Source organism: Pseudoalteromonas sp. NEC-BIFX-2020_002 (genome assembly GCF_013002825.1).
Taxonomy (GTDB): domain Bacteria; phylum Pseudomonadota; class Gammaproteobacteria; order Enterobacterales; family Alteromonadaceae; genus Pseudoalteromonas; species Pseudoalteromonas neustonica.
The window spans coordinates 1-54,681 of sequence record NZ_JABEPJ010000022.1; the positions used below are offsets into that span (position 1 = coordinate 1).

69 protein-coding genes (1 of these 69 only partly in view) are annotated in these 54,681 nt (G+C 40.8%); 16 read left to right on the forward strand and 53 right to left on the reverse strand.

Annotated elements, in window-relative coordinates:
* Nucleotides 1-199: 199 nt before the first annotated feature.
* Nucleotides 200-865, reverse strand: a complete 666-nt coding sequence (locus HJP15_RS18780; RefSeq protein ID WP_170174333.1) for an AAA family ATPase — start codon at nt 863-865, stop codon at nt 200-202.
* A gap of 815 nt (nt 866-1,680) precedes the next feature.
* On the opposite strand from HJP15_RS18780, the gene HJP15_RS18785 reads away from it, so the two are divergent.
* The 13 genes from HJP15_RS18785 to HJP15_RS18845 all read left to right on the forward strand — a co-directional run bounded on the left by HJP15_RS18785 (nt 1,681) and on the right by HJP15_RS18845 (nt 10,204).
* Nucleotides 1,681-2,790: an AAA family ATPase gene (locus HJP15_RS18785; RefSeq protein WP_170174334.1), complete on the forward strand. Its 1,110-nt coding sequence runs from the start codon at nt 1,681-1,683 to the stop codon at nt 2,788-2,790.
* A gap of 135 nt (nt 2,791-2,925) precedes the next feature.
* Entirely contained in the window at nt 2,926-3,531 is a 606-nt protein-coding gene (locus tag HJP15_RS18790) for an RNA polymerase sigma factor (RefSeq protein WP_054205734.1), read from the forward strand.
* Between the two features lie 208 nt (nt 3,532-3,739).
* Nucleotides 3,740-4,360: a hypothetical protein gene (locus HJP15_RS18795; protein WP_170174335.1), complete on the forward strand. Its 621-nt coding sequence runs from the start codon at nt 3,740-3,742 to the stop codon at nt 4,358-4,360.
* A gap of 15 nt (nt 4,361-4,375) precedes the next feature.
* Nucleotides 4,376-4,996 (forward strand): hypothetical protein, encoded by a 621-nt coding sequence (locus HJP15_RS18800; RefSeq protein ID WP_170174336.1) that lies wholly within the window; start codon nt 4,376-4,378, stop codon nt 4,994-4,996.
* A gap of 16 nt (nt 4,997-5,012) precedes the next feature.
* A complete protein-coding gene (locus HJP15_RS18805) occupies nt 5,013-5,177 on the forward strand; it encodes a hypothetical protein (RefSeq protein ID WP_170174337.1) in 165 nt (54 codons plus the stop codon).
* A 74-nt stretch (nt 5,178-5,251) separates the two neighbouring features.
* The gene (locus HJP15_RS18810) at nt 5,252-5,755 is read left to right on the forward strand and encodes a hypothetical protein (RefSeq protein WP_170174338.1); all 504 of its coding nucleotides are present in this window, start codon (nt 5,252-5,254) and stop codon (nt 5,753-5,755) included.
* A 60-nt stretch (nt 5,756-5,815) separates the two neighbouring features.
* The gene (locus HJP15_RS18815) at nt 5,816-6,436 is read left to right on the forward strand and encodes a hypothetical protein (RefSeq protein WP_170174339.1); all 621 of its coding nucleotides are present in this window, start codon (nt 5,816-5,818) and stop codon (nt 6,434-6,436) included.
* A 62-nt stretch (nt 6,437-6,498) separates the two neighbouring features.
* Nucleotides 6,499-7,119 carry a hypothetical protein gene (locus HJP15_RS18820; protein ID WP_170174340.1) on the forward strand — a complete coding sequence of 207 codons (621 nt, stop codon included), beginning with the start codon at nt 6,499-6,501 and terminating at the stop codon, nt 7,117-7,119.
* A 337-nt stretch (nt 7,120-7,456) separates the two neighbouring features.
* Nucleotides 7,457-7,681 carry a hypothetical protein gene (locus HJP15_RS18825; RefSeq protein ID WP_170174341.1) on the forward strand — a complete coding sequence of 75 codons (225 nt, stop codon included), beginning with the start codon at nt 7,457-7,459 and terminating at the stop codon, nt 7,679-7,681.
* A 43-nt stretch (nt 7,682-7,724) separates the two neighbouring features.
* On the forward strand, nt 7,725-7,988 hold the full coding sequence (locus HJP15_RS18830) for a hypothetical protein (protein ID WP_170174342.1): 264 nt from the start codon (nt 7,725-7,727) through the stop codon (nt 7,986-7,988).
* Nucleotides 7,989-8,121: 133 nt separating this feature from the next.
* On the forward strand, nt 8,122-8,343 hold the full coding sequence (locus HJP15_RS18835) for a hypothetical protein (RefSeq protein ID WP_170174343.1): 222 nt from the start codon (nt 8,122-8,124) through the stop codon (nt 8,341-8,343).
* 253 nt (nt 8,344-8,596) lie between these two features.
* The gene (locus HJP15_RS18840) at nt 8,597-9,457 is read left to right on the forward strand and encodes a glycosyl hydrolase family 18 protein (protein WP_054205725.1); all 861 of its coding nucleotides are present in this window, start codon (nt 8,597-8,599) and stop codon (nt 9,455-9,457) included.
* A gap of 354 nt (nt 9,458-9,811) precedes the next feature.
* The gene (locus HJP15_RS18845; RefSeq protein WP_054205724.1) at nt 9,812-10,204 is read left to right on the forward strand and encodes a LysM peptidoglycan-binding domain-containing protein; all 393 of its coding nucleotides are present in this window, start codon (nt 9,812-9,814) and stop codon (nt 10,202-10,204) included.
* A gap of 436 nt (nt 10,205-10,640) precedes the next feature.
* On the opposite strand, the gene HJP15_RS18850 is transcribed toward HJP15_RS18845, so the two are convergent.
* The gene (locus HJP15_RS18850) at nt 10,641-11,384 is read right to left on the reverse strand and encodes a class I SAM-dependent DNA methyltransferase (protein WP_054205723.1); all 744 of its coding nucleotides are present in this window, start codon (nt 11,382-11,384) and stop codon (nt 10,641-10,643) included.
* Between the two features lie 272 nt (nt 11,385-11,656).
* Entirely contained in the window at nt 11,657-12,322 is a 666-nt protein-coding gene (gene queE, locus HJP15_RS18855; protein ID WP_054205722.1) for a 7-carboxy-7-deazaguanine synthase QueE, read from the reverse strand.
* 130 nt (nt 12,323-12,452) lie between these two features.
* On the opposite strand from queE, the gene queC reads away from it, so the two are divergent.
* Nucleotides 12,453-13,133, forward strand: a complete 681-nt coding sequence (queC, locus tag HJP15_RS18860) for a 7-cyano-7-deazaguanine synthase QueC (RefSeq protein WP_268794910.1) — start codon at nt 12,453-12,455, stop codon at nt 13,131-13,133.
* A gap of 87 nt (nt 13,134-13,220) precedes the next feature.
* Here the strand turns inward: queC and HJP15_RS18865 are convergent, their stop codons facing one another.
* The gene (locus tag HJP15_RS18865) at nt 13,221-13,670 is read right to left on the reverse strand and encodes a methyltransferase family protein (protein WP_170174344.1); all 450 of its coding nucleotides are present in this window, start codon (nt 13,668-13,670) and stop codon (nt 13,221-13,223) included.
* Nucleotides 13,671-13,873: 203 nt separating this feature from the next.
* On the opposite strand from HJP15_RS18865, the gene HJP15_RS18870 reads away from it, so the two are divergent.
* Nucleotides 13,874-14,116: a hypothetical protein gene (locus tag HJP15_RS18870; RefSeq protein WP_054205719.1), complete on the forward strand. Its 243-nt coding sequence runs from the start codon at nt 13,874-13,876 to the stop codon at nt 14,114-14,116.
* Here HJP15_RS18870 and HJP15_RS18875 read toward each other — a convergent pair.
* The 38 genes from HJP15_RS18875 to HJP15_RS19060 all read right to left on the reverse strand — a co-directional run bounded on the left by HJP15_RS18875 (nt 14,111) and on the right by HJP15_RS19060 (nt 48,489).
* Nucleotides 14,111-15,127, reverse strand: coding sequence for a hypothetical protein (locus tag HJP15_RS18875; protein ID WP_054455019.1), 1,017 nt, complete (start codon nt 15,125-15,127; stop codon nt 14,111-14,113). The genes HJP15_RS18870 and HJP15_RS18875 overlap by 6 nt on opposite strands.
* A gap of 92 nt (nt 15,128-15,219) precedes the next feature.
* Nucleotides 15,220-15,894 carry a tRNA (adenine(22)-N(1))-methyltransferase gene (locus HJP15_RS18880; protein ID WP_054455017.1) on the reverse strand — a complete coding sequence of 225 codons (675 nt, stop codon included), beginning with the start codon at nt 15,892-15,894 and terminating at the stop codon, nt 15,220-15,222.
* Entirely contained in the window at nt 15,895-16,830 is a 936-nt protein-coding gene (locus tag HJP15_RS18885) for a class I SAM-dependent methyltransferase (RefSeq protein WP_170174345.1), read from the reverse strand.
* The gene (uvrB, locus tag HJP15_RS18890; protein WP_054205715.1) at nt 16,823-18,823 is read right to left on the reverse strand and encodes an excinuclease ABC subunit UvrB; all 2,001 of its coding nucleotides are present in this window, start codon (nt 18,821-18,823) and stop codon (nt 16,823-16,825) included. Before uvrB ends, HJP15_RS18885 begins: the two co-directional genes overlap by 8 nt.
* Nucleotides 18,820-20,199, reverse strand: coding sequence for an MATE family efflux transporter (locus HJP15_RS18895; RefSeq protein WP_170174346.1), 1,380 nt, complete (start codon nt 20,197-20,199; stop codon nt 18,820-18,822). Before HJP15_RS18895 ends, uvrB begins: the two co-directional genes overlap by 4 nt.
* 692 nt (nt 20,200-20,891) lie before the next feature.
* Entirely contained in the window at nt 20,892-21,269 is a 378-nt protein-coding gene (locus HJP15_RS18900) for a hypothetical protein (protein ID WP_249365895.1), read from the reverse strand.
* A complete protein-coding gene (locus HJP15_RS18905; protein WP_170174347.1) occupies nt 21,221-21,793 on the reverse strand; it encodes a hypothetical protein in 573 nt (190 codons plus the stop codon). The genes HJP15_RS18900 and HJP15_RS18905 overlap by 49 nt, the downstream gene beginning before the upstream one ends.
* Entirely contained in the window at nt 21,793-21,969 is a 177-nt protein-coding gene (locus HJP15_RS18910; protein ID WP_170174348.1) for a hypothetical protein, read from the reverse strand. Before HJP15_RS18910 ends, HJP15_RS18905 begins: the two co-directional genes overlap by 1 nt.
* 76 nt (nt 21,970-22,045) lie before the next feature.
* Nucleotides 22,046-22,270: a hypothetical protein gene (locus HJP15_RS18915; RefSeq protein ID WP_170174349.1), complete on the reverse strand. Its 225-nt coding sequence runs from the start codon at nt 22,268-22,270 to the stop codon at nt 22,046-22,048.
* The gene (locus HJP15_RS18920; RefSeq protein ID WP_170174350.1) at nt 22,263-24,110 is read right to left on the reverse strand and encodes a hypothetical protein; all 1,848 of its coding nucleotides are present in this window, start codon (nt 24,108-24,110) and stop codon (nt 22,263-22,265) included. Before HJP15_RS18920 ends, HJP15_RS18915 begins: the two co-directional genes overlap by 8 nt.
* The gene (locus HJP15_RS18925; protein ID WP_170174351.1) at nt 24,110-24,430 is read right to left on the reverse strand and encodes a hypothetical protein; all 321 of its coding nucleotides are present in this window, start codon (nt 24,428-24,430) and stop codon (nt 24,110-24,112) included. The genes HJP15_RS18920 and HJP15_RS18925 overlap by 1 nt, the downstream gene beginning before the upstream one ends.
* Entirely contained in the window at nt 24,430-25,419 is a 990-nt protein-coding gene (locus tag HJP15_RS18930) for a hypothetical protein (RefSeq protein WP_170174352.1), read from the reverse strand. Before HJP15_RS18930 ends, HJP15_RS18925 begins: the two co-directional genes overlap by 1 nt.
* 3 nt (nt 25,420-25,422) lie before the next feature.
* Nucleotides 25,423-27,513 carry a hypothetical protein gene (locus tag HJP15_RS18935; RefSeq protein WP_170174353.1) on the reverse strand — a complete coding sequence of 697 codons (2,091 nt, stop codon included), beginning with the start codon at nt 27,511-27,513 and terminating at the stop codon, nt 25,423-25,425.
* Between the two features lie 25 nt (nt 27,514-27,538).
* Entirely contained in the window at nt 27,539-27,901 is a 363-nt protein-coding gene (locus HJP15_RS18940; RefSeq protein WP_170174354.1) for a hypothetical protein, read from the reverse strand.
* Nucleotides 27,898-31,461 (reverse strand): tape measure protein, encoded by a 3,564-nt coding sequence (locus HJP15_RS18945; protein WP_170174355.1) that lies wholly within the window; start codon nt 31,459-31,461, stop codon nt 27,898-27,900. Before HJP15_RS18945 ends, HJP15_RS18940 begins: the two co-directional genes overlap by 4 nt.
* Nucleotides 31,462-31,542: 81 nt before the next feature.
* The gene (locus tag HJP15_RS18950) at nt 31,543-32,292 is read right to left on the reverse strand and encodes a phage tail tube protein (RefSeq protein WP_170174356.1); all 750 of its coding nucleotides are present in this window, start codon (nt 32,290-32,292) and stop codon (nt 31,543-31,545) included.
* Nucleotide 32,293: 1 nt separating this feature from the next.
* Nucleotides 32,294-32,710, reverse strand: a complete 417-nt coding sequence (locus HJP15_RS18955; protein WP_170174357.1) for a phage tail terminator protein — start codon at nt 32,708-32,710, stop codon at nt 32,294-32,296.
* Complete coding sequence (locus HJP15_RS18960) at nt 32,710-33,138, reverse strand: gp436 family protein (protein WP_170174358.1); 429 nt, start codon at nt 33,136-33,138, stop codon at nt 32,710-32,712. The genes HJP15_RS18955 and HJP15_RS18960 overlap by 1 nt, the downstream gene beginning before the upstream one ends.
* Complete coding sequence (locus tag HJP15_RS18965) at nt 33,139-33,621, reverse strand: HI1506-related protein (protein WP_170174359.1); 483 nt, start codon at nt 33,619-33,621, stop codon at nt 33,139-33,141.
* A gap of 74 nt (nt 33,622-33,695) precedes the next feature.
* Nucleotides 33,696-34,604: a Mu-like prophage major head subunit gpT family protein gene (locus HJP15_RS18970; protein WP_170174360.1), complete on the reverse strand. Its 909-nt coding sequence runs from the start codon at nt 34,602-34,604 to the stop codon at nt 33,696-33,698.
* A complete protein-coding gene (locus HJP15_RS18975; protein WP_170174361.1) occupies nt 34,604-35,800 on the reverse strand; it encodes a phage protease in 1,197 nt (398 codons plus the stop codon). Before HJP15_RS18975 ends, HJP15_RS18970 begins: the two co-directional genes overlap by 1 nt.
* Nucleotides 35,801-35,888: 88 nt before the next feature.
* Complete coding sequence (locus HJP15_RS18980) at nt 35,889-36,314, reverse strand: hypothetical protein (RefSeq protein ID WP_170174362.1); 426 nt, start codon at nt 36,312-36,314, stop codon at nt 35,889-35,891.
* Entirely contained in the window at nt 36,289-36,678 is a 390-nt protein-coding gene (locus tag HJP15_RS18985) for a hypothetical protein (protein WP_170174363.1), read from the reverse strand. Before HJP15_RS18985 ends, HJP15_RS18980 begins: the two co-directional genes overlap by 26 nt.
* 176 nt (nt 36,679-36,854) lie before the next feature.
* Nucleotides 36,855-38,066 (reverse strand): hypothetical protein, encoded by a 1,212-nt coding sequence (locus HJP15_RS18990; RefSeq protein WP_170174364.1) that lies wholly within the window; start codon nt 38,064-38,066, stop codon nt 36,855-36,857.
* Between the two features lie 61 nt (nt 38,067-38,127).
* A complete protein-coding gene (locus HJP15_RS18995; RefSeq protein ID WP_170174365.1) occupies nt 38,128-38,580 on the reverse strand; it encodes a phage virion morphogenesis protein in 453 nt (150 codons plus the stop codon).
* A gap of 1 nt (nt 38,581) precedes the next feature.
* Nucleotides 38,582-38,776, reverse strand: a complete 195-nt coding sequence (locus HJP15_RS19000; protein WP_064668431.1) for a hypothetical protein — start codon at nt 38,774-38,776, stop codon at nt 38,582-38,584.
* Nucleotides 38,773-40,254: a phage minor head protein gene (locus HJP15_RS19005; protein WP_170174366.1), complete on the reverse strand. Its 1,482-nt coding sequence runs from the start codon at nt 40,252-40,254 to the stop codon at nt 38,773-38,775. The genes HJP15_RS19000 and HJP15_RS19005 overlap by 4 nt, the downstream gene beginning before the upstream one ends.
* Nucleotides 40,255-41,811, reverse strand: a complete 1,557-nt coding sequence (locus HJP15_RS19010; protein WP_170174367.1) for a DUF935 domain-containing protein — start codon at nt 41,809-41,811, stop codon at nt 40,255-40,257.
* Nucleotides 41,812-41,968: 157 nt separating this feature from the next.
* Nucleotides 41,969-43,579 (reverse strand): terminase large subunit domain-containing protein, encoded by a 1,611-nt coding sequence (locus tag HJP15_RS19015; protein ID WP_170174368.1) that lies wholly within the window; start codon nt 43,577-43,579, stop codon nt 41,969-41,971.
* Nucleotides 43,572-44,165 (reverse strand): DUF3486 family protein, encoded by a 594-nt coding sequence (locus HJP15_RS19020; protein WP_170174369.1) that lies wholly within the window; start codon nt 44,163-44,165, stop codon nt 43,572-43,574. Before HJP15_RS19020 ends, HJP15_RS19015 begins: the two co-directional genes overlap by 8 nt.
* Nucleotides 44,166-44,167: 2 nt before the next feature.
* Nucleotides 44,168-44,467, reverse strand: coding sequence for a VpaChn25_0724 family phage protein (locus HJP15_RS19025; protein ID WP_170174370.1), 300 nt, complete (start codon nt 44,465-44,467; stop codon nt 44,168-44,170).
* A gap of 131 nt (nt 44,468-44,598) precedes the next feature.
* Nucleotides 44,599-45,024, reverse strand: coding sequence for a DUF2730 family protein (locus HJP15_RS19030; RefSeq protein ID WP_170174371.1), 426 nt, complete (start codon nt 45,022-45,024; stop codon nt 44,599-44,601).
* 1 nt (nt 45,025) lies between these two features.
* Nucleotides 45,026-45,247 (reverse strand): TraR/DksA C4-type zinc finger protein, encoded by a 222-nt coding sequence (locus HJP15_RS19035; protein WP_170174372.1) that lies wholly within the window; start codon nt 45,245-45,247, stop codon nt 45,026-45,028.
* A complete protein-coding gene (locus HJP15_RS19040) occupies nt 45,244-45,690 on the reverse strand; it encodes a 3TM-type holin (protein WP_170174373.1) in 447 nt (148 codons plus the stop codon). Before HJP15_RS19040 ends, HJP15_RS19035 begins: the two co-directional genes overlap by 4 nt.
* Nucleotides 45,680-45,961, reverse strand: coding sequence for a hypothetical protein (locus tag HJP15_RS19045; RefSeq protein WP_170174374.1), 282 nt, complete (start codon nt 45,959-45,961; stop codon nt 45,680-45,682). The genes HJP15_RS19040 and HJP15_RS19045 overlap by 11 nt, the downstream gene beginning before the upstream one ends.
* On the reverse strand, nt 45,951-46,214 hold the full coding sequence (locus tag HJP15_RS19050) for a hypothetical protein (protein WP_170174375.1): 264 nt from the start codon (nt 46,212-46,214) through the stop codon (nt 45,951-45,953). The genes HJP15_RS19045 and HJP15_RS19050 overlap by 11 nt, the downstream gene beginning before the upstream one ends.
* Nucleotides 46,215-46,802 (reverse strand): glycoside hydrolase family 108 protein, encoded by a 588-nt coding sequence (locus tag HJP15_RS19055; protein WP_170174376.1) that lies wholly within the window; start codon nt 46,800-46,802, stop codon nt 46,215-46,217.
* A 73-nt stretch (nt 46,803-46,875) separates the two neighbouring features.
* Nucleotides 46,876-48,489, reverse strand: coding sequence for a KAP family P-loop NTPase fold protein (locus tag HJP15_RS19060; RefSeq protein WP_170174377.1), 1,614 nt, complete (start codon nt 48,487-48,489; stop codon nt 46,876-46,878).
* A gap of 53 nt (nt 48,490-48,542) precedes the next feature.
* Here HJP15_RS19060 and HJP15_RS19065 point away from each other — a divergent pair, with 53 nt between their 5' ends.
* Nucleotides 48,543-49,304: a hypothetical protein gene (locus HJP15_RS19065; protein ID WP_170174378.1), complete on the forward strand. Its 762-nt coding sequence runs from the start codon at nt 48,543-48,545 to the stop codon at nt 49,302-49,304.
* 15 nt (nt 49,305-49,319) lie between these two features.
* On the opposite strand, the gene HJP15_RS19070 is transcribed toward HJP15_RS19065, so the two are convergent.
* The 11 genes from HJP15_RS19070 to HJP15_RS19120 all read right to left on the reverse strand — a co-directional run.
* Nucleotides 49,320-49,745 carry a Mor transcription activator family protein gene (locus tag HJP15_RS19070; RefSeq protein WP_170174379.1) on the reverse strand — a complete coding sequence of 142 codons (426 nt, stop codon included), beginning with the start codon at nt 49,743-49,745 and terminating at the stop codon, nt 49,320-49,322.
* Nucleotides 49,738-50,205: a gp16 family protein gene (locus HJP15_RS19075; protein WP_170174380.1), complete on the reverse strand. Its 468-nt coding sequence runs from the start codon at nt 50,203-50,205 to the stop codon at nt 49,738-49,740. Before HJP15_RS19075 ends, HJP15_RS19070 begins: the two co-directional genes overlap by 8 nt.
* Nucleotides 50,198-50,389, reverse strand: a complete 192-nt coding sequence (locus tag HJP15_RS19080; protein ID WP_170174381.1) for a hypothetical protein — start codon at nt 50,387-50,389, stop codon at nt 50,198-50,200. The genes HJP15_RS19075 and HJP15_RS19080 overlap by 8 nt, the downstream gene beginning before the upstream one ends.
* An 89-nt stretch (nt 50,390-50,478) precedes the next feature.
* Nucleotides 50,479-50,664 carry a hypothetical protein gene (locus HJP15_RS19085; protein WP_170174382.1) on the reverse strand — a complete coding sequence of 62 codons (186 nt, stop codon included), beginning with the start codon at nt 50,662-50,664 and terminating at the stop codon, nt 50,479-50,481.
* A 12-nt stretch (nt 50,665-50,676) separates the two neighbouring features.
* Complete coding sequence (locus HJP15_RS19090) at nt 50,677-51,279, reverse strand: DUF3164 family protein (protein ID WP_170174383.1); 603 nt, start codon at nt 51,277-51,279, stop codon at nt 50,677-50,679.
* 6 nt (nt 51,280-51,285) lie between these two features.
* On the reverse strand, nt 51,286-51,492 hold the full coding sequence (locus HJP15_RS19095; protein ID WP_170174384.1) for a hypothetical protein: 207 nt from the start codon (nt 51,490-51,492) through the stop codon (nt 51,286-51,288).
* Between the two features lie 2 nt (nt 51,493-51,494).
* Nucleotides 51,495-51,686: a hypothetical protein gene (locus tag HJP15_RS19100; protein ID WP_170174385.1), complete on the reverse strand. Its 192-nt coding sequence runs from the start codon at nt 51,684-51,686 to the stop codon at nt 51,495-51,497.
* A 2-nt stretch (nt 51,687-51,688) separates the two neighbouring features.
* Nucleotides 51,689-52,018 (reverse strand): helix-turn-helix domain-containing protein, encoded by a 330-nt coding sequence (locus HJP15_RS19105; protein ID WP_170174386.1) that lies wholly within the window; start codon nt 52,016-52,018, stop codon nt 51,689-51,691.
* A complete protein-coding gene (locus HJP15_RS19110; RefSeq protein ID WP_170174387.1) occupies nt 52,005-52,607 on the reverse strand; it encodes a hypothetical protein in 603 nt (200 codons plus the stop codon). Before HJP15_RS19110 ends, HJP15_RS19105 begins: the two co-directional genes overlap by 14 nt.
* Before the next feature lie 10 nt (nt 52,608-52,617).
* Complete coding sequence (locus tag HJP15_RS19115) at nt 52,618-53,325, reverse strand: AAA family ATPase (RefSeq protein ID WP_170174388.1); 708 nt, start codon at nt 53,323-53,325, stop codon at nt 52,618-52,620.
* Between the two features lie 11 nt (nt 53,326-53,336).
* Nucleotides 53,337-54,681, reverse strand: partial view of a DDE-type integrase/transposase/recombinase gene (locus HJP15_RS19120; protein ID WP_170174389.1) — the 3' portion only. Its footprint extends 866 nt past the window's final position; only the last 1,345 of its 2,211 coding nucleotides appear in the window; its start codon lies beyond the right edge, outside the window — the gene reads right to left on this strand; it ends in the stop codon at nt 53,337-53,339.

Sequence of the window (54,681 nt, forward strand, 5' to 3'; positions counted from 1 at the left end):
AGATACACCGTGTACTAAAGCTACTAGCGGAAAATTGTAAGCGTCAATCCATTGAAAAAGAAAGTGACATTTGCCGTTTTAAAATAGGAAGTTACGCGATCAATGTTCCTTAAGAACTAAGGTATGAGCTTAAATTAGTTACCGCAATAAAGTATATTATGAGCAATCAAGCTGAGCATTTGCTCAGCTCCCTTGTGCTTTACATACGGTTATAAATCAAATCCATCATATTAGTTGCGGTATTTCGAACATCTTCAATATTCATCTCCATCAACTCGTGCATTGGTGGGTTTAAAGTTGTTCTAAAAGAATGAACCTCGTTTGCAACTTTCTCAGTTATAATGCCATTGTTCTTAAGGGTATCAATACAAATTGAAAAATCTGTTTTCGAAGTGGCTCCATTGGCTCTGATTTGCTCTTTGTATCGATGGCGAAGTTCTATCCCCAAAAAAGGTCTAAGTTTCATTATTTTGTTGTCTTGAGTTTCATGGTTTATAAACGCAGTGATTTCGTTGTATGCGTCATCATGCTCCGTCGCTGTCATCTCTGCTTCTGTAGTAGCAGCAAAGTCCGAACCATTCGCTACTTTTACAATTTTTAATGCGCTCGTATTAGCGAATTTTTTAATTGCTGTAACCGCCATTCCACGGTAGTTAGTTGTTATGAACAACTGCTTTATAGTTGGCGAAATCTCATAGAGCTTATTTAAAATGCTAGAGATTCGTTCATTATCAAAGCTGGTCACTGGATCGTCCATTACCAATATGGCTTTGGCTTTATCCTCATTTGAAAGCTTGTTAATTTTAGCTAGATAGATACACAGCGCCAAAGCGCGTCTATCAGACTCGCTGAACAGGCAGGTCATCTAGTTTCTTGGAATAGCTGTGCCGTTGAAACTAACCTCTAAGTCATAGACTATTTTTCTACCACCATTATTTTGCTTTCTACTGATATTAAAGTTTCGAGAGCCAAGACATTGGAATAGTAAGTTAATCTCGTCAAAGTAGTTATCTTACAATTTTATCCTTTTCGATCGAATACTTTTAACCAGAGCCTTCAAAAGTTTTGTCACTTATCCGCTTCCATGATTCATTAATTTACTACTTTCAGAATTCCAATTACCAACAAGCCATATTAATGATTCAACCGTATCACAAGCTTTTGATTCAATTAGTTACTCCTGTTTCACGTAAAATATAAAGTGAGGATTTGATGTTATTTTAGTTGGCATTTTGAAAGATATTACAGGTGCTTGAATGGCTTATTTGAGGTAAGTCAAACTTATGTAATGCTCTGTAATATTAAAAAACTCAACAAAAAAGTAGACTTATAATTCCAAAACTTTTGCACTATTAAGCGATCAATTATCGCTATTTTAATACAAATACAAGAGAGTTATGAGGAATAGCCTAATGGAAACGGAAACGCTTACGAACGGACGCATAAATATTAATGCGCATGCCCTACAGTTACTGAGAAAAAAAAGCTTTAAGTCAAGAGCAGCTGGCTCAAGAATGTACCGATAAAAGGCTGCCTATTTCAGTTTCATCAATAAAAAGAGCTGAAGCTGGGAAAAAAATACTCTTTAGAACATTATCTATATTTGCACGCTTCTTTCAAGTCAGCATTGACGTATTACTTCCTAATTCGCCTATCCCTGTTTGGTTATACACTCATTTAATGAAGCAATCAGTAGATCCCTGCCTAGGTAGAGAATGGGAATTACATCAATTACATTCATTATTGAGTTATGCTGAAAGTCAAAACTGCACCAAAACCATTTATATTTACGGTATAACTGGCAGCGGGAAAACCCATTTACTTAATCACTTTATTGATTGTGTTAAATCTGCAGGAAAACGTAATTTAGCGTTTAGCCAACCACATAATTGCCCTGCTCATAAACTCAAATTTTCGATCTTTAATTTTATAAAACAACTACTGCAAATTGAAAGTACTGCCACGGATATGGTGATTACAAAAAAAGTAAATTTAGTCGCAAGTTCTTCTCTAAGTTATTTAAGGACCCTGCAATTATTAGGGTTTTCTCTCAGTAAAAATCAACGTAACACGCTAGCAAAACAAACACTCCAGCAAATGAATAAAATAGATCAGCAGATAGCCTATGATTTAATTGATTATGCAGTTCATAAAAGAATCGCACTAATTACTATCGATGATGTGCATCATTTAACCTATACACAGATTCAATTTTTACGCTTATTCATAGAAATAGAATACGCACAGCCTATTTTATTTATTCTTATTGCCCAGCCAAAAGATCTACTGACCTCGCCACCTGATTGGTTGTCTCTTGCGCACACCATGCCATTAAAACAACTCAGTCTAGACGCCCAAACTCGCTTAGCAAAACATTGCCTTGCCAAAAAAGGGTTTGCTATTGCGAAATATCAAACCGAAGTAAAAGTGGCAATAGAGCGCGCTGCTGGCAACCCCGCTTTTTTACAGCAATTACTGCTCACTCCTGATTATCAAAGCTTCCAATCCACTAAGTTACAACAATTTATAGACAATACACTGGCCGATATGCCGGTCGAGCTTACTGAGCTTTTCCAATATGCGGCTTTACAAGGATTTCATTTTAGTGCCAGCCAATTAACTCAATTTACGCATAAAAAACATATTCATGCACCGCTGTGTTTAGCCCAAAAAATGTTGAGCAGCGGCTTAGTCGTACGTGAATCGGATCATTACAGTTTCTCACATCCGTTAATTTGGGAAGGCATTAAAAACCATCAGCCTCTATTGATTAAAAATTCAGTTAAATAATACAAGTGAGCCGGATCTGAGCCGGTATAAGCAACGATAAAAAAATATCTTTGCGTTGAACTAAACAATATGCGCATTCACATACCCAAAATTTTGCATGCGCATATTTACTTCTATTCAATGAAAGGAAAAATCATGTCTGCACAGTTGAAAACAACGCCAAATACGCTCTCTTGGATTGGCAATAATACTGATGACCTAAATTACAAACAAATTATTAGCCAACTCAAAACCGATCCCGAGCAGTTTTGGCAATACTGGTTAAGGTTGGAAAAAAAAGTATTTAATTACTGTTTGTATAGTTTAACTAAAAATTTCCATGATGCTGAAGATCTGTCTCATGACACCATGCTAAAAGCTTATCAAAAGTTGCCGGAAGCAAAATCAGATATAAAATTACAGGCTTGGTTATTTCAGCTTGCCCGTAATCATTATTTTGACCAATTAAGAAAAAATCAGACGTACTTTAAATACCAAACGGTGCTGTTAGCTGAAGAGCAAGATAACGAAGCTGAAATATTTAACGAGGTCGTTAATAAAAGCACCAGTTGTTTTATTGAAAAGACAATTAAAAATATGCCGGAGAAATATCGTATAGTCGCGTTAGATTATTTCTTTAATGACAAATGCTACAAGCAAATCAGTCAGGAACAAGCACAAACCGAATCTCAAATTAGAAAATTGATTTTTCGTACCCGCAAACATATCACTCCACTAATTGTTGATTATTTAGTTAATTAAGTTGGAACAGAACTTAAGTCTTAAACGTTTATATAACAGCACCACAAAACACTGAGTGAAATAAGATACTTTAAATTAAGTATCTTATTAATCACTTGGTAAAACGGCTGATTAATTATCCGAAACAGGATCTAGGTTCTAAACGCTTATATGACAGAGTAGTAAATGAACATAATCAGAAACTAATATTAACACTAAGGAATTCAATATGTTTTGTGATACTCAGATCACCTATATTAATAAATCATTGAATAAAGATATGCCTAAAATATTTGTCTTCGCGACTAACGAGCTACCTTCGTTTAACGCCTTACAAGATGGCATTGCTTGGAAAGTCATTTCAAAGATAGGTAGAGAGTCAATGAGCCGTTTTACTTACCCAGCTCAAACAAAAATATTTGCCAGTTGGGAAGATGATTGTAACCAGACTAAAGCTTTAAATTGTACCCAAGGTAAACGTTATACGGTGACAGAAACCAACACAGGAATAGTATTAGTTGAAAATGGTAATGCCGTCAGAAGCGATGAAATAGAGCTTACCAATGAGATAAAAGTTCAAAATGGAGTAAGTGCTTACTTGAGTAAAAATGATAGCGTGTTAGTGAAGAAAAATATTGTTGCTTATGGTCAAAAAGCATCATTTCGTTTGTTACCTAAACTTTACTGGGGGATCGCTTCTGAAATTAATCAATCAGATGCTATAGGCTCGGCTGTATTGGATTCAGATAACTTTTTTGTGCAAAACCTAGAAAGTGTTTCGATGGCTACTGTGTCATTAAACGGAAATGCCAAAGAAGGGTACACATTTAAGATCGAAGATCAAAAATAAAAGGTAGCACAGCTTATGAAAACTCAAATCAAGTTCATCAATCACTCGATGAACAAAAGCTTACCACACGTTTTTATTTTTGCTGAAAGTGGCATGCATGATTTTAATGCTATTACAGACGGTATTGCCTGGCGGGTGTTGAAAAATGTTGGCAGAGGCTCGGTCGCCTCACTTATTTATGAGCCTGATTTTACTATCAGAGCTGGTTGGAATAATGGCGCTGACACGACCAGAATGTTACTTGCTGAAGTTGGTAAACAATACCAAATAATTGAAGATAATACTGGTGTGATCTTGGAAAAATCCGGTAATGCCAGTACAAAAGACATCATTGAGTTGGTGAATAACATCCAAGTTGATAGTGGGGTTTCTGCTCAGCTTTGTAATGGTGGTAAGGCCATCATAGGAAAAAAAATCGTCGGTTATCAGCAAAGTGCCATTTTTAAACCAAGTAATAAACTTTATTGGGGATTAGCATCAGAAATTAGCGAAGGTAAAGGGCTCGCTTCTAAATCGGTAGTGTTAAATTCAAATCGTTTTTTTGAGCTGGATTTAAGCGGTGTAGCAGAGGTATTAGTCTCACTCAATGGTAATGCCAAAGATGGCTATCATTTTCAGGTTGAGCAGTACAGCTAAAAAAGACATAACAGATATGAATGCTTTTGAAATTAGTAGACTTAACCCAGTTGCGCTTAACCGACTATTAAACATGGATGGTATTTGGTATTACTGCCAATTAAAAAACGGTAATACAAAAATCAGCTGTCGACAACTTGAACTGTCTATTGCTCAGCTCGATACGATAAAAAAAAAGTAACCCAATTGGGCGGTGAAATTGTGTCGTCCAATATCATGCAAACCTTAGATAAACCCAACCGAAGGAAACAAAGAATGAGTAACTCTATTATAATCACTTCGAGCTATAAAGTTATTGATCAAGAAGCCTTTAAAGCTTCATTGACTGAAAATTTAGGCTCAGATGCTAATTTACAAAAAAATATCAAAGCCAAACTGGATAAAGTCGCTGAAGAAGCGGACCAAAATAAGCTGGAAGGCAGCACTGTATCTATAGATTCAATGATTAAAACAGTATCAAGTAATGCTCAAGATGCTATTCAACTGACTGTCACAGATAGTACATCAACACTTACTATCTCTGAGTCATTTAATATGACACTGGAAGTTGTAGTAACCGATACGTTAAAAACCGCAAACGGTGTTGATTCTAAAGTCTCTTATACTAAAAGCTTCCCACTAAATGAGCCATCAGTTTCTGGCGTTACAAGTGTGATAGCTGCGTTAAATTCATTCACTGAAGGGAAGCTTTTTGATAAAACCTTAACGTCTGTGGAAGTAAAATCAGATGGCACAGATGCTAGCAGTAAAGCGAGTTAACTGCCGTTTGCTAACTAAACTCATGTAAACAACCCCCCAACAAACCCAAGTAGGAAAATTATGCCTTCAAATATTGAAATTACTTATGTAAACAATTCTATGAACAAAGACTTACCTAAAATTTTTGTTTTCACTAAAAACGAAACACCTACCTTTGATGCGTTAAAAGAAGGTGTGGCCTGGCGAGTGATCCCAGATATTGGCCGTGAATCTTCCAGCACCTTTGTTTTTCCAATTGAAACCAGTGTTGGAGCGACTTGGCAAGAAGGACAAAATAAAACGCAAGTTCTACCATCGGTGATTGGTAAGCGTTACACCGTCGATAAAAATGATACTGGCGTAGTATTAACCGCGAATGGAAATGCCTCTGATACTAAGTCAATTGATATTAATAACAGTGTTAACGTACCTAATGGGATCAGTGCTCAGCTATATAAAGACGGCAAGTTGATGATGGAAAAAAGAATTGTCGGTTTTGGTCAAAAAGCGACATTTGTACTTAAACCTAAGTTGTATTGGGGCGTCGCTTCGGAAATTGAAGAAAGCCAATTATTAAATTCAGCGGTACTTAATACCGATAGCTTCTTTGAGCAGGATCTGGAAGGTGTCACTAAAGCAACCATTTCACTTAATGGTAATGCCGAAGACGGTTACAGCTTTAAAATCGAAAGTCAACAATAACCCCATTATGGCAAAAAAGCCATTTATAACATTAAAACCACTTACTCAATGAGAGATAAATTATGCCTTCAAATATTGAAATTACTTATGTAAACAAATCTATGAACAAAGACTTACCTAAAATTTTTGTTTTCACTAAAAACGAAACACCTACCTTTGATGCGTTAAAAGAAGGTGTGGCCTGGCGAGTGATCCCAGATATTGGCCGCGCATCTTCCAGCACCTTTATTTTTCCAATTGAAACCAGTGTTGGAGCGACTTGGCAAGAAGGACAAAATAAAACGCAAGTTCTACCATCGGTGATTGGTAAGCGTTACACCGTCGCTAAAAATGATACTGGCGTAGTATTAACCGCGAATGGGAATGCCTCTGATACTAAGTCAATTGATGTTAATAATGATGTACATGTGTCAGAGGGGATCAGTGCTCAGCTATATAAAGACGGCAAATTGATGATGGAAAAGAAAATCGTCGGTTTTGGTCAAAAAGCGACGTTTGTACTTAAACCTAAGTTGTACTGGGGCGTCGCTTCGGAAATTGAAGAAAGCCAGTTATTAAATTCAGCGGTACTTAATACCGATAGCTTCTTTGAGCAGGATCTGGAAGGTGTCACTAAAGCAACCATTTCACTTAATGGTAATGCTGAAGACGGCTTCAGCTTTAAAATTGAAAGTCAGCAATAAACTTTTAAGTAAAGAATTAACCCATCACTAAACAATCAAATTAATCACTTACTTCCCCAACGTTATTTTACGTTCATCTTTGTAACAATAGAGCTGCAATTAAATTGCCTATTATTGATAAGAAAGGGCGACTCACCGCCCAAATATAGGGAAGTTACGTCTGAAATTTGGTTAGTTAATGGGAGTTGATAGTGGCCTTTTAGGACCTTCATCGGGTGTTAAAAGACCATAAATGATGAATAGATAGTGGGAATAAATACCATTGTCTTTAAACCCTATTGTTATAGGCAATGAAGAAAGCCTATAACAAGTAAATGAAAATTTAAAGGAGAATATTATGGCTTTTTATGAAATTGAATTTAACTATGCGGGAAATGCTCCCACTAAATCTCAAACCCGTAATTTTTGTATTGAGGACTTAGGATATGATCAGGAGAATGTTAAAGCTGTCAGTGAAATTAAAGTTGAAATTGAGGGTTCATCTAAGAACAATATTATAACATCAATTAATAACGAATTGCCAAAAAAACGCACTAATACAACATATACACAAGCGTCTTAAATCCTAAAACAATGAATAAATATAAACTAAAGAGAGAAAAGATATGAAAATAACTAACAAACAAGGCAAAAGTGTTTGGTTTGGAATTTCAAATGCGGCAGTTATACCTGACCAACAGGGTTTTCAAGAAGTGATGGACAATAATATAGAAACTGGAAACCAAAAGTCGAGAGAACTTCCTCGCGATACGACTTGGATAATTGCTGCATGGAAAGGGGCTGGAGGTCCCGGGCTAGTGACTGGGTGGACAAATGTTGCTGGAGGTCAAGACTGGATCTTTCAAGGTGGAAACTTTCAACTAGCATAGCTTGCATAAAACACCATCTATATAGAATAGAAGCCCATAACAAAACCTAAAGCCCATTAAAACGGGCTTTAGCTTAATTGTTATAGGCAAGTGACAGAGCCTGTAACAACATAATAAATAAAGGGAGTAATTAATGGATATCTTAATCAAGAATGAAGCAGGAACAGCCCCTGTAGCAACAGCTCAAAGTGATGACGCGAACATAAACGTCAATGATTTACATGTAACAAACCTTGATCCTACTGGTTTAATTATTCTTAATTCTGACTATCTCGTTGGTTTAGATGATGGTACAGGTATGGTTGGGCGTACTTGCATAGAAAAAAATGGCAATACAGCGACATTTAGAAAATAGTCATAACAACTATCTAAAACCGATGAAAGTGGGCTTTAGCTTAATTGTTAAAATAAAGAGGTCAGTTACTTATCTAATGATACTTCCTATTTTACGGTAGGGTTTTAATCGTAATTGAAGCGCTTCATTAGAGAAGTAGCTCGACCCTTTACTCCTTATCTGAACAAACTCATACAACTCAATTAACTACAGGGTCAAAGCCAAATGTCTAACATGGTTGCTTGCCCTGATATATACACAAAAGGATATCTATATGAGTAATAATAAAGCACTGATGGTTGGCTACCTACAAAGCTGGTCAAACATCACATTTACACAAGCAGCGGAGCAAGGTTATACCGCGATTGTGATGGCATTTGGTAAAATTGATGGTGCCACTGTTGGTATTTTTGGTGATGCATTTGCTGCATCTCCTTCAGAAACAGCTTTGAAAGCAGACATAAAAAAAGCCAAATCAAAGGGTGCACAGCAGGTATTATTTTCAGTCGGTGGTGAAATTAATACCTATAATCCAAATGACGTTTCAACAGTCGTGCTTGCTCAGAATCTAGTTGAATACCTAACAGATTATGGTTTCACTGGCGTAGATTTTGATTTGGAAATTAATGGTGATGGTAAATATTTGGATGAGCTTTGTCAGGCCATAAAACAACTTGCTCCAACATTACTTATTACAGCTGCCCCTCAGGTAAATCAATTCGCTCCAGGTTCTGATTTATACTTGGTTTCGACTGGTCATTGTCGTATGTACGATCAGGCAATAAATAATAATCGTTTTGATTATTTGTTTATTCAGGCATACAACAATCCATTCCCTGATATTGATGGCAGTAAAGAAACAAATGTGGACTTTATATCTAAAAGTTTTATTAACTTTAAAAAGTCTATTCCTGCAGAGACTCTAATTGTGATTGGTGAGCCAGCTAATAGAGATGCGGCCGGAACGAGTATTTTTACTGTTCCTGATGTTCCTGCAAATATTTACCCGTTAATTAGCGATCAATACCAAGCTATTTGCAAAGACCCACAGTTTGGTGGTGCTATGGTTTGGAGTATTAATTTAGATGCACAAACAAACTATCAGTTTGTTAAAGCAGTAAAAGATACTATCTGACCTTTTGCTGTATTTCACAAATCCTATGCTTTACCGTAGTGTATTATAAGTGGGAACACTCCTTGTACACATTGATAACACAGTAAAAAAATACACTTCTCTTTTTTGCGTTTTTTGGTGTGTAAAATCTAGATTTAAGATCTGTGAATATTTCAGCCTATTTAATGAACCGAAGTGGCGGGAAAATACGCAAAATGTCACTTTTACTATAAATCATTCATTTTACCATGTTGGTAAAATGAATGATTTATAGTAAACGCAGCTTATTAACCATGTGTAACCTAGCTCTTTGTTATCTTTAAAAATATATTTCCCCAACTAACTTTCCATACATACATATCAAGGATAAACGCTATGCATTCCGTATTACATTATACAGTTCAACCAGGTGACACCCTTACACTGATCACAATTTCAATAAGAGCCAGTGCAGGTGTTGGAGTTAAAGACGTTATAGCAGTTAACCCTGAAGTTAACTTCGACCCTCTATCAGAAAACACTTTGCTCAAAATACCTTACTACTCGGCAGGCGGGCATTTTATATATCAAACTCGGATAGGCGATACTACGAAGTCAATTTGTGAAGGGTTAGCCAATACTGCAACACTTACGGTACTCGATTTAATTAACCACAACTACGCAATAAGCAAACATAAAAAAACGCTAGATCTAAGCAAGTTAAAGGTGAACCAAGTTTTATCTATTCCCTACACACCGGCATTGAATACCTTAACGGTAGCGCCATAATATACTAATAAACTACATCTATATACTAAGAGGAAATACACGTTTTTATACGCTAGACGAATAAAAACTAACTTAAATAAATGCTTTGTTGAAGAGTTTATTACTTAAGTTATTGATGGCACTGCAACTGCTCAGCCTACGCCTTTGTAGCATTTTACATCCTTGGTTGCGACTTCTAGTTTTAACTGTTGTTTACTACCTAAAAAACTTGAGTATTGATTCAAGCCATTGCGCTTCCTCTATATTCAATATATGGAGCTGTTTTTTTACGTTGCTTTTTTATATCTTTGGGCCTATATAATGGCCGCACCAGTCTACTATTCAATGCAGTCCTTTACACTGATCGTTGATGCTACTTAACTTTATTGCTAATAGGTAAGTATCTGATATGAGACTAACAAAGTTTGGCTTTACTTTTTATTTTCTACTTTCTACTTTAAATTTTTACACAAGCAAAAATAGCATTGCCTGATCTTTCATCCCAAGCGGTTATTTTTTCATAATCATGCGCAAACACATGTATTTCAAAGTAAGGCTTTAGGGCTTCTTTTAACTCGGCAAAGCCCAAAGCAACCATCGGATGTTCATCGTGCCATACGAGAGTGTCGTCTGCTGTTACTTTTGTAATACTGAGCTTTAATGACTGTTTTTCGCCACTGCCACTGTAGCTCCATCCTGAGCGAAATGTGAATAAACTATTTTCGTTTTCAGCGGTATGCTCTACAAATGAATCACTATCTATTTTATTTTTGTCAACGACGTTAAAACAAAATATACCGCCATCTTTTAATGCCTTGTGTGCACTAACAATACATTCTTTTAATTTATCAATACCATCACAGTAATGGATTGAATACAAAAAGCAGGTAATTAAATCCAATTGCTCAGTGACAACAAATTCACTCATGTTTTGCAGTGAGAATTGCGCTTCTGGGCAGCGAATTGTTGCTCTGTCTAGCATTGGTTGATTTATGTCGAGTCCACTACTTTGATAACCGTAGTTAATAAAATGACGAACATGCGGGCCCGTGCCGCACGCTAAATCAAGATGCGTATTTCCCTTATTACCAAAGATTTGGTGCAACCTATGAATAGAAGAGCTTTGGGCTTGATAATCTATATCTGCGCACATTAAGTCATAGTAATCGGAGAGATCTGTGTATAGCGCGTTTGCGGACATATAAGCCTAGTCGTTTGTAGTGTGTATATTGAGTCGCGCATAATAAACTAATTATCACGATTTACGAAGTGGATATATCATACTAATCTGTATAAATATTTGAACAATTTAACGAATTAAGTAGACCCTATATCTAAGCTAGTTGGTATAAGTAAAGTGGTTTGTTGGGTTTCGTTGTACCCAACTCAACCTACTCAGCTTTATTTTAACACCAGGCTAAACTTAGGGCTTACGGCTGAAAACTTACAGCCCCGCTAACCCGGCGCAGCCGCTTAGCTTATTCCTAAATATTTGTGTACTTGCACTGATAAGCGCCAGTTTTTTTCAATGCACGTTTCAATCGCCAGTTTTGTAGCTGATACCTTTTGGCTAATTGGTTGCAGGTAAACAAGTTTAGGGCTTACGCCTGTTTTAGCGAATAACTCTTCAAGTTCTTCTACGTGCTTTTGCATCGCGATGGGGTGTTTTATTTCATCAGCGCGCTTCATTGCTGTACTGAGCACCTCGTAGCCGCCACGCATATTAATTTTAGGTGAAACAGTAACCCACGTTTGTGCTGGCGCTAAAATCTCAAATGTGCCGCTGGTTTCAATCTGTGTACTAAAGCCATTTTCATGCAGTAAATTACAGACAGGATTTAAGTCGTACATACATGGCTCGCCGCCAGTGATCACCACATGCTTTGCACGATAGCCACGCGCTGCAAATAGCGCTAAAATTTGTTCTGCAGATGCATCTGCCCAGTGATCTGAATCGGCTTTTTTTTCAACGGTTTCATCCAGAGAGACTTTAAATACATTGTCTACTTCCCACGTTTGTTTAGTATCACACCAAGCACAGCCCACAGGGCAACCTTGCAAACGCAAAAAGATCGAAGGCGTGCCTGTAAAACTCGCTTCACCTTGGATTGTTTCGAATATTTCATTAATTTTGTACAAAAGACATCTCACTTACTGCTTGGCATTTATTACGAGCACAGTACCCTGATTTGAAAAATCAAAAACCACGGTCAAAAATTGTTATTTATGCTCCAGCCGTGTAGTATATCGCGCCCTGATATAAACCTCTATTAAAACTAAGAGCAAAACAGTTATGACGCAAAAAGTAGTTGTGATTTATTCCGGCGGTATGGACTCATTTACCGTATTAAATAAAGCCCTGCAGCAAGGCCACGATGTTTATGCCCTGTCATTTGACTATGGTCAGCGTCATGTAAAAGAGCTTAAAGTTGCTGCAAATGTGTGTGAAAAATTAAACGTTCCGCACAAAATCGTTGATATTTCAGCAATTAATCAATTAATTGGCGGCTCGTCGTTAACTGACGATATTGAAGTCCCTGAAGGTCACTACGAAGCTGAGAACATGAAAAGCACCATAGTTCCTAACCGCAACATGATTTTGCTATCACTGGCCGTAGGTTATGCTGTATCGCTAAAAGCGAGCCAAGTTTATTATGGCGCTCACTCTGGAGATCATGCTATTTACCCAGATTGCCGTCCTGAGTTTGTACAAAAGATGGATGATGTTTGCCGTATTGCTAACTACGATGCAGTGGAAATTTTCAGTCCATACTTGAACAACACTAAAATAGATATTCTAACCGATGGCATCAAAATGGGTTTAGATTATAGCCAAACATGGACCTGCTATAACGGTCGTGAAAAGGCTTGTGGTAAATGTGGTGCTTGCCAAGAACGTTTAGAAGCATTTACTCTGAATAACATAACAGATCCAATTGAGTACGAATAACTAAATATTAGCCCAAGCAAGATTTATAAATTTACGATGTTTGGGTATACAGAGGCTATTATTTTATTATAACAATAGCCTTTTTACTTAAAGCCAACGCCTTACCCGCGCTTTGTAGTCACTGTAGTCTTGCCCAAATAACCTTTGTAGTGCATGTTCCTCTGGAATTATTTGAAACACCGTCAAATAAAAAACAAACCCAAACACACACAAAATAGCCCATAGAGAACCCAACCAGACCCCCCAGCCTGCGAGTATAAATGCAAAACCAACATACATAGGGTTACGGGTGTATTTATAGATCCCCTTGCTTACTAAGCGTGTGGCTTGCTCTGGCTTACTTGGATTAACCGTAGTTTTTGCTAAACGAAAACTCACTACACCCGCAATACAAAATATGCTGCCAATGACTACTAACACTACAGCTAAATAAGCAATAAAAGTAGTAAAATCAATCACGCTGTAATGTGCAATGATCGCCATTAGTACGGCAAAAAACAGTACAACAATAACGGGGGGAATTTTATTTTTTAGCATAATTATTTATTCACTTTCGCTGATAAGCATAGATAAGTACGATTCAATAAATATGGGGCCATTGTATAATTTAACACGTGCTATTTCGCCAAAACCAGATCGAAACAAAGCATATTTACAAATTAAGTTACAATTGTCAGCTTTATACTCGCAAATATAAGGTTATACTTTGTGCTAACAACGGTATTTTAAGGAAAGAAGTTATGTCTGGTACTACGATGATAGTGTTAATCGTATTTATATCTGTAGGTTCAGGTGTGATTTACGATATGTATAAAAAGCACCTTGAGTTTAAACACAAGATGCAAAATAACAACAGTGATTCAAACAAACAACTGAGCGCGGTAAACGCTGAAGTGCTTGCACTCAAAGAACGAGTACAAACGCTTGAAGCTATCGTGACTGATTCTAGCTTTGCGGTAAAACAAGAAATAAATAAGCTATAACACGTTAAATTGGTATAAGTGCGCATTTTCTGGCTGCTCAATCCCATGAGCAGCTAAAAAACCACTGATAGCTTGATTACATCCTTGGGGCGCTCTACCACTGTCAATTTCAAAATTAAGTTGATTTGCAGACTGCTTACCTAATGAACACAAATTTAGTGCATTATGAGAGCGCAGCACAACACTTAGCAGCCCTATTTGCTCAGCTACAACGTGCTGGCTAAAACGCGCAAATCCATTGTATTTAAAATGCTCGTTAACATAATCATTACTGATTTTAATTAACGCATTTATTAAGCCATGTAAAAAACCGTTTGCTGAGCTATCTGATGCCAAAAATACAACCGTCTTAGCATTAAACTCACCTAACTGACACTCATCGCACGTAAGTTGTACTGTGTATAAGTAGTTATCGCTATTGATAGCCTGTATTGCAATTAAACGTAACTGCTCACCTGCAAATATACATCGTGCGATAATGGCATCAATGTCATTAGCCGGATAATTTTGATTACAGATCAATTCCGAATTTTGCGCCATTAAAGGCAAATCATGATGGTTATTAAATGGCGTACTTAAACCACTTTCGTGTGTTAACTGAAAAAGTTCACGTACTTCGTGCTCTCTTGCAACTTTTAAAGCCAGCAAAGCAGTTTGAATGAGCTCTGACGTAGGCAAGTTTTCTTCAACATACCAACGCCTACCAAACAGCAGTTTTTTAGCTTTGTTGCCGCTTTGGTAATTATCAGGGCTAAGTATCGCAACTTGCAGATAAATTTGATTGTCTTTTTTGGCTGCTAGCACCCTAAAGTGAGCTGAAAATTCAATATTACTTAGTACTTCATTAACACTGTCGAGAGAGTGTTGGTAACGTAAAAAGTGCTGCGGTACAACCCAATTTTTATTAGCAAGTTGTACCAACGGTGCATATGAAATTGGCTGCTCAAAGCTTTGTGGCCATTTAGTGTTATTTTTTGGATGTGAACCAATCTGTGTGTTTTTATCGAGCATAAATAAACCAAATATATTTGCGCAAGGCAGGCGTAAATTATATGTACTCTACGAGAGTAATATGACAAATAGATCACACAAGACCTGTTATTTTAGGTTTTTAATTCAACTAATTGTTGATAATCATTGAGCACGTTTTGAAAATATACAGGGTCTTTATTTATCATACGTGTGTAATGCTTAATTAACTGGCAAAGATACATTCTATGAGCTGTGTTGTTTTCTTCCCACATAATTGTACCTGTTGAGCTAATAGGTTGTTCGCTTTCAAAACTAACGTGTAAAACTTCATAAAAACGTTTATTTTCTAATACTATTTGCTCTGTAACTAAGCCTAAGCCTAATTTATGCAGCCCTTTTCTCAAGCTATAAGTATGATGTACTGGGCATAAAATAAAGCTTAATTTTGATAAATCATGATTGGTGTTATTTATTATTATTTGCTGTACTAACTTAAGCAATAATTCCCCTCCCACACCAGCAATAATAACAAGTTGCTTTGCTGAAGGAGTTAGTTCAAGACAGCCAACGTCCTGACACTTTACCTGCCACTGTTTAGCTGTTTGCGCGCAGCTAAAACGAGTTAATGTTTTGCTCAAATCAGCCATTAATGCAGGCACAATATCAACAAAAATAATTTTATCCGCAAGATTGCGCTTTAAAATCGCCATACCTAAAAACCCATGATCACAGCAACAATCCCAAATGATATCGTAAGACTCTGTGATCAATGTGTTTATAGTATTAAGGCGGTTACTCAATTTCATTTATAGTGACGATTGCGACGTTTTATAGATCAACACTTTTAAGCTTCTATCACTGTCTACATCAACAAAACCTTGCGTAGGTGCTAAACGTTTAACAAACTCAATTGCACCTTGCGTATGCTCGCTAATGAGCATTTTAAACGACTCTTCGCTTAATTCTGGGCTGTTAGCGCATAACAATAGCTGCGTGTTGCTATTGAGTACCTCTGGCAAGCGACGCAATACTTTTTGATAATCTTTAGTGAGTATAAAGCTGCCTTTTTGAAAGCTGGGTGGATCAACAATAATTAAATCAAAAGGCCCTGCTTTTTTGAGCTTGCCAAACGATTTTAAAATATCGTGCGGTAAAAAACTTACGCCGCGATCAAAGCCATTTAATTGGTGATTTTGTTTGCCAGTGCGTAGCACTCCTTTATTCATATCCATGTTTACAACACTATCTGCACCACCATGCATTGCCGCCACTGAAAACCCACACGTGTACGAAAATAAGTTAAGCACCTTAGCGTGTTTACTCTGCGATTGCACAAACTCTCGACCACTGCGCATATCAGGGAAAATACCGGTGTTTTGGCGGCTCATTAAGTCAACTAAAAAGGTCGCAGCGCCTTCTTTTACTGTATGCGGTTGTGGTAACTCGCCATATAACAAGCTGTTTTTTGTTTGTAGGCCTGCGCGCTGTTGAAACACCAGCGACGTAACGAGTTCTTTTGCGTGCGTTTGTGACCACTGCCATACAAGCTCGCTTAACTGCAATAATGTTTGATCATCCACTTCTTCATACGATACTAAAAATAAACATGGCGGATAAAAATCAATATTTAAATGACTTAATTGCGGCGTAGTGTGCCCACGGCCATGAAAAACACGGCAAAGTTCATTGTTTGCCAAAGGCGCACCTTCGAGTGCTGTAATAAGGGGTGTAAAATTATGCATTTTTAATTAACTGTTGTTGTAGTTCATGGATTTCATCACGTACAGATGCGGCTTTTTCAAATTCTAAGTCACTGGCATAGGCATGCATTTTTGCATCAAGTTGCTTGATTTGCACTGCAATCTCTTTAGCGCTTAGCACTTGTTTACTTTCTTTACGGATCAGTTTTAAATTATCTTTTGGACCCGCTTGTTCGCCGGTATCCATAATATCGGTGATTTTCTTAATTAACGCTTGCGGCTCAAGGCCATGCTTTACATTATAAGCATGTTGGATCTCACGGCGGCGCTGCGTTTCGTCAATCGCTTTAGCCATTGATTTAGTCACACGATCGCCATATAAAATTGCACGACCATTAAGATGACGAGCGGCACGGCCAATCGTTTGAATAATTGCGCGTGCTGAACGTAAAAAGCCTTCTTTATCTGCATCAAGTATCGCAACAAGCGACACTTCTGGCATATCTAAACCTTCTCGAAGTAAGTTAATGCCCACTAACACATCAAATACACCGGCCCTAAAATCACGAATTATCTCAATCCGCTCAACAGTATCTATATCCGAATGCAAGTAACGCACTTTTACATCATGCTCAGCAAGGTAATCGGTTAAATCTTCTGACATACGTTTAGTCAACGTGGTTACTAATACCCGTTCATCAATCTCAACGCGCTTGTATATCTCCGACAGTAAATCATCAACTTGTGTAGCAACTGGACGCACTTCAATTTGTGGGTCAAGTAAGCCCGTTGGGCGAATAACTTGCTCAGCAATGTCATCACCGCAGCGTTCAAGCTCAAAATCACCAGGGGTTGCTGAGACATAAATAGTTTGCGGTGCAATTGCTTCAAATTCTTCAAAACGCAGTGGTCGGTTATCCATCGCTGATGGCATACGAAAACCATATTCTACGAGGTTTTCTTTACGACTACGGTCGCCTTTATACATGGCGCCTATTTGCGAGACTGTAACGTGGGATTCGTCGATGATCATCAATGCATCATCAGGTAAATAATCGAGTAAAGTTGGTGGTGGATCGCCCGGTGTACGCCCTGATAAATAGCGACTGTAGTTTTCTATGCCTGAGCAATAACCCAGCTCGGTCATCATTTCAATATCGTACTGAGTGCGTTGTGCAACTCGCTGCTCTTCGACTAACTTATTCGCACTGAGCAACTGCGCACGACGATCTTTTAATTCAGCCTTGATATGCTCAACCGCATCAAGAATTTTTTCTCTAGGTGTCACGTAGTGCGTTTTAGGATAGATAGTTGCACGGACAATGTGTTTCTCAACAGCGCCCGTTAATGGGTCAAAAATGCTCAAGCGTTCTATTTCATCATCAAACATTTCTACGCGTACTGCAAACGTGTCTGACTCCGCAGGAAAAATGTCCACAACTTCACCACGAACGCGATAAGTACCACGACTAAAATCAATATCGTTACGTGTATATTGAATTTCAGCTAAGCGACGCAGCATATCGCGCTGATCAACTTTTTCGCCTACTTTTAATAACAGCATCATCTTCATATATGATTTAGGATCGCCCAAACCATAAATAGCTGATACCGATGCCACAATAATCGTATCCCGGCGCTCTAATAACGCTTTTGTTGCACTGAGCCGCATTTGTTCTATGTGTTCGTTAATTGATGCATCTTTTTCAATAAATGTGTCACTTGAAACTACATACGCCTCAGGCTGATAGTAATCATAATACGATACAAAATATTCAACTGCGTTATGAGGAAAAAACTCTTTCATCTCGCCATATAGCTGCGCTGCTAACGTTTTATTATGTGCCATGATGATCGTTGGACGATTCAAATCACTTATTATGTTAGCCATTGTAAACGTTTTACCCGTGCCCGTTGCGCCTAACAAAGTTTGATGAGCAAGGCCAGCTTCTAGCCCTTCACACAACTGAGCAATCGCGCTTGGTTGGTCGCCACTAGGGGTAAACTTTGATACCAATTGAAAATGGTCACTCATGCATGGCACTCCTTAATTGGTTGATTACTTATTGCATTAAGCTCTTTCATAAACCATTTATATGCCACTATACCGGTAAAAACATTACCAATAGCTGCACCAATTAATAGCCCATTCAGACCTGCAAGCTCATTACCTAAATAAGCAAAAGGGATATAAAATATAAATAATCTAATCACACTTAAAAACAATGCATTCATTGGTTTATGCAACGCGTTGAATGACGAATTTGATAAAATAATAACACCTTGAAAACCATAACTCAGCGGCAAAATATATATAAATAATTGTATAACATCGATAACCACTTGCTCTTTACCGAACAATTGACTGATTACCCCCGCGCATGCAATCAATACTAAATAAATAATAAATTGCCAGATCATCACAAACTTTAAAGTTGTTGTGTAAGCTTCTTTAACTCGTCCAAGTTTACCTGCTCCAAAGTTTTGGCTGATAAACGGAGGTAAAGTCATCGATAAAGCTAACACCACTAAACTAGCAATTGACTCAATCCGACTTCCGACCCCAAATGCCGCAACGGCCTCTGGCCCATGAAACGCCACAAGCATCGTCATGATCGCCATTGCAATAGGAGTAAGCATATTAGCGCCCGCTGCTGGTAATCCAATTTTTAAAATTTTACGAATCGAACTTATCGCAGTTTGTTTTTTTGCTTTTAAACTGAGAAGCCTTTTTTTTACGGCTAGTAAATATAAAATGATCACTACAGCCACAGACCACGCAATGACACTGGCTATTGCTGCGCCTTGAATACCTAGTGCGGGAATGGGTCCGAAACCAAAAATAAGCATTGGATCAAGCACCGCATTAATCAGCCCTGCCCCGCCCATTACAATACTGGGTGTTGTTGTATCACCACTGGCCCTCAACACTGAGTTACCAACCATTGGCGTAATTAAAAATACACTACCAATAAACCAAACACTCATATAGTCATGGATCAACGGCAATACCTGCTCACTGGCACCTAATAAAGTAAATATTGGATTGATCAGCACATAACCCAGCAACGATAAACACAACACCATTACCACTGCAATTAACAATGCCATGCTGGCATCAAAACGTGCTTCTTCTAATTTATTACTCCCCAGCGCTTTAGCAATAACAGCTGATGTACCAATGCCAAGCCCGATCGCCAAACTAATGACGGTAAACGTAACCGGAAAGGTAAAACTCACCGCAGCTAAGGGTTCTGTTCCAAGTAAACTAATAAAAAATGTATCAACGATATTAAACATCATTAACGTGATCATGCCGAATATCATCGGGACCGTCATTTTTTTCAATGTTGGTAATATGGGAGCATTTAATAAATCGGGAGATGTTTTGGTCTGCAAGGTTGCACGCATGAGAATAAATAAGCCTCTTTTACTAAGCAGACTATTTTAAAGCATCATCGCTTTGCAAGCCACGCATTTATACACTGAATGTAAATTGAGTTAGAAAACCGCTGATAAAGTAAGGAAAACTTACTTTTTTACGCCCTTCATAAATAAATTTGTATTAAACCCCTATTAAAACAATAAAAATACATTTAGATAACTAAAATTACAAAAACGCTGCGTGAAACGCTGATTTTTTACACAATAATTTTGTATATCAAATCGTCACGAATAAATTTACTCATCAAAGGCGCTACTTTTACAATGCTTTATTAAACCACTGTTTTATAAGCATTAAAAAAAACTGATTTTAATGCTTGATATCCTTACAGAGCCCTAGAACAGTAGTCCCGCAGATGTTCTTAAAGTTTCATAAACAGAGTTATCCACAGAAACCGTGGATAACTCTCTCAAAGCCGCATTTATAAAGGCTTCTGAAGCAACCTCAAATACTGCTCTATAACTTAGTTGGCAAATACTAACTTTAACAGAATTGACTTAAACAGCTCAAAAAACAAACTTAGCGTGTAAATACTGTAGCCGCCGACCAAAATTGATAATTAGCACGGGTTTAAATGATAAACCCTTTTTTATCATTTACCCCGCACGAGGTAAGATGATAAAAGCAGGTTAATAAAAAAGCAGCTTTCGCTGCTTTTTTATTCGGTATTTGTCTTTGCTAATTTGAGAAGCGCTGAGATAGGCTGTGAGAGGTCTTCACCTGTCTCATATTGCCTGTCTATGAGCTCCTCAGCGCCTCTAATCAACTCGATGAACTCACCGTGAGGGTTATTAGTAAAGTGCTTTAAATGGGACGTACGGCTCGCTAGCTTGCGATTTCGTACTAAATCTACAATATCCTTTGGCACACCTTCTTTACTTAATAAACCGCATAACTCTGCTAAAGACTCATCTGTTATCTTTTGCAAATGTCTTTCTGGTATTTTTACCATCGCTTCAAGCATGTAGAAACGATAGGAAAAAACGCCTAAAGCGACAATGCCGCAAAGCAACAACAATACAATAAGAACATCCATACTACATTACCTTTTAACTTGCCTCGGGATAGTAAAACCAACGCTAAGAACAGCAAGTTAGCATTTATCCCTATGCTATATATATCCCATAGTAGCCAGCTATCATCGCCATACTCATTTGGGCTACTATCAAAATTAAGTGCAACAATGTTGCGGTCAATAAACATTAATGTGTTTAAAAGCCCGTTTGCGGCCATGGTAATAAAAACCAGTTTAACCTGCTCGCTGAACATTACCCCAAATAACCAATGAAAACCTATCACTGCAAACGCTTGGAAAAGTGAGAAGATTGCCCATGCTAAGTACCAATAATAAATCTGGTCATCTATAAGCAATAAACTCAATACGTTGCTGTGCAAGTAATCACCCAATGCTAATCCGGCAGACATAACTCCTGCTGAAATAGCAATAGAAAAACTCTTAGGCTTGCGATAAACGGCCAACATAAATGCAACTATAAAAGCAATTAACTCAAGTTTATTTAGTGAGTAGCTTACAATCACATCAATAGTTGGCAGCTCCATTATTGAGGTTTTTTATCTTTAATTGGGTGTCCGCCGCCGCCGTTCATTAGTTTCATTTCTGATTCTAACGCTGCTGCAAAATCAACTTTCTGCTCCGTTGTTGGTTTTACTTGTGGTTTGTTTTGCTGCTGTAATGCGTTTGCATTAGATAGATTGATAGAATTATCAATTTTCATATTTAAACTCCTTTATTATTAAATATGGCTGCAAAATCTACATTAACGTCTCTATTCTTACAACAAAACAGTACATTTACACTTCAATTTCAGTAAAAGGTAGTAGAGGTGCTGAGCCAACAATCCTGTCATTTTCTACATATACCGCACCAGTTTGAACACTATCACCTAGCACAATGCTTTTGCTGCTGTCGCTGTATTCGACTAGTGTTGTGCCGTTTGTGTTTACAGTGACTATTGTTGCTATGGTGCGTTGGGTTTTATCGAGTACTGAGCCGAGTCTGTTTAGTGTGTTAGACATTGCTGATCACCTGTATGGTTTGGCTAACTGTAATAGCGCCTTGGTCGCTGATACTGGCGTTAATTGTCATGCTGTCGCAGGTGGCTTTAAATACTGAATCTGTGTAAGTAATGCCAACTAACATACCAGGGCGGATTGGCGGTAAGTCGTCTAAAAGCTTGGTTCTAATTGTAGTGTTTTGTTTGTTACCGCTGTTAGCCAGCTCACACGTTCCGCGTTGGCGTGCTGCTTGATTATGTGTGATTAGCGTGTCTACAACATCATTGGCAAAATGATCACCTAGCGTACCCGCACGTTTGATTTTACACGCTACGCCTTGCTGCTCACCTCGTACAAATACTGCGTTATGCTCTTGATTGATGGTTTGGCTAGTGCTGTGCTCAAGAATGATTGAATCGTTAAGGATCACATCACAAATTGCATTTTCGGTATCCCAAGGCATTACGGGCCATGCTGGGACGACTGAGACAGTTTTAGTTGCGTCGTTAATATCGAGTATTGCGCCGACTGACTTAGCCACACTTAACAGTGCCGCAGCTGGGGTTAAATTTGTATAAGTAAACGCGCATGTTGGGATTGGATAATCAATCATTTTATTATCGAGTGACCACCCCGTATTAACGAGTATGTCAGACATGATCCCCGCCAGTGTTTTAGCGGTTGGGTTAGCGTAGTTTGTAGCCCTTGCGTAAGGGTTAGATAGTAACGCAAAACGACTGCGGCAACTTGCGCTATAGCTAGCATTTGCAAAGCGGTAACTAGTGCTTGGCTGCTCACAAATCACATAAAAGTCATAGCCATTTATTGAGATTTTAAGTTCGTGGCCTAGGGCGCGCTCAAGGTCGATGCGTGAGCAAAATTTAACATTAGCTGTTGCACTAAATTGACCGCGAGATATAGAGTAATTAACGCTGTTGATTAGTATCTTTAAATCGTCTGAAACACGCACACAATTGATTGTTGGCTGCATGATGTATGTATTCCTAATTTGTGGTTCGATTGGGATTTTGCGATTAATTGTTGGTACGTCATCATCACCGCGAACAAGGCCGCCGGGCAGGCCCCAATAGCAAACTTTGTCAGGGTTGTTAAAACGCATGACTAAGCGCCCGTTTTGCACTGTTGCAGGCTCTGTGAACTCTAAATTCACATAACCTTTAAACGGATGATTGCGCCAATAACAAATGTATTCTTTGTCTGTCTCACCGTAGTGTATTACTAGCTCACGGGACTCTAAAAGCGGCTTTACATGCCAATGTAGCTCTTGGGCTGATTTTAGCAATTCAGAGCTGTTCCAAAGCGCTTTAAATTCGGTATGTTCAACATCTAACTGAGTTAGCCAGTTAAAGTCATACTCGTTGTACTCAATGTTGGTGATGATTTTATACGGCATTTGAATAACGTTTGATACATAGCCGCTGTTGCCCCATGTAACGCTGTTTTGTGCTGTAACTAATGCAATGGTTTGCCAGTCAAAACTAAAAGCCATAGGGGTTAATTCAGCGTTGCTAAAAGCCGTTTCAAACTCTGTTTTAACTGACTGCGTTTGCCATGCGAGCGCTTTGCCTTGCGTGATTAATGCCGGGTTTAACCAGCTTAAATCTGATTCGATGCCAATGTTTGGTTGTAAAAAAGGTAACGTTGGATCAACGGGCCCAGTGTCATCACCAAAGCGCATAATCAGCGGTGATGTATTTATTGTATGCGGTTTAGTAAATCGCATCACTAATACAGCATCATTGCCAACGGCTTCATTAGTGACATCCATGTCACTTTGATAACTTAGTGAAAATGGCGATTTATTAACGCTGTACGAGCTAATAAAACGTAGTTTCAACATTAGACTGACGGCTCATAAGCTTGGGGGTTTAAAGGGTTAAAAGTAACAGCATCAACGAGCATGCATTTAACATGATCTGCTATTTGTGCGTTAAATTGCGCATTGTCATCGAGTATTACACACATCAAATCTGTGCTATTTGCTGTTTCTTTTGAAAAGAATCTAAATGCTTGATTGTTAACACGCTGATGCCAAACCAGCTCGCCCGTTTTACGATTGAAAATTTGTAGGCGCTCAGCGTTTGGATCTATATCAACGATTAATGCGGAAACAATGTTTGTTAATTGTGGCCACAATATAAGTGGTTCAAAAGTTAGCATTACCATTGCTCCAAATTAATCCAAACAGCGCTAGCTCTATCGCCTGTGGATGGTAAATTCAGATGTAATTGATTATTTATTGATTTAATAAAGTAAAGCGGCTCATTAAAATAACCAACTTCTTGAGATGCAAACAAGCCCGGCATAATACCTCTGACTACAGGGTTTGTAGCTGAGTTATAATTTACAGCTCTTGTTTCATGGTGTGTATCCGAGTAACTATTAAAAATATAAGATGGTGACATAAAGGTGATTTCTGGCGTTTCTCTTTTTGCTGTATCATTTTTAATGCTATTACCACCAACGCCAAACAGGTTTCTCACTGTAAAAAACCAAAAGTTTGGCGGTGACTCTAAGGTATAACCCTTGATTGAAGAGGACGAACCTGAGTCAACTAATTGTCCTGATAAATATTCAGAGCTCCCCGGATTAGTGTGATCGTTTAAGCCATTATATCCACCAAAAAGTATAAATCTATTTTGATCACTCGGTATTATTTTATCAAAGTCACCCACAAAAAATGCAGGATAGTAAAGATAGTTCAAGCTTGACACTGAGGTCTGATTTGTCATCTTTGTAATAAAATAAAAGGCATTTGACGTGCCTATTACTAGCCACTCTGGGAACAAGTCATAACCGAATGTGCCCCCTTTCATTTTGTAAGTTGATTTTGGGGACGCTTGAACTAAATTATCAAAATCAACGAACGATTGGCAGCATTGGATTATGACTTTCTCACCTATTTCATCTGCACCATTTTCAGACTTTAAAACATAGCTACCACCTGATCCACCAGTTGCAATATCATTGACAAAAGAGACTTGATTTAAAGCTCCTTCAAACTGAATTTGCCAGCCCAGCGGCTGTTTATCACCGTATCCTTCAACTAGGCATTTTTTAAAAACATTAATAAATTCACTAGGTCGTCCTTCTGTTATTTGCGGTGCGCCGGGGTCGTCCCAGCGGTACATTGTTACTGGTAAAGCCATAATTTAATCCTTATTTCCACGAAAACTTAGGGTTGAATTGTCACGCACTATTTCGCTGTGACCAGGTGATACTGAGCGCGTAACCATGGTTGGTTTACTTGCAGTTAGAGTCTCGAATAAAAATGCTTCACCGGGGTTTAGTCCTGCACCAAACGCCTCTTTACGTAATATAAAATACGGTGCGCCTGCGAATGAGTTAATCGGCGCACAGTCGTTTAGCGTGTCGCCGCTGTAAATGTTACCGACTGATTCTCCAATCACGTTGTAAGCGGTTGTTGATGTAAATACGATGGCCCAGCGCTGGGATATTGCGCCAATGTTGGTTAGCTCGATTGGGTATTGAGTAGTGTTAATTGCGCTTGATGCAGCAGCGCCAGTATCACCAAAGTTGTTTTGCCATGCCGCTAATGTTCGCTCGTCCTTAGTTTGCGCTTGAAAGTCACCCAGCACTTGCACACTACTAACCGTTGCGCCTGCCGGATAAGAACGGCTCAATGGTGTTAGTAGACTTAATGTGTTGCTGTCGATTGCATCAATCAATGCAAGTTCAGACTGAATTACAGTGATAATAAACGGTGGTGAAAATACGCTTATACCTGCGTTTATTGTGATTTCACCTGTTGCTGAATCATAGCTGTAATTGTCACCAGTCACAGACCAACAACTTGCACCGGTGCTATCAACAATATCGATAAAATCAGCATCAGCTAGAACTGTAATTGTTTGGCCGCTTGATAATGTTGCAGCAGCTGTACGCTCACGATTTTGCACGCTAACAGGGTTAAACTCATGGAATATACGCACAGTGCCATTGTTTGGTAGTGTTGATGTATTAAAGCCGCCTGGCGGTGCAGGTACTGTTGTTACATCAATTTCATTGTAATCGTAACTAATTGACGCGGGTTTTACTGGCTCACTAAATGTTACGTCAACATAGCCTGTTTCGCTTACTGTACCTGTACAATTAGTGCCGGTGATATTGCCACTTATATCGCTAGACGCTGAGAACGTAGCGCCAGATGCAGTTTCAAATGTGATGTACAACGAGTCACGAGCAAAAGATGAAGACGGTAATTGCCAATTCTTTTTAGTTAGTGACGGATTGTTTACACCAATGGTAACGCCTAAGTTCTCTTCGACTGTGCCATTATAATCAACGCCGTCTATATCTGTTATTACGCCTGTGTCGTAGTCAATCGTTGCAAATATATAGCCGTTTGCTATAAACCTACCTTGTGAATCGTCTTTGTAGACGTTGTTTTCACCGACTTTTTTGAGCCTTGAGTAACCCGGTAATACACGTTCACCAGCAGATAAATTAACAGTATTGCCATCAGCGAAAGAATGAAAACGGTAGTCTTCATTTGACAAATAAAACAGCGTGAAATATTGCCCTTCTGACACAAAAACTCGTTGCTGGTTACTAATAACCCCATTTTCAAGCTCTAGCTGATGCTGCTCTAATTTAAATGTATAAACACCATAACGACCACTTAAATCTCTGGTGTATCGCTGGTACTCAGCATAAAAAACCGGGTTTGAAAGTAGTAAATCTGGCAGCTCTATATTTACGTCATTTATCATGCCGTAACTTAAAATTCGATGTTCTCTAAGCACTGAACTATTACTTGGTTTTAAACCTATTTTTGTGTTTACGGTAGTTATGCTTGGCGTTAACGTACGTGTGATTGACTCTACTGTTAGCTCTTGGCCTTGTGCTGCTACTGGCGCAGTTAATAAACTAGTGCCGTGGTACTTTGTGCTAGCTAATGACAAATAAGGCAGCATTTCAGCGACTGTGTCGGTGTCTTTTAGGTCTTTAGCTTCAACTAGTAACACATTTACAAGCGGGTCATCGGGTTGGTCGCTTAGAAATATATGCGCGTCTTGCAAGCGGCTTGAATCGTCTGTGCTAAGGGCAGGATATAATTTAACGAGATCAAATGATGATCGGGCATGGTCAATGTCACTAATTGAGCTAAACACAGCGTTTAATTTACCGCTGACAATGGCATTGCTTGTACGGTGGCCGCCTGCGTGTGGCTCGTTGCCAATGCGCTGGGGTTTTAATATTTTTAAATCGGTTCTTTTCATTATATTTCCTATTATAAAAAGCGCTTTAAACAGTTTTTAAACGTAAGTTAATGTTTTGAAAGTGTGTTGGTGCCGAGTCTGAAAAATGCGTATGCGGCACGGCTTCAACAGCTTTTTGGCTGTGGTCCCACACGACATTAAACACAGTGCCGCGTATTGTTATTTCAAACGCTGTGAGGGTTGTTTGTGCATGCTCATGCAATGGTGTAAATATGCTAGCGTCTTCAAAATCACTGTATAAATAAATTGGTCGTCCTGCGGTTATCGGTGTTTTTTCAATGTGCTGCGCGCCGTTTAATGCGCGTTCGGTTTGCTCGGCTACTGGTAAATAATCAAACTCATTGAGCCAGACAAAGTTATCCAGGCTTTGTGCATTTATTAAAATCATTGGGTGTTACTCAACTGTTCAAGTTTTTGTAAAAACTGTTCTTCAAAATCAGCTAATAAACTGGCCGATTGGCCGCCAGGTAATGCAAGTTCTAACCGGACTGTTTTACCGTTGGTGTTACTAGTAAAAGTCTGCTGGCTTTTAAGTATGGTGATCAATTCACGTACAGCAGTTGTAAGGCTGTTTAAATCGCCGTTAGAGGCGTTATTACTGGGCGTATAGCTTGGTGTTGGTGCAGGCGTATAAGACTGTACTTGTTCAACAGCCTTTTGAGTGGTGCTTTGCGCTTTTATCGCTTGCTGTTGTGCGTTAATGGCTGCGTTTAACGTGCTCTTTTGCTCACGCGTTAGATATGTAAGCTGTTTATTGATTTTGTTGTATAGATCATTCAGTGCTTTGCTACTGCTGGCGTTATCAATTTGGCCGCTAAACTTATTAAATTGAGCGCTCTGAGTCTTGGCATAGCCGCGTTTTTCTTTTTCTTCGCGTATCGCTTTTGTGTCTAAGTCATACGGGCTATTACCGTTTTTTTCTTGGTAATCAACAATCGTATTTACACCAGCGCCTTGCGCAGTGTTATAGCGCACAACACTGCTCGCTGCGCGTGATGCAGAGGCAGCAACACGTTCTAACTCTTCTTTTTGCTCGCGTAAGCTTTTTGATGCAGATTGATTTGCCTGTACTTGCTCTTTGGTAGCCTGAGTTCCTGCTCTCGTAGATGCAGTTGCCGCATCTTGTGCGCCTTTAAAATCACCCAGTAGGTTATTTACAACACTTAATACATCGCCTAAACGTTGTTTTTCATAGTTGTACTGTTTCGCTGTTAAGTTACCTGCTTGATAGCGGTCATTTAAGCGCTCAAGTTCGTCAGTTAAACGTCTATGCTCGCGTTGCAATCCGTCTAAGCTTGAAAGCTCTAACTGCTGCACACGTGTTAGATCGTTAGTTTGATCTGTTAAGCGTTGCTGCTGAATAGTTAGTGCTGCCTGTGCTTGTGTTTTCTGCTGAGCAGTAGCTGTACTGCTTGCTATTACTAGTTGATTAGCTTTTATTGCATCACGGGTTTGCTCTAATTCGCGTGTAAAGCGGTTTACTGCATCGCTGTTTGTGTTATTTACTTGTACTAATTGCTTTGATTTTTCAATCAATTTATCAAGTTCTTTCGTTAACCCCAGTGCAGCAGCTGCGGCTTGAATGCTTGATGGCACGGTTTGATCTGTTGCGTCAGCGGCAGCAATGGCAGCCTCAGCCCACTTTAAATAGGCTTGGCGTTGTACGGCTAATGGCTGCTCTGATTCTTGCATTAGTTCATACGCTGCGCGTAATTTATTAGCGGTATCATCGAGCGCTTTTGATGATGTTAAGCCTAGTTCGGCATAGGCTTTTTCTACATCGCCCGCGAATATTTTTTGACGCTCGAGTAATGCGCCGTGTTCTTCAAACTTTACTTTTAGCGCATCTAAAATGGCTAACTGGCCCTGGTACTGTTCACCAGCGCCAGCAATTGCAACACGGGCAGATTCTATGCTTTGTATAAAACCATCAACGCCGACTTTTACACCGTCTAAGCTTGTCGCCTGCTGCTCTAATGACTGGATGGTTTTAAGGGCTTCGGGGAGTGAAAGGGTAAGCAGCTCTTGGCGCTGGCGCTCGGCCTCTGTTGCAGCTGCTGTGGCTTCGGCTAATTTGCGCTGTTGGTATTCAATATTGATATAGCGCTGGGTGGCTTCGTCCCAAACAAGCTTACCGCTTTCTATCAATGCATCTAATTCTGCTGAATTACGGATGATCAAACCCGTAGAGTTCGCCAGCAATTGCAATTCATCTGCTAATGCTTTGGCTTGTATTGCACTTGCTTGTTGCGACTTCCTGAGTGATTCCTCAGCCACGAGTAAATCTTTATACAGTAAACCAACGTCGATTAACTCGGTAATTAACCAGGTATATAATCCCGCTTTACCTACAGCCTTAAGCGCAGTACTCCATTTAGCTGCTGCAATGCCTGCGGCATTAGTTGCAACTGTGGTTGAACCAATAGCAGCGGTGTAGGTTCTTAGTGATGCAATGGCCGTGGTTGCGCCGCTGATCACACTGCTAAAATAGTTACCCACTTTAAGCGCCAGCCATACTTTAGCGACAGTGGCTATTTCTTCGCGGTATTCGTAAAGCGTGGTGGCCGCACCTTTAATTGCATTACCTGTGCTTACGATTGTATCGCTAATTTTTTGCGCCCATTCTTGCAAGCTGCCATCTTTCGCCATTGCTGCAAACTCAGTATTAAGCGCTGTAATATTGGCTTTTAACCAATCAAGTGCGCCACTTTGTGCGATTAAGTTATAAAACTGAGCCATGTTGTCTTTAGCGTTTGACACTTGCCCGCTAAAGAGCGCCATTTGTGCCGCAGCAGAGCCAGCACTTGCACGGCCCATTTCATCTATCAAGCCTTTAATTACATCACGGCCCAACTTGCCTGCGCTTGATAGCTTTTGTAGCTCCTGAACGTTTTTTCCCGCTGATTTTTCTAATAAATCCCATACGGGTATACCGCGTTCAACAAGCTGTAGTATTTCCTCACCTTGTAATTTTTGTTTCGCCCAGGCTTGGCCTAATGCCAGGCTAACGCCTTGCACCTCTTGAAAGCCGCCACCTAATTTAAATGTCTGGTCGGTAATGGCCTGCATGGTGCCATCCATAGGATCAAGACCGAACGCTTTTAGTTTTACAAACGCCTGGCTTACTTCATCTAGTTGCAATGGCGTTTTTAAAGTAAAGTCTTTTACCCATGCAGTAGCTTGTTCGCCGCCTGCAATGCCCCCCATAAGCCCCTGCATTTGCACGCCTAGCTTTTCAAATTTATCACCGGTGGTAAATACTTGGGTTACAGCTTGGGCCACACGGTCAAGGCCAACATAAGCCGCAGCAAGTGCGGTAACTTTGCCAATTACACCGTCTAAGCTTTGTGCTTGAGCGCGTTGGGCTGTAGTGCCTTGGCGCAATTCATTACTAAACTTATCGACAGAGCGGCCAGATTTATCAAACTGGGCAGCTAAGTCACGCTTGGCTGCACGCAGGTTATTAGTATCAACATCAGAGCGTTTAAGGGCTGTTTGTAATGCTGCATGCTTACTTGTTTGCTGGGTAAGCTCGGTGCGCATTTGCGTTAAATCTTTCTCAGCGGCTTCTAATGAGCGCGCGAGTTGCACAAATGGCTTATCGGTGTTTTGGGCTTCGGTTTGTAATTGGTCGAGTGCTTGAGCTGCTGCCGCTGTGGCTATTTCTTGTTGTTCTAATTTTTGTTTTGACTGCTCAAATGCACGTATTAGATCAGCTTGATTAGCTAATCCGTCTAATTCGTTGGCGAGCTTGCCAGCTGTGGTGCTGGTTTTTTTGGCGCTGTTATCGGTTTGATCCAGTGATTCACTGAGTTTATCAGCAGCAGGGTTAGCCGCATCTGCGCTTTGCTCAATATTTTTAAGCTCTGTTACAAGCTGCTCAATATTTTGCTTGCCTGTTGCTTCGGCAACAATGCGTAGGGCTAATTCAAGGGTTTTATCTGCCATGGGTTCAACTCAGTTTAAACAGTGTTTAAATGGGGGAATAAAAAGGCTCAAGGGCTGAGCCTTTTGGTACGAGGTAATTGATTAAGCGTCTAGCTCGTCAATGTAGAATGGCTCATCTTTGCCATTTACAAGCTTTGCTGTGCCCTCTAGTGCAGCACTTACAAACTCACTGCCGGCTAAATCAAGCTCTTTAGTTGGCATCATTGAGGTGTCGTAAATTTCAAAGTTGACTTGCTTACCATTGGCTAAGTTGGTGCCTTCACCAAAAATACGTAAACGTGTTTGTGACTTAGTACCGCCTTTTATACGTTTGCCGGTGCGGGCGTTATAACTGCCCGTAATGGTAATGCTGCCACCAGCGGCAAGCGAGCCACCTTTGATTGAACGGATCATGCCGAGTGCAAAGTTAAACTCGTAATCAACGCCTGCAACTTTAGTTTCAGTGGCTTGCTTAACAACGACGTCATCAGTAAAGTTTTTACCACCAACGGCAACCCACGACTGATTATCAGGTAATATCACTTCTTTATCTGTTAACGTACCCGCCGCATCGTTAATGGCTGCAACTTCGCCCATTAATGCTAAAGCCACCATTTCGGCGGGTTGATCATCAAACTCCCATGTAATGGCCGCTGGCTTTGCAATTGTCACATTGTCTAGCACTTGGCCTTTGCTGGCCTTTTTATTTGATGTACGGACGACTGAATCAGCCTCAGTTTTAATACCGAGCTTAGTGGTGTTAATTGGGCCAAAGATTTGGCCGGTGCTTACGCCTTGTTCGTTTAAGCGATCAACAAAAATATTGCCCGCAAGTAAAATACCGTCGCTCATATTAAAGCGCTCCTTTAAGAGTCATTTGACATGTAAAAGCCAGCGGGTAATACGCGTGACCTTTGGTGTATTGGGGTTTAGCTGGGGTGTTTACTCTAAGCCATGGCCCCGTACCGTTAAGTACTTTGCCCGCCATAGCGCGAATAATGTTAGTTAAGTGCTCGCCTGCGTTATCTTGCTTACGAACGACTAATACAACTATCCATGTTTGCGTTAGCTTCATTAAATAGCCGGCGTTTTTACTCTCTGGTAAATTATCGCCGTAATAGATTAAATGAAGGCTGGGTGTTGTTTGGCGGTCTTCTTTGATGTCTGCTAGTTCATCACTCAAGCAAACGCGTTTAATGCCAGGCACTTGTTCAAGCGCTTGTTTAAGCGGGTTTTGAGCTGCAAAGTAGTCAGTGGTAATTTCAAACATCAGATAAATCCTTTTGTTTTTTCACGCGCAAATACAGAGCCAGCACTTTGTATTGTGGCGGTGTCTTGCACTTTGGCGTCTTGGCCTAGTGCATCAACGCCTATGCTTAGCTCGCCTTTTGCTACTGACATTAAAAATTTAATTGCGTCCTTGTAGCGTGTTTCTACATGCTCAGGCACATCGTTTGTGCCGAGCTTATAGCGAGCAATATCACAACAAAACTGCTCAAGTAGATTAGGAACGGTGACAAGCGGCAGCTCATAACGCCCAGCTAAATAGCCATTAATCACGTCGCTTGCATCGTTTATAGCCTGCTCAATAATCGCGGTATTAATCACATCAGCGGGGGTGTCTTCGCGCTCACTTAAATAGATAAGATCACGCTCACCAAAGCGCTGTTGCATTGCGGTTATTGTTGCGTAAGCCATTTACTCGCCCTCGCCTGCTTTGGCTGCTTCTTGTAGCCATTGCCACGCTAAATCACGAGTAAGCGCAGGTACTTTAACTTTAATTACTTCGCCTTCGGTTTCGCCTGGCGCTTCATAAGCGACCTGAGCACAGCTAGGCTGCTCTGCAAACTGTGCATCAATCATTAGCGCAATAACGGGCTGTAGCTCAATTGGGGCTTGAGTGTAATCAACGTTTGTATAGAGCTTGGGAGCGTCTAAATCTGCACCCAGGTTATTTGCGTCCAGCTGTGATTGCGGCGCAGTACTCGCATCGAGCGGTATAGCTTGCACCGATAAGCGTGGATCACTTTCAATTGCTTCAAGCTGCTCTTGGTCAAGACCATCGGCGGGGATTTCATTTTTACCTTGGTTGAAACTGAGGCCAGCTCGGCGGTAGCCTGTTGGCTGCATGCAACTGACAATAACAGCAGAGATAAGGCTGATTTTAAGCGTTTTTGCCATTTCATTATTACTCCTGGTTTCAAAGTATGGGGCTATAACGCCCCATACTTAGTAGGGTTTAACTATTGATGGGATTAAAGGTAATCAGCGACTAACAGCTCTACGCGGCCTTTAAGTTCGTTTGTACTATTCGCGTCAAGCTCACGCTCTAACAAGCGAGTAGCTTTCTTTTCCATACCGCTAGGAACAACTAGTAAAGTAGGTTTCACACCAAGCTTACGGCCACCATCGGCTTTAAAACCACGCATTTTTTCAATGCTGTCCCATAGATTGTCTGCATTAAGTTCACGCTTATTGCCATAGGCTAACTGCCAGAAACCAAAGCCAGCTGCATCACGACAATCAACACCGTAGCGATATTCTTTACGGGTAAACACGGCCTCATCGTCAATCTTGGTCATAGCGACTAGAGTTGGCTTTTTGCGTACTTGGAAAATAAGAGGCTTGAGGGCCTTTTTGCAATCAAGTACATACCAAGCCTCACCTGTGTAGCCTGCATCTTCTGTCATGTTTGAAACTGATTCGACTGCACCAGTGCCGTCTGCATTTTCTGCAACTGGGTGGTCGGTATCAAAGAAATATTGGCCGTCATAACATGGGGTAGTGAATCCCGCAGCTAACAGTGGAAAGCACATTTCATCGGGGTGAATCTCGGCCGCACTGCCCATCTCTTTAAAAATAGGTGCATATACACCGAGGTTATCGTCTTCAATATCGTTACGTTCAACCCCTACGGTTGACTCGTAATCGTCATTGGTGATGGTGTAAACATGTGATTTCATACTTTGTACGTTACGATCACCAACCCATTTCGCTAAAGTTGGAAACTTACCCAACCAGCCATAGGTATTACTTGCTGAGGTTGAGGGGATCACAGTTGCAATTTTTTGATACTGCGGCTCAGCTTCTGATTTACCGTCTTCAAATTCTTTTTTATAGCCAGTAAATAACGCTTGTAAAATTGCTGGGGTCACTAAAGCCATTAGTTTTGCTCCTGTTTAGCTTTGGCAAAGGCAGCATGGCTAAGACCTAATTGGTCTGCGGCATACTTGTCTTCTGCGGTGAGTGCTGCTAAGCCGTCTTTGTCTTGCTCTGGCTTAGGTGTATGGGTGGTTTGCTGAGCGGTAAGGCTTGCAATCGGTGAACGGGCATCTAACACTGCTTTTAACGCTGCAACGCCCTGCTGATTACCTAACGATGTTAAATATTCAACTTCTGACGCAATAATGCGGCCGTCTTGCTTGGCTTTATTTACTTCTTGCTCAACCGATTGCGTGGCGCTGCTGCTTTTAAGCGCGACCATTTCAGTGTGCAAAGCGTTGTAAGTTTCAACTGGCACATACTTAGCTAAATTAACCTCATTAGGGCTATTGGCTTTAAGTGCTGCAACGGCGTCATTGGCGTTACTTAATTGAGTGGTGAGCGTGTCGGCTTCATCAGCCTTGGCTTTTAGAGCGGCGAGTGCTGTTGTTGCTTTGGTGTAATCTGCATCGGTGACGTTATCACCATTCACAGTGACACCTAGCAAGCTCAGCAATTTTTGAGCTGCATTCATGGGTATACCTCCATTGTTAACATGGGTTTTCGTACTATTTAAAGAGCTTTTTAAAACGGCTACTTTGTCCATACCATCAACCGCTGGGTCGTTAGTTAAGGCAAAGTGGCGTAATTTGGTTGGGCGGCCTGTTTGTTTGTCGTAATGAAAAACAGGACTAATAAAGCGGTATTCGTCGTTTTTTAGGTGTGCGCGTGCGTTAGGTGTCCAACGAACGTTAAGAGCATAAAGCCCCTCGCCTGGCACATACTCTAAATCGCTTGGGTTAAACCACCCACTGGCAGGGGCTGGCTTGCCATTGGCCTCGGCGTGTAGGGTTTGGTGCTCGTAGTCAAAATGGTAATCGTTAGTGCGGGTGCTAGCTGTGCTTTTTAGTAGCTCAAATGCGGCTTGGTCAAGTAACCAAGCATTATCAGGCACATCGAATGGGCGGCCATCGTGTGAGTTAAAATAGCCGTCTGGCATCACCATTACGCGCTCGCTAACGCCTTGCTCGTTTATTTCGCTTGCAAAGCGGCACGCAGCAAAGCCCAAATCTGCAGGTTTGTTTGCTGATAAAACAGCAAGCGCCGATGTAAGTGCAGCGGTTTCAAGTAAGCTGGTTTTGATAGATGGTTTTTTCATGGCTGAGCACAGTTTGAATAATCTGTGCTCAGTATGGATTTAGATTTGCTTTAGTTGGCCGTGCGGTGTTTCGGGAATTAAAAAACTTTTAACTGATAAATTTAGAAAAGCTATCTTTTAATTCCTCGGGCTTAATAAGTCTCTTACTATATAACCAATTTTTGTGTTGGTTACCGAGATCTATTACACCTGTATTTTTTGTTTTGTCGCGGGGATTTAACTTCACATTTAATTTTCCATGCCTTAAAAAAGCATTTCTCGGAGTCTTCCAAACAAGTTTAGGTTGATTATTCCTTACATCATCAAGCACGCAGTACACCATACTACCATCATTTATCAAATAAGTTCTTTGCTTGGATGTTTCAAAAATCTTAAGTATTTTAGGCTTCTGTTGCTTACTTTTAACTTGGGCCAAATTCAAGATTTTATCTTCATCACGAAACAATGATTTTTTATCATAAAACTTCGCAAAGAAGTTCATTATAGTATTACTGCTGCTCCGGTTCTGGGTCATTCTTGATTGCCTCCTTTCCTGCTTTTTCAGCAAACTTTGCAAATATGAATGGCCAACTTAGTCCCACTAAAACACATGCTCCGATGCTTATCAAAAATACTTTTAAAGCAATTCCAAGAAAGCCAATAAAGAATGCACCAACAGGCCAAAACAATAAAAGTAACAATGTATTTTTTAAACCATGTTCAACTTTTAAAATCGACTTTTTAAAAAATAAATAAACAAATAAGTCACATATGGCTACTATTAATCCCATTAACATACATCCCAGCATAAATATTAGTACTGGATAGTCGTAATCCGCATGAACTATTACTTCTTGCTTTAAAAAAAGAGACTCTAAACCATCAATAGTAGTTTTCATTTATCATAAATCCTTTATCTCACTTATCAGCTAAGAGTATCTTTTGGTATTGGTCATCTTCAACAATAACCCTGTTTAAACCGCGTTTAAAAACTATCCAGGGAACTTTAACAAAAAAAGTAAGGGCTTTGCTAGGCATTCTATAAATGCTCGCCTTATAGTTGATTCCATTAACTTTAAGACTTCTGGACAGGCTTATCTTCATTTTTTAGTTTGTCTCTTATATCGACTTTCTTAATAAGCTCCATCATCAGCTCTTGCGTATTCAATGGAAAACTATCTTGTTGATTTAAGTTTGTTTGCCTTGAAGCAAAGATTCGTTCTGCAATTGAGATTTTAATTCTGTTTTGGTCTGCTTCTGGGAGTGACGCGATGTAAGGTGTTATTGCTTTTAAATCTAACGCAGTATGGTGGTAGTTATATTGTTGCTCGCGGTGCTTTGTTGATTCTCTGGAAAGGTATGCGGCTGGTATTGATAGAATAAACACTAGCACAGTTCTGAAAATTGAACTTTCCCAATCAAAACCTGAGTGTGTTGAATCATAAAACGAATAGCAAACGATATATATAATAATACCCATACAAGCTAAAGAGCCAAGCCTTAACCAATTAGCTGCTTTTTTTTCATCAGCTGCACTATAATCATAATCTTGAGCCATTGTACGATTAGCTGATTGCTCTAATAGCTCATCCATTTGTACACTCTTTGCATTTAGATCTTTTAAAGTACTATCAAATACTTCCCTAATAGTTTCTGTTTTTAAGTGTAATTCTTTAAACCCTCGTTCAGCAGCGGCTTCCAAGCCGTTAATTGCTGATTGATGACTTTTAAACAGCTTATCTGTTTGTTTGTTATACTCATTAAGCTTTAATTTCAACTCACCTTCTATAATATTCATTGATGCAGTTACAAGTTTTTTTTGAGCTTTAGAAAAACTAAAACTATCAGACTTTTCTGACACATTAAGAACACTTATTAATGTATTAATTTGTTTTGATATGAAACTAGCAAGTGCCTTAGCATCGGATGAAAGTTCATAGATTTCTAGATATGAACCAATGAAAATTTCAAAAGAATTCTCTAAATTGTGTATATGATTTGCAATTTTTATAATACTTAGTTCTGGTTCTATTAATGAGTTTTCCAAACGAAATGAGCGTACTTCAAACTCATTTAAAAATGAATCATCTATTCTATTTATTGCATCAGAAACATCATTATTAAGAGCTTCAAAGTTATTTTCCAATTGTGTAACTTCTTGTTCAATATCATTTATGTTGCCAAGAATTCCATTTTTTACAATAGCCTCACCGAAAATATCCTTTTTCAGTTCTATATAGTTCTCATTTATTGAATCTATAATTCTAAAAACTTCTTTTACTAACATGATTCCATTCCTGATTATTTTTATTGTAAATTTGCATCTATTCTACATAATTTTGTATAGATTAAGCTAAAAAGTCACTCAATATCTCAATCACTTCTTTCTCATCATCTTGCGACAACCCCAAAAACGGCCTTGCTGGTATAACGGCTAACCTCGGTATCATATCACTAGTGCCGCCAAATTGATGAATAGCGGCGTATTCCATATTGGTGCCAAATTCTAACGATTCGTCCCCGACGTTATAAGCAAACGTGTCGCGTAGTATATCGTTTAGCCTGAGTATTTTATCTTTATTCTTTTTTTTGCTCTTAGCGTAGTCTGGGCTAAGTGCCTGCCACGGGTCACCATCTGGGCTGCGTTGCTCGTCAAAGTGATCACGGTGGGTCAACATTAAATGCTCGCCCACATTGCCAAGTGCTGGGGCTAAGTTGTCTAGGTTCTTTACCAGCTGGGTTAACACATCACTTACGGCCGTTGCGCCCTCTGTGCTTATGTCAATACTCGCACCTGCCATATTACACTAGCCCTTCGTCAAATGCTTGCATGTGGGTTTGCTGGTCCAGCCCTGCAATTAGTGCGGGCAGTAGATCAGCAATTTGGTTAGCCTCTTGCCCTTTTGCTTGTTGCTCAAGCTTTGCAAATTCACGGCATGTTTGTAGTGTGTACGGGGTTTGCTGTAGCAGCTGCTGTGCTTGCTCTATTAATTTCATCGTCTTTTATCCTGTGATTTAGCGGCATCTTTTACTAGTTGGTCTATCCAGCTTACAAGCTCTGGTTGCCATTTTTTCAGCTCTTTACGAGCCAGTGCCCAGGCGGTGAATGCCTCTGCAAATTGCTCGTATTTATTCACCGCACCATAATAGGTAACGGGTAAGGCATTTTTTAATAGCGCTGGCGCACCTGCGTAGTAATGCACTTGGTGGCCGAGTTCGTGCAGCCAGGTTGAGACTAAACTATGTGCTTGGTGTTTATCTAGTGAATCTGCATTATGCGAAATAGTGTGATCACGTTTAATTGTCTCACCGTGCCAATTATACGAGTATTCACCTTTGTTGTTTGCTGAGCGTTGCACGGTAAGCGCGGCGCTGTCTTTTAGCGCTTGCATATCTACTTTAGCTAAGTTTTGGGCGCTTTTCACTTTTACGACTATGTGCTCATAGCCTACTGAAGTAAAACCCCCGCAGTTTTTAGCACCGCGAATGCTGTATTGCATGCGCGCGTAAAATTCATCTACGCCTAAGTACTCCCCCACTTCTGAGCGAATTGCTGCATTTGCTTTAGAACCTGCGCTCATTTGGGTCTGATTTACAAATACGGTTTTGGTTTGCTTGGCTGTTAGAAAGTCGTTTAAACCTTCAAGTACTTCACTGTCTAACTGGGCTAATAGCGGATCAAGCTTTAGCGCTGTGACGTTTTTAGCGCTGCTGTAAGCCGATGGTACAATGCGGGTTGCTTGGTAATCTTCTATGCGTTTAGCAAGCGGCGGCTTATCTGCTACTTGCTTTTTAACCTGGCTTGTTAGCTGGGCGGTATTTTTGGGGGTGTAGTCAAAGCCCGGATCAATCCCCAGTGGTAGCTCAAACTCTTCACCCGTTTTTTTGTTAGTCCAGCTGTAACTACCGTTATCGGGCGCAGTGCCTACGGTTAAGCCACGGCGTTTAAGCTCACGCTCACTTAGGCTAAACTTTTTACATTTGCAGCCCCAGCCATTTTGTGGGCTGTGGGTGGCCCACCATGGATCATCAACTGGTAGCACCAAGTTGTCCCACTTCAAGTGCAGTACGCGTGGTGTCTCACTATCGCCATGTTTGTATAGCGCATAAGGGCGGCTTGCTTTAAGCGCTTGTATTTGCCCCTCGCGCCCTGCGTTATAGGCTTGGCGTATATTGGTTTCGTATATTAACTGGCTGCGCCAAGCTGGCTGGCCGTTATGCTCCCAACCGTAACGCGTTTTGATATTATTAAATTCGTTTTGAAACCAGCCCAGGCTTTTACCTTCGCTTATGGCTTTATCAACTGAGGTGTAAAAGTCATTTAGCATGTCGGCTTTGGTTACGCCTGCAACCATAAACGCGCGGTTGTGAGCACTTTGCCATACATCATCCCAGCTGCTGCTAGGTGTGTTTAGCTTTTGCCGAAAAAAGTTTATGCCATCATCAAATGGCAGTGAGCCATATCTAACAGCCATTTAACGGCCCTCATCCACTTCTAGTGCGCCTAATAACTCACTTGCTGCCATTGCCTTTGCCATTATCTCAGTAAGGCCCTCTGTGCTTATTTGTGGCTCTAATTCAAGTATGCCGTCGCGTATTTCTTCTAAGCTACTGGCGTTTTTGACCAGCTCGGTTACCGCATCGCTCATGCTGTTTAAGTGCATTTGTGCTTGTGCTGTCAGCTGCTCGGCAACTAAGTCGGCGTTGTCTTTTTGCGGTGCGTTTTTAAGTGCAGCAAAGCCTTTTAGCGCGGCGGCAGGCTCTGTTATTGGAGTTAAGCTTAAAATAGCCTCGCCCTTTTCTGGGAGTGGGATTTGGGTTTTTTCGCTCACCCATTTTGCAGGAATTGGGTAATTAACTTCGGTGAGTATTTTGAGTGCTGGAGCTAATTGGGCAATGTCTTCTGCTTCGCTGGTGTCAAATTTAAAGCGTGGGATACGGCGCGCGCCTGAGTAACTTTTAGAGTTAAGCGCGTGCATTGGGTAAATAATATCGCGCGTAATGGTGTTAGCCACTTGCTTTAAGTCACTTTCGGTTATGTCGTTTAGTACGTCCATGTGAACATTACCAAGCGCGTTAGTGCTGGTTTTACCGTCCGCTTGGCTCGTTAGTGTTGCTCCTAATACAGCTTTGCTTTGGGTGGTTTCACACCACTTGATCATGGCTTCAAATGGATCTGATTGACCATTAGCGGCATTTTGAAATTCAATCTCCATGCCCTTGGGAATAATGCCGCCTGCGTTATGGCCGATGCTAAGCACGGCACGTAACAAAGTGGCTTTTTCATCATCACTTGCGCCATTGGGGTACTTACCTAAACGCAGTGGTAAGCCGTAAATCTCTAGGAACTCAGCAAGGTCGCGAATTGAATAGTTTTTAAATAAGTACGGCCATGCCACCGTTGAGGTTAACCCAGTGCGGTGAATATACCCCGATTTACTGCGGTGAATATGCGCGCACCAGCCAAACGGATTTAGCGCTTGGCCTGTGTAGCTGTTGTCGCGCAGCATTAACTGGTTGCGGTTGTCTGGATGAGTTTGGAATAGGTTTTGGTCGCGAAATTCATAGCCGGTAATAATATGCTCGCCGCTATCAAACGCCCAACTTAACTCGTTACAGGAAAATGATTTTAGTATTGCATCGCTGCAATCAAAAAGTAGATCCTCTAACCAAGTGGCATCTTCTAGTATTTCTTGAATTGCAGCGGCGTCTTTTTCTTCTTGCTCTGTTGCGTTACGGGGCGGTTCTACTGACCAATCGTATTTAAGCCAGCCTCGGCGGCGTTTGGTAAGCTCACTAAACAAGTGGCCGTCCTTGTCTTCCATGTCTTTTGCTAGGTCGGCCATGGCCGCTAAGTTGCCTGCGTCGGCCTCTTTTAGTAATTGCGCTAATTTTGCGGGGGTAAGGGCCTCGCTTGGGTGCTCCGCAAATTGGCGCATCAGCATGCCCACTCGGCTATCTTGCTCGGTTTGGGCTTGCTTAAAGTCGGTTGATTTAATTGGGTTGCCGTGAATATCTACTATTTGGGTCATGGGTTTACTCTAACTTTAATGATGGGCTTAATGCTTAGTACGTATATATCAAGCGCCTTAGTATGTTGGTGGGCCTTGGCTAAACTGGCGGCTGTTATATCTAATTGCTGTACTTGGGCGGTGAATATCTCTTGATAAAACACCCTAAAGCGGTGCGCTACCATGCTGCTTTGTGGTCACTTGCCATATCACCACTATGGTCTGGGCGCATATAGTTGGTACTTGATGATTCCTGCGTTTTACCCGGTAGTTCAGTAAACTCAATGGCACTGCCGTCCATCTCTGCGGCGCGAATTAGCATGGCTATTGATACCGCGCTATCGCCGTGGCGTTTGTTGCCATCGCTACCGGTGTTTTTACCCTTATCTACCTGTGCAATGCCGTTTTTAAGTTTGATTTGGCCTAAGTCGTCTAGTACGTCCTGGTCTTTTGGTAATGTGATGTTGTCAGTTTCAAAGTAATCTTTTAGTTTTGGCATCCACTCGCGATACCAGGCTTGCGATAAATGCACGCTATCAACTAACTCTGTGCCGTATTTAAGGCTGGCAGCTTCGGCTAAGTAACCGCCATTACCTGTGGCGTCAAAGGCAAGGCCACGTAATTTTGGTAAACGGTCACAAATATACAGCATGATTTGCTTTTGCTGCTCGTAAGTTACGTTGCGCAGCTCAACCATAAACGGCACGGTTAGGCTGGTGTCTTGGTTTATCTCACCAATACTGAATACGGATAAATCGCCTTTACGGGCGAAATCCTCACCAAAGGCGTGAGTTAGATCAGGATTTAACCTACTTATAAGCTCGTCAATATTTTGCTTACACCAAGTCGCTACGTCTTTTACGCGCTGCTCTTCGGTCCAGCTTTCAAAGTCGGTGGGCGCTTCATAACGTAGTACTTTGCAGTCATCACTTAAGGCACGTTCGCGCAGGCGGCGGCTTAGGTATTGGCCTGCGCCTTGGCTTGGTACACAGTATAGCTCCTCGTTAGCGGCATCCTGTGTGGGGTAAAAATCAACTTGATTAGCGAGCCATGCGTCTTCTTTTGCTTGCGTCCACTCTTGCCCACTCACTAAACAAATACGTTTATAAAGCCCATGCCTAAGCGCTTTATCAATAGGAATATGATGTACAGAGTACTTTTTAAGACCGCGCCGAGCTTGGGTTATTAGGGTGTTAAATAGGTTATCTACGCCGTTATGGGTCGAAATAATACGTACTCGCCCGCCCCACATGGTAAGCGCCATTGCAGCTTTTAGTACTTCGTCTAGCTTGTCGTGGAATGCGGCTTCGTCTATTACTACGTTACCTTGGCGGCCACGTAAGTTGCGCGGGTTTGAGCTTAGCGCTACTATTTTTTTACCGGTACTTGGGAACTTAATTTCAAAGGTATTGATTGATCGCTTGGTGCCGTCTGGGTCTTTTTCTTCAAATATGCCCTCTTCGACTTCCCCCATCACCATGTTGAGCTTTTGCGCCCAAAATGCACAAGCGTCTATAAACTCCTTAGCCATTTCTTTATCCGAGCCAAGATAATAGGTGTTTTGTGCGTTTGCGGGTGCAGCTGCGCTTAGTACGTCGTCTAGCGCTTCGGCAAAGGTTAACCCAGTACGGCGAGACTTTTCGGCAATTTTTACTATTGCCTCGTCTTCCATCCATGCTTTTTGATAACCAAAAAGTATGTCGGTGCCCATGGCAACCGCTAACGAACCTGCCACTTTACTCAGTGGTAGTTCGTTAGTTTGGGTAATGCTTTGCGCTGTGCTAGTCATGTTTAAGCCCTAATATGTCGCGTTTGAAAAAGGCCAGCATGTCGTCTGCGGTTTGCGGTAAGTTTTCGTTTTTAACCTTTTGGTCTAGGTCTTTAGCGAGCTTTTGCGCATAGGCTTTTTCTATTTCTTGCTGGCGTTTGTGGGCGGCCATAGCGGTTTGCTCTAGGCGCTGGGCTGCGAGCATGGCGTCTTTTATGATTGCAATGTCTATCGGTTCGTCATCTGGATTCGTTACTTGCTGCTGTAATACACGATACAACTGAGTACGAGCCATTTCTAAAATCAGTTTAGTGGTATCGCCCGTAGGTTTATCGCCAAGTTCAGCTGTAAGCGCTTTAGTTGTCTCGCGTAATTCGCGTAGCTTTTGGCCTACAGCTTCGGTTTTTTGTGCATGACGGCTAAGGCCACTGCGGCTAATAGTTGCGCCGTCATCTAAGCCAGACTCAATAATAAGCGTGTTAACAGCGTCGAGTATTTCCCCCTGGCTAAAGCGTTTGTCGCGCAGCATTGAGTCGAGCTGCTTTTTAATATCCTCGGGCAGCAAATCAACTTTGCTGGGTTGGCCTCTGCGGATTGACTCGCTCATAGTTAACCTCGTGGCCCTGGGCGTTTAATGCCTGGCACTACGCTTATGCCCTCAGCTACGTCTATGCCTGATTGCGTAATACGGGCAACCCATGTGTTTTCTGTGAGTTTATCGAGTGTTAGATAGCCGTTTTGCTCTAACCAATTGAGTAAGGTTTTAAGCTGATCGCGACTGCAACCCAGTGCATAGCGCTGTAGTACATCGGCTAGCATGCTGGTGTTAGCGCCAAAATCGGCGGATTCTTTTAGCGTTATTAATATGCTAATTCGTTGGTGCTCGGCTTGAACTTGTAACATTGCCATGGTGGTTTTTTCCTATGGGTGGGGCTTAAGGGCTGGTTGTGACAACCTGAGCAGCTATATTTTTATAACAAGCCTCGGCTTTATCTGTGTCTGTAAGGACTGTTATTGCTGCGCCGCAACGGCACTTATCGTTAATTACTGCCATTTCGCTTTTCTCTTAGTTCGTTTTCCATTAGTAAGGCTGTTAACTTTTCAACATTCTTTAGCCCTGGCTTAACTGATTCAATGTTGGTGTTAAGGCGCTCTAGGTTTAGCTCTAGTTCGTGTAAGTCTTCAATTGTTGGCACTTTGTCTAAGCGTTTTTCAAGCTCTTGCACATCGTGACTTACGCTTTTTTCAACCGATTTAAGCTGTTCTTGCAGTTCATTTTTATGTGCTGTTAACTGCTCTTGAACATCAGTTTTAACTAGGCTTACTTGCTGCTGTGACTGCTCTTTATATTTGTTGAACTCGCGGCGAGACGGGAATCGCATATATAAAAACGCCATAATTAATACGCCTGCGGCGGTTGCTATTGCTACAAGCAAGGTTTGCCATTTTTCTAAAAGTTCAATCACGTTAAGTCCTGTTATGCTGTTGTTGTATTTCAATGAGTGATTGGCACTCAACACAGGTACTACAGTTTTTAACTGCTTTACGCCGGGCGGCTGGAATCTCAATACCGCACTCTTGGCAGTGCAAAAACTCTGCCCCTGGTTTGTTTGATTTTTCGCGATGCATGGATAGCGCGGCATCTAACAGGTGCTGCTCAATTTTTTGCGCGTCGTCAAATTTGCTCACTGTGGTCTCCTTACTTTTTCAATTACGTTTTTAATGCCTTGCTTAACGCTTGGTGCGGCCTTTTCAACGGTGCGGCCAATAACGTAGCCACCGATGCCAAGCTGTAGTAAATCCCATGCTTGCTCTGATAGTCGAAACGCTAATAAACCGAATGAATCCAGACACACCAAAATTAAAAACGTCAGCATGGTGATAGGCCGCCAGTTACGTTGAAGCCAGCTTTCGCCTTTGGCCTCGGCGGTAATTATTTGTGATTGAGCCTCTAGCACTTTGCCTTGTAGCTCTACAATTTTGCCCTCAAGCTCTAGTACTTGGCTTTGGGCTGTGTTCTCAATGCGCTTGAGTTCGTTGGTAATGGTTTGGCGTTCTTCGTCGCTGGTAAACAGATCATCAATTAAGTTGGTGACAGGCTCGACCACGTTAAACCAATTTTTAATTGCCATTTTCACTCTCCTTGAAAAGCCTGTGCTGGCGCTTGTGCTCTTTTTTAATTGCGGCCTGCAAGGCGTGCCATACCTGTTTAGCTTTGGGATTGCTGTTTAACATGGTGTTGGTAAATGATTCAGGGTGTTGTGAGTCGTATTTTTTACCCGTGGCCTCTTCGTAGCTTGGCTTAACTACGTGTTGCTCTATTTCGCTAAACACTAAGGTAAGTGCCAGCTCTTTAATTACAGTTTTTTGTGCTGTAGTGAGTGGCTTTACTTTAGCGGCCATTAGATTCTCCAAAACGTTTTTTAAGGGCTTCACGGGCGTTTTTAAAGCTTTGTTGACCGTCTACGCGAAGCTGTATGTCGATGGCTCTAACTGATTGCCAGCCACTATTGAAATAGCTTTGCATTGTGCCGCAGTGGCTGTGTAGTGGTATTTTGCGTGGATCGAATGGCATATTGTGCATGCGTGCATCAACCTCTAATTCCATACGTTTCTCGCGGCCTTTTTGATATGACCAATCCCAATTACTGCCCATTTAATGCACCTCTAACAGCTGTTTAACAGCGTATTCAGAGGCATGAGCCAAGCGGTTATACCAGCCCTCTAGGTTTGGTTTTTGGCTTGGGTCATTTGCGCAAATACGGGCGTACTTACGGCCACGGTTTACGCTGAGCAATACGGTTAAGCTAAGCGCTGGGCGCTCTACAATAGCGGCTAGGGTTTTTGGTCCCATGCGGCCATCGGGTTTTGCATTGACTTGGCGCTGGGTTAATTGGGTCATTGCGGGTGCGCCGTGCTGCACTGCACCATCCAAAAGCATAAAATCAACACCTTCGGGGACTTGCTCGCAGTACATAGCGCGCCAATAATCACGGTGATAAAGGCGTACAGCATGGGCAAGGGTTAGGTTTTTAATGTCTAGGTTTGGGTATGCGCGCTGGCTAATACCGTATTTGGTAAGGCCGCCACGGTCTGAGGCTACATTGTTTAACCCGCCGTCACTGCGTAAACCGCCCTCTAAATAAAGGATTGGCAATATACACTGGGCAAATTTAAGCGAGTACGGGGCAAGCGTCGCTTGTATTTCGGGCGATTGTTTAAAGTAATTTAGAGTTGGGAGCATACCGAAAAACCTTGTTGTTTTTCGGTATTGTGGTTAGTTAGCCTTGATTAATGGCCTTGCGGGATTTCGGGAATTATGCCATATCAAGGTTATTTGCTAGTTCGACAACATCTTTATATTTATCTATATCGACATTTACTTCACAGGTGTGCTTCAATATCTGAATCAATAATTCAAAATCTTGTCGACTGCGACCAGCTCTTTTACCTTCACTACTTCTCATGGCCCCAATTAATTTTTCTAAACTTTCGTACTTCCTTTCCCCTAACTCAGCTAAAACGTATGTAAAGTTCATTGCTCTTGGATATGAGAAATAGCTTACGCTGCGCTTATCTATTTGTTCAACATCACTAATTAATTTATCGATAAGTTTTTCATTGTAATAATCTATTTTTATATTATTAAAAACTTGAGAAATTTCTCTTCTGCTAGCATGTATATCAAAATTAGTAAACTCCCTAGTCTCAATTCTTTTTAGGAAATCATCATATAATCCTTTACTGTGACTTAACAAAGTAATCATTAGTAAGAGCAAACTCGCATCCAAAACTGTTTTTTCATGAGAAATTACCAAAAACTTAAACCTATTTAATATTTTTATTGCTTCTCTAGGAGCTATTTCATAAGCATTAAACAATGAAACGGCAAAACTTAATAATTTTACCTTTGCTTCCTCTACAAATGGAAAAAGTAAAATCTCCTTTTCAGACAGAAACGCAGGCTCTAAAAAATGCAGATCACAGTGAGTTGACAGCATCTCCGCTGAAAGTGAGGTTCTGATAAAATACTTACTGTCAAAAAAACGATTTAAATATGACTCAGCGTTAAAGCCAACGCCATATACAGCTTTTATTGTATGCTGTAATTCTTTGGTATTTGTTGCTACTACAAAGACAAGGCCTGGTATATCAAAAACATGCTTTATTGCTTCTAGCATTTCTACCGCATAAGTTGGTTTACACCTATCTAATTCATCGATAAAAATATATGCAGGATAATCAATTATAGCCGTACGACTTGTATCAACAGGGTTTTCTTTAACTAGTTTTACCCAATCTTTTATAGATTTACTTAATGCCTCTACATTCTGTTTGTGGCTTTTGTGTTCACTATAAAATTGACTAAGTATCGCTTCACCAGCAGCAGCAAAATTAATTTCATTTTTTTTATTCTCACTTGGGTTACTAGCATCATTACATTTAGTATCTGTTGTTTCAGCTTCACTACCAGATGAAAACACACTTAAATCAAATCCTAGAAACTTCTTCATCACGGCACTTGCAACTTTAGGTGCAGCTTTTTTAAGTACATTATCTGCTTTTTCAATTGCAGACTCAGTTCCTTTTTTCGACGTTTGCTCTTTTAATTGCTCTAGTAGCTCAGTTAACACAGTAATTAGAGGTGATTCCAGGTAATCCGTTGACCATGTATCAATATAAACGACTGGATGATCTTGCTTTAATGAGTTAGCCCACCGCTTCAAAAAGTAAGTTTTCCCAGCCCCCCAATCAGCATTTAAGTTCAAAACATGACTCTTAATACTGTCAATGTCACCCCCTCTGTTCGGATTCACCTCATTGTTGATAGTCTTCGTAAGAAAACTTGCATGTTTTGCTCTATCGAGCAGGTCAGGGGGTAATTTTTCTTTAAGGAAGGTTGTTTCACTATCCCAGTTAAATCGACTCATGTAATATCCCTTTTAATTGTCATAATACATAACTATAAACAAAAGGATTTATGATGTCTTCAATATCAGAGCTTTTTAACTCAACTACTGACGCAGTCAAAAGCCGAATATCACACCCTCTTCTCGGCAGCTTCGTAATCTCATGGTTAATCTTCAATTGGAAGCCTATTTACTATCTTCTTTTTGCTGATGATAAAGTGGTTTATAAATTGAAATCAATTAATGAAAATTTCTCTTCTATTGAAACACTTTTATGTTATCCACTTCTTGCGACATTTTTTTTAGCAATTTTGATACCTGCAAGTTCTTTATTGCACGGTATTTTTTTAAAGTTTATTGAATATCTTGAAGTTACAATTTACTACGCCACCCAGAAGAAGATTAATGATATTCATAAAAGTAATAAGGAATCTTATAGAAGTGCAATTAAAACTTTAAAAGAGCAAAGTGAAAATGACAAACAAAAGATCTCTAAATTTGAGAGATTAACTCCATTGCTTGCTAAGGCGAAAATACCTGAAAGTACTTTAAATGATCGTTTAAATTCACTTGAACTAACAAAGTTAAAAATTTTAGAGTATATATATGAAAATCAAACTGATACAGAAGGAATTAAATTTGCTCATCTTGAAAATTTAATAGATTCTCCTAAACTCACTAGTATATGTGCTGATTTAGAGGATGACTCTTTAATAGAAACAGAAACAGGGTTAAGTGACTTTAATCCCGATACAGCTATAACTATCACTAGTTACGGAGTTTATGAAATTGCAAACATCAAGGCTAACGCATTTGAGTTAGCTCTTAGCTCTTAGCTCTTAGCTCTTCAGCTAAAACAAACTTCTCTGCCTCCTTTCAACCTCAACCCTGCGCTGTTGCTGAATAATTTCAGCAACACGCCTTTGGGTTAGCCCAAACTTAATAGCTAAGCTTTCCATGTTATAGCCGTTAAACTCTTGCCATATTTGAATATCGCGCAGCGCTGCTTTTAAGCGTTTATCTGTTGGTATATATACATCGCGGCCACCAAAGTAATGCCCTATTGCCAAGGTGATTGCCTCACCTACGATGCGTGGATCATTAATTTTAGCTTTAGTTAATTCGGCCTCTATGAGTAACGCTAATGATTGTAAGTTGCTGGGCCAGCGCTTGCGGACGGCTGCGGCATCATCTGGTGATAGCTTAGTAAGGCAATGTTGCAGCTCTTCAACACTGCTACCAAATAGCTCTGTTTGCTGCTCTGTATGATTAGCCATTATTACCTCGTTGTTGCTCTTTTCGTAATTCGCGCTGGTGCCACTTTTTAAGTGACTCTAGCACTTGAACAGCTTGCTTTTGAGTTAAAAAATGGGTGTGATAACTGACGTTTGCCCCCACTTTTGCACGATTTAGCATGCGGTTTACGTAGGCATCTAAGGCCGTTTCTGAGCCATCACGTACAAAACCCTGTTTATGCATGGTGATCCAAATAGCGCGGATTTTGTTTATTTCGCCATGTTGCTTTGGATCTGATTTTGGGCTTAAACGTCGTTTAGCTTTGGTTTTAAACCCTGCTTTTTTAAAGTGCTCTAGCACTTGGTTTAGCTCGGGTAGGCTCATTTGGCTGCATGACGTTTTACCCGCTGAGCCGAGCAATGCGGCGCGGTAGGTGTCGTCGTCTAGCCCTAGTTGGCTTTTAGCTATATGAATTAGCTGTATTAGCTTTGCTTTAGTCATTATTTTTAAACTCTTCTAACTGCTCGCGTAGGCTTAAATAGCTTTGGCATATGTCAGCGCCTTCTTGCTGTGTAAACACGCTGCTATCTATTGCGAAGGTATGCGATAGCTCTAAAAACTTAACCAATGCGGCCAGCTCTTTGAGCTGTAGGCGGGGCGTTATTTGTGTATTGGGGGTGGTCATAGTGCCTCCTGTGTTTGCTGTTTATCAAAGCTCTTGCTAATTGAAAAAGCTTTGATAAAAAGCCGCATCCGTGCGCGCTTTTGGGTTACTTAATTGGGTTGTGTTATGCCTTTTTGCACTGGTGGGTTAATACTTACCAGCTGGCTTTGCACTACAAATGTGATGTTTTGAAATACAAAGTTGATATTTACTGGCTCTTTGCTTTTAGCTACGAGGGTTACAATGCTTTGTAAGTCGCTGTGTTCGTTTACTTGAATTGTTGATTTAACTTCCATGATTTTTCCCCTTTACAGCTTTGCTATATCAAGTGAAATTGCGCGCTCTAACTCGCCTACAGTTTCGTAAAAACGTATAAAACGGGTTGAGTCTATGACTTGGATTGCATCGGCTATGATGTCCATAGCACGCTGCCATTTACCGCTGTCGTCGGTGATTTTAAGGCGACGCAAGCCAAGTACTTTTTGCACGCTAACTTTGCCTTTTTTATCGGTGGCAAAGGTTTGCTCAATGATGAGCTTTAGATTTTCGTTAGCGTTTGCGCTCCATTCGTTTAAGCATTCGTCGATTAAGTCTTTTGCTATTAGCAGCTCAGGGCCAAGCTCGATGCTTTCTTGTACTTGCAGGGTGATTTTTTGCTTGTGATCAAAACTGCGTAGTGTGACGTTGCCCTTTTTACCGCCCATTTCGACTGCGTACTCTTGGGCTAGTAAGCCCATGAATGCGTCAAACTCGCCCATTTGTTGCTTTTTAAACTCAGCAAGGTGATAGCTTTGAGCCTTGGCTAGTTCAATCGCTTTTTGCACGAACTCATGACGAATTATGTCGGCTGGGCGAATGGCTTTAAGCGGTACTTGGTGGCCTTTATGATTGATTAAAAACTCTTTTGGCATGGTGGTTTATCCTTCTATAAACATGATGATTTGGCCGTGCAATTTTGCTGGGCGAACTTGGCGGGTTTGCCCGTTTTTGGTTTCTGTTATTACTGGTAAATGAGCTGGGGCTTTGCCTGCCACTTCGATAATGTGACGACTAAAGCCTTTGTGTGAGCTGATAACTTGCAGCCCTTGTTTTTGTAGTTCTTTTAGTGCGTTGCGTAGTTGCATGGTTATTCTCCTTGCTCGATGTAGTCATATTCGTCAAAAGCCATAACCGCTGGGCTTTCTTTTCTAGCTCTAACACTAATGCCATCTAAGCCGCATATTGTTAGTTGAGCGTTGTTAGGCAAACCAAGTTCTTCAGCAAGCTTTACAAGCTGTTTAAGCTCGCCGAATGTATTGAGTCTTTTGGGTGCAGACATTGTTATTTACTCCCGCATAGTTTTGAGTGTGGGCAACCATTACGACATGCTCTATAAAGCGCTACACGCACATGATTGGTTGCGGCAAATTTTCTAGCTTGGTGCTCTAGGCATACGTTTACTGGTATGTCGTCTAATATTGGACAATTAACTACAAACGCCATAAATACGCCCTCTACACGTTGCTGTATTACATGTGTAGAGGCTTTGTATTTGTCGTTTACAACTTGGCTAACCGTTGCTTTACTGACACCGAGTTTTTCAGCTACAGCTCGCATTCCTTGCTTTGCTATTTCTTCCCTTAAAACGTCTAACCAATTATTGGTAGTCATGTGCCTCTCCTAGCTTTACTGGGGCCATTTGCACGGGCTTACGTTTTACTACATTGAACTTTGCAAGCTTATTTGTGTTGGCATCAAACACGCCTCTAGTTTTGGGTATTGGGCGTTTAGGCCCTGTATTTTTAAGTAATCGATAAATAGTTGACTCTCCTGCTCGCTCAATTAATGAACCTGACCGTGGGGCGTTTTTTACAACAAATATGTACCCTACTTTTTTGAGTATTGAGATATATGAGCGAGCTGATGACAGCGATACGTTCGCGGTACTTGCCACTTGCCCTGCATCGAATTCGTTTAGAATGCGCATTGATTGCCACATACGCTGCCTCCCGGAATTGTTATTAGTTACACCGCTGTTTACAGGTTGTTCAAACGGGTTGTAACTGGCATTTAAAATGCTGTAGTTAACGTCTTCATGATCAACATGTTCAGCAATTGCATTTGCTGAGACTAAGCGCTTTGCAAAGACTTTTAAGCTATCTAATGTGGTGTGCTGTACTGCGTCGCGCACTTGCTGCAATGAAAATCGCTTTAGGATTTTCATTGCTTGCCATGCGTCTTGTAATTTTTGGCGGCTCACTGATTTCTCCTTACGCTTTTTTAAGGAAAAATTCTTTTGAGCCCCACTGTTGTAGGTCGATACTGGTTAGGCCGTTCGCCAGTGCAAATGCTTCAACCTTTGAAAGCCCTGTGATAATGCGGCGTACTTCGCCATCTGTATCGCTAAGTAGCTGTTTAAGTAAATCATCTTGGATAGTTAGCACTGGTTCGATTACTGCGTTAACAATGATTTGTAAGTCTTCAAACTGAGTTGGCTTGAACTCTAACCATTCTGAAATACGGTTATAGAATTGACGATGACGCTGTAATTTACGGCGCACTGATTCCATACCAATTAGAACTACTGGGCAGTAAGTTAAATCGTGTATATCACGCACTATTTCTAGGGTGTTTTTGTCGTTTAATAGGTAGTCTGCTTCGTCTATAAATAAGGTGCGGTTAGAGATAGCCATGTGCTCTATGATGTAGTTAAGCATGGCTTCACGAGTGTAAATATCTGGGCCGCTTAGTTCTTTAACTATTTGGCGCAGCAACTGGGTTAAACTCATGGCAGACGTAGCACGAATGTAAATACCGTTACAGCGGTTTACTAACCATGCTGTGGCAGTAGTTTTGCCAAGACCTGGATCACCGTAAATTAAGCCTATACCTGGTACGCCATGGGCACGCTGATTAAGTGACTCAACCATTAATTGTGTGGCTACTACGTTACTTACGATTGCGATTTTGGTTTTCATGATTTATTCCTTTACTGTTTGTGTAATTGAGTTGGTGCAGCGGGTGCTGCATTCATTTCTGTTAATAGGTCGTCAAGTCGTGCTGATAAGGCACGGTTTTGCTGTTCCCACGTATTAAGCCAACCTGCATCTACATCACTTAACTGATTCGTTAGGCGCTGTTTTTTGTGATACATGGCTTTATCTCGGGTGTTGTTAAAGAGCGGTGTTGGGTTTACATCAGCTGCTGCGGCTTCGTTTTCTAGCTGCTTACGGCGCTTTTCAAACTCACTTAATTGCTCGTCGCTGTAGGTTGTTACTGGCTTGCTATCAAGCGCTTTTATCGCTGACTGGGTAATCACGTTAGTGTGTTCAACCGACTGTTTAGGTAACGTTGCAAAGGCTTTATTTTGCACGCTGTAATGGCTGAGCACTTCGTTTGCTATATCTGATACATTTACTGATTTAGCGGTCTTTTTAAGCTCTTTTAACTTGCGTGATGTTTCCGCTGATTGGCTACGTTTTGCATGGTGTGCTACGTCTTGACGTGTCATGCCTGCTGATTCGATTTCGTGGTCTGTTGCGATACAAATAAACTCGTTATTCATGCGATTAAATACAAAAATACGGCCTACGTTTTTAGGGTCCCATTTGCATAGCACTTCATCGCCTACTATTGCGCCTAACTCTGCTGCGATATAGAAACCACCCGCAACTTTAAGCCCTTCTTTACCAACAGTACGTAAACCACGGTTTGTAGGTACTGGCTGTAGCATTACATCGAGTAAGCGCTCGTCTTTGATCACTTTGATTTGGTCGCGACTTGCTGCGAATAAATCGAATGGTGTTTTGTTGCCTATGTTGCTGTGTGGCTTGTGGTGGTAACGGTTGTCAATCCAATTATCTACAAACGCTTGCAGCTGCTGGGCTGTCATGTTGATTTCGATTGCTGATTTATCGCCGCCCTGCTTTGCTAATAAGCGCTGTGCAAAGGTTTTGCGCGCTTCGATTGCTTGGCGTTCTGATACGTTATGGCCAATATACCCTGTTAGCAGCTCGGCCAAATCATGTGAGAACGTTTTGAAAAAACGCTCGATATATGGCTTTTCTTCACCGCTAAATGGGCGTGTTGTTTCGTGCTTTATGTCGAGTGCATCAAACACACTAGTAATTTGAATTGATGTGTAGTCTTTGCCGTTATCTGTGCGAGCAATTTCGGGTATACCCCAATCAAGTATCGCTTTACGGATAACTAAACAAATACCGGTGCTGTCACTGGTTGGGTGGATCACGACTTTAGTACGGCGCGTGAAAACGTCGATAATTCCGATTAGTGAGTGGCGGCCATCTACTAGCATTACATCAGACGGGGTTGAA

Excerpts from the sequence above, each read along its gene's own strand:
- HJP15_RS18780 (WP_170174333.1), bottom strand. The coding sequence starts at position 865 with ATGACCTGCCTGTTCAGCGAGTCTGATAGACGCGCTTTGGCGCTGTGT.
- HJP15_RS18785 (WP_170174334.1), top strand. The coding sequence starts at position 1,681 with ATGAAGCAATCAGTAGATCCCTGCCTAGGTAGAGAATGGGAATTACAT.
- HJP15_RS18790 (WP_054205734.1), top strand. The coding sequence starts at position 2,926 with ATGTCTGCACAGTTGAAAACAACGCCAAATACGCTCTCTTGGATTGGC.
- HJP15_RS18795 (WP_170174335.1), top strand. The coding sequence starts at position 3,740 with ATGTTTTGTGATACTCAGATCACCTATATTAATAAATCATTGAATAAA.
- HJP15_RS18800 (WP_170174336.1), top strand. The coding sequence starts at position 4,376 with ATGAAAACTCAAATCAAGTTCATCAATCACTCGATGAACAAAAGCTTA.
- HJP15_RS18805 (WP_170174337.1), top strand. The coding sequence starts at position 5,013 with ATGAATGCTTTTGAAATTAGTAGACTTAACCCAGTTGCGCTTAACCGA.
- HJP15_RS18810 (WP_170174338.1), top strand. The coding sequence starts at position 5,252 with ATGAGTAACTCTATTATAATCACTTCGAGCTATAAAGTTATTGATCAA.
- HJP15_RS18815 (WP_170174339.1), top strand. The coding sequence starts at position 5,816 with ATGCCTTCAAATATTGAAATTACTTATGTAAACAATTCTATGAACAAA.
- HJP15_RS18820 (WP_170174340.1), top strand. The coding sequence starts at position 6,499 with ATGCCTTCAAATATTGAAATTACTTATGTAAACAAATCTATGAACAAA.
- HJP15_RS18825 (WP_170174341.1), top strand. The coding sequence starts at position 7,457 with ATGGCTTTTTATGAAATTGAATTTAACTATGCGGGAAATGCTCCCACT.
- HJP15_RS18830 (WP_170174342.1), top strand. The coding sequence starts at position 7,725 with ATGAAAATAACTAACAAACAAGGCAAAAGTGTTTGGTTTGGAATTTCA.
- HJP15_RS18835 (WP_170174343.1), top strand. The coding sequence starts at position 8,122 with ATGGATATCTTAATCAAGAATGAAGCAGGAACAGCCCCTGTAGCAACA.
- HJP15_RS18840 (WP_054205725.1), top strand. The coding sequence starts at position 8,597 with ATGAGTAATAATAAAGCACTGATGGTTGGCTACCTACAAAGCTGGTCA.
- HJP15_RS18845 (WP_054205724.1), top strand. The coding sequence starts at position 9,812 with ATGCATTCCGTATTACATTATACAGTTCAACCAGGTGACACCCTTACA.
- HJP15_RS18850 (WP_054205723.1), bottom strand. The coding sequence starts at position 11,384 with ATGTCCGCAAACGCGCTATACACAGATCTCTCCGATTACTATGACTTA.
- HJP15_RS18865 (WP_170174344.1), bottom strand. The coding sequence starts at position 13,670 with ATGCTAAAAAATAAAATTCCCCCCGTTATTGTTGTACTGTTTTTTGCC.
- HJP15_RS18870 (WP_054205719.1), top strand. The coding sequence starts at position 13,874 with ATGTCTGGTACTACGATGATAGTGTTAATCGTATTTATATCTGTAGGT.
- HJP15_RS18875 (WP_054455019.1), bottom strand. The coding sequence starts at position 15,127 with ATGCTCGATAAAAACACACAGATTGGTTCACATCCAAAAAATAACACT.
- HJP15_RS18880 (WP_054455017.1), bottom strand. The coding sequence starts at position 15,894 with ATGAAATTGAGTAACCGCCTTAATACTATAAACACATTGATCACAGAG.
- HJP15_RS18885 (WP_170174345.1), bottom strand. The coding sequence starts at position 16,830 with ATGCATAATTTTACACCCCTTATTACAGCACTCGAAGGTGCGCCTTTG.
- uvrB (WP_054205715.1), bottom strand. The coding sequence starts at position 18,823 with ATGAGTGACCATTTTCAATTGGTATCAAAGTTTACCCCTAGTGGCGAC.
- HJP15_RS18895 (WP_170174346.1), bottom strand. The coding sequence starts at position 20,199 with ATGCGTGCAACCTTGCAGACCAAAACATCTCCCGATTTATTAAATGCT.
- HJP15_RS18900 (WP_249365895.1), bottom strand. The coding sequence starts at position 21,269 with ATGGATGTTCTTATTGTATTGTTGTTGCTTTGCGGCATTGTCGCTTTA.
- HJP15_RS18905 (WP_170174347.1), bottom strand. The coding sequence starts at position 21,793 with ATGGAGCTGCCAACTATTGATGTGATTGTAAGCTACTCACTAAATAAA.
- HJP15_RS18910 (WP_170174348.1), bottom strand. The coding sequence starts at position 21,969 with ATGAAAATTGATAATTCTATCAATCTATCTAATGCAAACGCATTACAG.
- HJP15_RS18915 (WP_170174349.1), bottom strand. The coding sequence starts at position 22,270 with ATGTCTAACACACTAAACAGACTCGGCTCAGTACTCGATAAAACCCAA.
- HJP15_RS18920 (WP_170174350.1), bottom strand. The coding sequence starts at position 24,110 with ATGTTGAAACTACGTTTTATTAGCTCGTACAGCGTTAATAAATCGCCA.
- HJP15_RS18925 (WP_170174351.1), bottom strand. The coding sequence starts at position 24,430 with ATGCTAACTTTTGAACCACTTATATTGTGGCCACAATTAACAAACATT.
- HJP15_RS18930 (WP_170174352.1), bottom strand. The coding sequence starts at position 25,419 with ATGGCTTTACCAGTAACAATGTACCGCTGGGACGACCCCGGCGCACCG.
- HJP15_RS18935 (WP_170174353.1), bottom strand. The coding sequence starts at position 27,513 with ATGAAAAGAACCGATTTAAAAATATTAAAACCCCAGCGCATTGGCAAC.
- HJP15_RS18940 (WP_170174354.1), bottom strand. The coding sequence starts at position 27,901 with ATGATTTTAATAAATGCACAAAGCCTGGATAACTTTGTCTGGCTCAAT.
- HJP15_RS18945 (WP_170174355.1), bottom strand. The coding sequence starts at position 31,461 with ATGGCAGATAAAACCCTTGAATTAGCCCTACGCATTGTTGCCGAAGCA.
- HJP15_RS18950 (WP_170174356.1), bottom strand. The coding sequence starts at position 32,292 with ATGAGCGACGGTATTTTACTTGCGGGCAATATTTTTGTTGATCGCTTA.
- HJP15_RS18955 (WP_170174357.1), bottom strand. The coding sequence starts at position 32,710 with ATGTTTGAAATTACCACTGACTACTTTGCAGCTCAAAACCCGCTTAAA.
- HJP15_RS18960 (WP_170174358.1), bottom strand. The coding sequence starts at position 33,138 with ATGGCTTACGCAACAATAACCGCAATGCAACAGCGCTTTGGTGAGCGT.
- HJP15_RS18965 (WP_170174359.1), bottom strand. The coding sequence starts at position 33,621 with ATGGCAAAAACGCTTAAAATCAGCCTTATCTCTGCTGTTATTGTCAGT.
- HJP15_RS18970 (WP_170174360.1), bottom strand. The coding sequence starts at position 34,604 with ATGGCTTTAGTGACCCCAGCAATTTTACAAGCGTTATTTACTGGCTAT.
- HJP15_RS18975 (WP_170174361.1), bottom strand. The coding sequence starts at position 35,800 with ATGAAAAAACCATCTATCAAAACCAGCTTACTTGAAACCGCTGCACTT.
- HJP15_RS18980 (WP_170174362.1), bottom strand. The coding sequence starts at position 36,314 with ATGACCCAGAACCGGAGCAGCAGTAATACTATAATGAACTTCTTTGCG.
- HJP15_RS18985 (WP_170174363.1), bottom strand. The coding sequence starts at position 36,678 with ATGAAAACTACTATTGATGGTTTAGAGTCTCTTTTTTTAAAGCAAGAA.
- HJP15_RS18990 (WP_170174364.1), bottom strand. The coding sequence starts at position 38,066 with ATGTTAGTAAAAGAAGTTTTTAGAATTATAGATTCAATAAATGAGAAC.
- HJP15_RS18995 (WP_170174365.1), bottom strand. The coding sequence starts at position 38,580 with ATGGCAGGTGCGAGTATTGACATAAGCACAGAGGGCGCAACGGCCGTA.
- HJP15_RS19000 (WP_064668431.1), bottom strand. The coding sequence starts at position 38,776 with ATGAAATTAATAGAGCAAGCACAGCAGCTGCTACAGCAAACCCCGTAC.
- HJP15_RS19005 (WP_170174366.1), bottom strand. The coding sequence starts at position 40,254 with ATGGCTGTTAGATATGGCTCACTGCCATTTGATGATGGCATAAACTTT.
- HJP15_RS19010 (WP_170174367.1), bottom strand. The coding sequence starts at position 41,811 with ATGACCCAAATAGTAGATATTCACGGCAACCCAATTAAATCAACCGAC.
- HJP15_RS19015 (WP_170174368.1), bottom strand. The coding sequence starts at position 43,579 with ATGACTAGCACAGCGCAAAGCATTACCCAAACTAACGAACTACCACTG.
- HJP15_RS19020 (WP_170174369.1), bottom strand. The coding sequence starts at position 44,165 with ATGAGCGAGTCAATCCGCAGAGGCCAACCCAGCAAAGTTGATTTGCTG.
- HJP15_RS19025 (WP_170174370.1), bottom strand. The coding sequence starts at position 44,467 with ATGGCAATGTTACAAGTTCAAGCCGAGCACCAACGAATTAGCATATTA.
- HJP15_RS19040 (WP_170174373.1), bottom strand. The coding sequence starts at position 45,690 with ATGGCAATTAAAAATTGGTTTAACGTGGTCGAGCCTGTCACCAACTTA.
- HJP15_RS19045 (WP_170174374.1), bottom strand. The coding sequence starts at position 45,961 with ATGGCCGCTAAAGTAAAGCCACTCACTACAGCACAAAAAACTGTAATT.
- HJP15_RS19050 (WP_170174375.1), bottom strand. The coding sequence starts at position 46,214 with ATGGGCAGTAATTGGGATTGGTCATATCAAAAAGGCCGCGAGAAACGT.
- HJP15_RS19055 (WP_170174376.1), bottom strand. The coding sequence starts at position 46,802 with ATGCTCCCAACTCTAAATTACTTTAAACAATCGCCCGAAATACAAGCG.
- HJP15_RS19060 (WP_170174377.1), bottom strand. The coding sequence starts at position 48,489 with ATGAGTCGATTTAACTGGGATAGTGAAACAACCTTCCTTAAAGAAAAA.
- HJP15_RS19065 (WP_170174378.1), top strand. The coding sequence starts at position 48,543 with ATGTCTTCAATATCAGAGCTTTTTAACTCAACTACTGACGCAGTCAAA.
- HJP15_RS19070 (WP_170174379.1), bottom strand. The coding sequence starts at position 49,745 with ATGGCTAATCATACAGAGCAGCAAACAGAGCTATTTGGTAGCAGTGTT.
- HJP15_RS19075 (WP_170174380.1), bottom strand. The coding sequence starts at position 50,205 with ATGACTAAAGCAAAGCTAATACAGCTAATTCATATAGCTAAAAGCCAA.
- HJP15_RS19080 (WP_170174381.1), bottom strand. The coding sequence starts at position 50,389 with ATGACCACCCCCAATACACAAATAACGCCCCGCCTACAGCTCAAAGAG.
- HJP15_RS19085 (WP_170174382.1), bottom strand. The coding sequence starts at position 50,664 with ATGGAAGTTAAATCAACAATTCAAGTAAACGAACACAGCGACTTACAA.
- HJP15_RS19090 (WP_170174383.1), bottom strand. The coding sequence starts at position 51,279 with ATGCCAAAAGAGTTTTTAATCAATCATAAAGGCCACCAAGTACCGCTT.
- HJP15_RS19095 (WP_170174384.1), bottom strand. The coding sequence starts at position 51,492 with ATGCAACTACGCAACGCACTAAAAGAACTACAAAAACAAGGGCTGCAA.
- HJP15_RS19100 (WP_170174385.1), bottom strand. The coding sequence starts at position 51,686 with ATGTCTGCACCCAAAAGACTCAATACATTCGGCGAGCTTAAACAGCTT.
- HJP15_RS19105 (WP_170174386.1), bottom strand. The coding sequence starts at position 52,018 with ATGACTACCAATAATTGGTTAGACGTTTTAAGGGAAGAAATAGCAAAG.
- HJP15_RS19115 (WP_170174388.1), bottom strand. The coding sequence starts at position 53,325 with ATGAAAACCAAAATCGCAATCGTAAGTAACGTAGTAGCCACACAATTA.